The sequence below is a fragment of the Stenotrophomonas sp. YJH_SMC_94-11 genome, assembly GCF_059370435.1.
The window spans coordinates 739842-795100 of sequence record NZ_JCAFTR010000001.1 but is presented as its reverse complement, the minus strand read 5'-3'; the positions used below and the strand labels follow the sequence as shown (position 1 = coordinate 795100).

Here is a 55259-nt window from a genome sequence, read left to right as displayed (position 1 = left end):
AGGCATCGGCAACACGCTGGGCTGGGCCTGGGCGTGGCCGGCCAACCGCCGCGTGATGTACAACCGCGCCTCGTGCGACGTGGCTGGCCAACCGTTCGATCCACGCCGCACGCTGCTGGCCTGGAACGGCAAGAACTGGGGCAACGTGGACGTGCCGGACTTCAAGGCCGACGAAGATCCTGCCGGCGGGATGGGCCCGTTCATCATGAACCCGGAAGGCATCGCCCGCTTCTTCGCCAAGGCCGGCATGGCCGAAGGCCCGTTCCCGGAGCACTACGAACCGTTCGATACCCCGCTGCGCAGCAATCCGCTCAGCCCCGGCCAGGCCCTGACGCTGAACAACCCCGCGGCACGCGTGTTCGCCAGCGACCGTGCACAGATCGGTTCGCCGGACGAGTTCCCGCATGTGGCCACCACCTACCGCCTGACCGAGCATTTCCACTTCTGGACCAAGCACGGCAAGCTCAACGCCATCATCCAGCCCGAGCAGTTCGTCGAGATCGGTGCGGCATTGGCCGACGAGCTGGGCATCACCAACGGCAGCCGCGTGCGCGTGAGTTCCAAGCGTGGCCATATCGAAGCCGTTGCGGTGGTGACCAAGCGGATCAAGGCCCTGCAGATCGATGGAAAGACCGTGCACCAGGTGGGCGTGCCGATCCACTGGGGCTTCCTCGGTGCGGCCAAGCCCGGATATATCGCCAATACGCTGACCAATGCCATCGGTGACGGCAACTCGCAGACGCCCGAGTCGAAGTGCATCCTGGTCAAGGTCGAGAAGGTGTAGGAGACACGCCATGCCACTGCAATCGCTGGACATCATCCGCCGCTCGGCCACCACCACGCCCTCGCCGGAGGCGCGGGGCGCACACACCGGCCAGGTCGCCAAGCTGATCGATGTGAGCAAGTGCATCGGCTGCAAGGCCTGCCAGGTCGCCTGCATGGAATGGAACGACCTGCGCGACGAAGTGGGCAGCTGCGTTGGCAGCTATGACAACCCGCCCGACCTGAGCGAACAGTCGTGGACGGTGATGAAGTTCCGCGAGTACGAGGACGAGAAGGGCAAGCTGGAGTGGCTGATCCGGAAGGAGGGCTGCATGCACTGCAGCGACCCGGGCTGCCTGAAGGCCTGCCCGTCGCCCGGCGCGATCATCCAGTACGCCAACGGCATCGTCGACTTCCAGGAAGAGAACTGCATCGGCTGCGGCTACTGCGTGACCGGCTGCCCGTTCGACGTACCGCGCATCTCCAAGAAGGACCACAAGGCCTACAAGTGCACGCTGTGTTCGGACCGGGTGGCGGTCGGCCAGGAGCCGGCCTGTGTGAAGACCTGCCCGACCGGGGCGATCACCTTCGGCAGCAAACAGGCGATGACCGAGCACGCCGCCGGACGCGTGGAAGACCTGAAATCACGCGGCTATGAAAACGCCGGCCTGTACGACCCGCAGGGCGTCGGCGGTACCCACGTGATGTACGTGCTGCAGCATGTGGACAAGCCCGAGCTCTACGCCGACCTGCCCAAGGATCCGCGCATCAGCCCGATGGTGGAAGTCTGGAAGGGCGTAGCCAAGCCGCTGGGCGTCCTGGCGATCGCCGCCACGGCCTTTGCTGGCTTCCTGCACTACATCGGCATCGGCCGCAACACGGTCAATGACGAGGAAGAAGAACAAGCCGAGCACGAGGCGAAGAAGATCGAAGAGGAGCAGCGGCCATGAAGTACGCCCCGCACCCGCGGCAGATCATCCGTTACCGCGCGCCGACCCGCATCAACCACTGGATCGTGGCGATCTGCTTCGTGCTGACCGCGCTGTCCGGCCTGGCGTTGTTCCACCCTGCCCTGTTCCCGTTGACCCAGCTGTTCGGTGGCGGACCGTGGACGCGCATCCTGCATCCGTTCATCGGCCTGGCCATGGTGGTGGGCTTTGCGCTGCTCGCGTTGCGCATGTGGCGCGACAATCTGCCGACCGCCGACGACCGCGCGTGGATGCGCGGCATGCGCGATGTGCTGCGCAACGAGGATGAAAAGCTGCCACCGGTCGGTCGCTTCAATGCCGGCCAGAAGCTGCTGTTCTGGGCCATCATCGGCTGCCTGTCGGCACTGCTGCTGACCGGCTTCGTGATCTGGCGGCAGTACTTCAGCCACTTCTTCCCGATCGGGGTGATCCGCTTCTCGGTGCTCGCCCATGCGTTGTTCGGCTGGGTGCTGATCTGCGCGATCGTGGTGCACATCTATGCGGCGATCTGGATCAAGGGGTCGGTGCGGGCGATGACCCAGGGCAAGGTGACCTATGGGTGGGCGTACAAGCACCACCGACAGTGGTTCCGGGACATCCTGCGCGGGCGGCGGGAACAGGGGTAGCGGCAGGGCCTGCGGCCCTGTACCCGCAGAAGCAACGTCAACGTCAAAAGCTGGCTTCCTGAGGAGTTGCGGGGTGGGTCCGGTTGCGGGGGACGCTGCAAGTACCCCTCCGGGGCCCGGCCCAGCCGCTGGCGGCTGTGCGTTCGGGCGCTTGCGAAGCAGTGCTTCGCAAGCAAAGCGCCCTCACCCATGTAAGCTCGGTCGCCGCTTGCTCGTGTGCGCTGTCCCGCGCACACGGCAAGACCGGGGTTGGGCGTCCTGCCCAACCCGCCCGAGGCATGCCTCGGGCCCATGCGGCTCACGCTCCCGCAACCGGACCCACCCCGCCTTCGACAGTTGGCCGCGATCTGTCGGTGGGTGCCGACCGTTGGTCGGCACTGATCGAATCCCGACCAACGCTCGGGATCCACTTTCAACCAACCGATGGGGTCAGATCCGTTTTCCTGTGGAAAACGGATCTGACCCCAACCTTTCAAATGGCCGGCAACACGCTGGACGCCAGCGCCGACAACAGCGAGGATGGAGCCTGGTTCTTCTGGCTGGCCCTGCATGGCGCAACGCATCCTTGAACCCGGTGAGATCGAGACGCTCGCCTCGCGCGATGTGCCGCGCATCATCCTGCCTGATACCGGGTCACTGTTCGCTACGCGCGCGGCACGCCTGCGCAGCCTGGCCGCGCACAGTGCCATCGGTGGCTACCTGCAGCTGCTGGCGGCGCTGGCCGATGCGCAGCAGGCGCTGCTGGATGAGTTGACGCCGCGGCAACGCGAGGGGCTTCAGGCACAGGCGCGCGCGCAGCAGTCAAGCGCGGCGGCTAGCGCCGGCATGCCGTTGCGGCCGGCCAACACACTGCAACTGGATGGGCGCTGGCGCGACTGGCTGCGCACGCTGTGCCGGCACTGTGCCGACGAAACCGGGCTGCCTGTGGAAACCCGGCAGGAACTACAGCGCGTCGCCGCCGCTGATGATGCGTGGCTGGATGCACAGGCGCATGCGGTGCTGGAACGCGATGACGCGCCGTCGGTCGACGCCGTCGCTGCGCTGCTGGTGATGAACGCGCTGCAGGTGTACTGGGCGGTGCTCGCCGCCAGCTTCCATCCGACCGACCTGAAGCCGCTGGCCGATGCGCCAGGGTTGTGCCCGCTCTGTGGCACGCTGCCGGTGGCCAGCGTGGTGCAGGCGCGCCCGCCCTACGCCGCCTATCGCTACCTGTCGTGCTCACTGTGTGCCTGCCAGTGGCATTACGTGCGCGTGCAGTGCAGCCAGTGCGGCGCCGCCGGCAAGGACATTGCCTATCGCGCCCTGGCCGAGGTGGACGGTGACAGCGGCGAGGCGGTGCGCGGGAGTGCGGTGCGCGCCGAGACCTGCGACCACTGCCACAGCTATCGCAAGATCCTGTACCTGGAGAAAGATCCGTCACTGGAGCCGGTGGCCGATGACCTCGGCACGCTGGCGCTGGACCTGCTGCTGGCCGAGGAAGGCTATGCGCGCGCCAGCCAGAACCCGCTGCTGTGGCAATCCGACGGCAACTGACCTATGCCACGCACGCACGCCACGCCGGCATCGGCCGCCGCCCTGCCTTCGCTGGACCGACTGCTGCGCCTGCCTGCGTTGTCGGCCATGATCGAACGCCACGGCCGCAGCCGCATCACCCAACTGCTGCGCGCACACCTGCAGGAACTACGCGACCGTATCAGCGCCGCGCAGCTCTCGGCCGAACGCCTCGAACAGGCCATCAACGGCCCGTCGCTGGTCGCGGCGCTCGGCGCCGCACTGGCGGCCGACGCACGCCTGGAGCTGCAGCCGATGTTCAACCTGACCGGCACCGTGCTGCACACCAACCTGGGCCGCGCGCTGTTGCCCGATGCCGCCGTGCAGGCGGTCACCCGCGCAATGACAGCGCCGGTCGATCTGGAATTCGACATCATCCGCGGCCGCCGCGGCGACCGCGATGCACGGGTGCAGGCGCTGGTCTGCGAACTGACCGGCGCCGAAGCCGCCACCGTGGTCAACAACAATGCGGCGGCGGTCCTGCTGCTGCTCAACAGCCTGGCCAACCGCCGCGAGGTGGTGGTGTCGCGCGGCGAACTGGTGGAGATCGGCGGTGCCTTCCGCATTCCCGATGTGATGCGCAGCGCCGGCGCGCGGCTGCTGGAAGTCGGTACCACCAACCGCACCCACCCGGCCGACTTCGCCAATGCCGTCGGCGCACGTACCGCGTTGCTGATGGAAGTGCATGCCAGCAACTACGCGATCACCGGCTTCACTGCCAAGGTCGACACTGCGGCGATGGCTGCGATCGCGCACGAGCACGGCCTGCCGCTGGTGGTGGACCTGGGCAGTGGCAGCCTGTGCGATCTGGCGGCCTTCGGCCTGCCGCACGAGCCCACCGTGCAGGAAGCACTGGCGGCCGGCGCCGATCTGGTTTCGTTCAGTGGCGACAAGCTGCTGGGCGGCCCCCAGGCCGGGATCATCGCCGGCCGCGCCGACCTGATCGCGCGGATCAACCGCAATCCGCTCAAGCGGGCGCTGCGCATGGACAAGATGGGCCTGGCCGCACTGGAAGCCGTGCTGGCCCTGTACCGCGAACCGGAACGGCTGGCACTGCGGCTGCCGACCCTGCGCAGCCTTTCGCGCCTGCGGGATGACATCGACGAGCAGGCACACCGCCTGCTGCAGCCGATGCGCGCGTCGCTGGCCGCCGACTACGCGCTTGAACGGGCCTCGATGTACAGCCAGATCGGCAGCGGCGCGCAGCCACAGGCGCAGCTGGCAAGCGCCGGACTGCGCGTTACCAGCGCGCGCCGCGGCGGGCTGGATCGCTTGGCCAAGCGCTTGCGCCAGCTGCCGCGACCGGTGCTTGGCCGCATTGCCGATGACGCGCTGTGGCTGGACCTGCGCTGCCTGGAACCCACCGACGAAGCCGCCTTCCTCGCGCAATGGAGCACGCTGCAGGCATGATCGTCGGCACCGCCGGGCATATCGACCATGGCAAGACCAGCCTGGTGCGCGCACTGACCGGCATCGAAACCGATCGCCTGCAGGAAGAGCGCACGCGCGGTATCTCCATCGAGCTGGGCTATGCCTATGTCCCGGTGGAAAGCACAGGCGGCGGGAGTGCCGAGGCGACGCTGGGCTTCGTCGATGTGCCGGGCCATGAACGCTTCGTGCATACGATGGTGGCCGGCGCCACCGGCATCGATGTCGCCCTGCTGGTGATCGCCGCCGACGACGGTGTGATGCCGCAGACCCGCGAGCACCTGGCGATCCTGCAACTGCTGGGCGTGGACCGCGGCGCGGTAGCCCTGACCAAGATCGACCGTGTGGATGCGGCGCGCCTGGCCCGGGTCGAGATCGAGATCGCCGCGCTGCTGGCCGGAACGCCGCTGCAGGATTCCCCCGTATTCGCCTGCAACAGCACCGCACCAGACGATTCTGGCATCAACGCGCTGCGTACCCAGCTGCACGCGTGGGCGTCGGACAACGCCAACACGCGCCAGGCCGAACTGCGCAGCGAGCTGTTCCGCATGCCGGTGGACCGCGTGTTCTCGCTGGCCGGCCACGGCACGCTGGTGACCGGCGCAGTGCACGGCGGCATCGCTGCAGTGGGTGAGCATCTGCAGCTGATGCCGGCCGCCACTGACGTGCGCGTACGCAGCATCCACGCGCAGAACCAGGCCAGCGAACACGCCATGGCCGGGCAGCGCTGCGCGTTGAACCTGGCTGCCATCGCCCGCGACGACATCCACCGTGGCGACTGGATCGCCGACCCGCGCGCCCTGCTGGCGACCCGTCGCGTCGACGTACGCCTGCGGCTTCCCGCACTGGCAACACCGTTGCGCGACTGGGCGCCGCTGCACATCCACTGGGGCACGATGCACCGGCAGGCCCATGTGGTGCTGCTGGAGGACGTCGATCACGGCGACGGACAGTTGGTGCAACTGGTGTTCGATGCACCGGTCTGTGCGATGTGCGGTGATCGCTTCATCGCCCGTGATTCAGCGGCCATCCGCACGCTGGGTGGTGGCATCGTGCTCGATCCGGACCCGCCACAGCGGCGCCGGCGCAGCCAGGCACGGCTCGCCTGGCTGGGCGCACTGGAGCAGCTGGCCACAGGTGCGGGAATCGGCCCGCTGTTGCAGCAGGCTTCCTTCGGCATAGCCATGGCCGCCCTGCAACGCTACTGCCGGCGCGCGGCGGACCGGATCGATCTTCCTGCGGGCACGCGGCGCATCGTCACCCGCGAAGACACGGTGGTCATCCTTGCTTCGCACTGGCAGGCGCTTCGCGAACAGGTGATCACGTCGCTGCGCAGCTGGCACGAGCGACGTCCGGACGAGCCCGGTGTTGATAGCGGACGCCTTCAGCGCAGCACCCTGCCCTCGCTTGCAGCGAGCCTCTGGATCGCGCTTCTCCAGGACCTGCTGGACGACGGCAGCGTGCAGCGCGTGGGCGCCTGGTGGCGCCTGCCCGGCCATGACCATGCGCCACCGGAACGCGAACGGCTTCTGCTGGAACGCGTGCTGCCGCAGCTGCACGCCGGTCGCTTCGATCCACCGTGGGTGCGCACGCTGGCCACCGACGTTGGTCTGGCCGAAGACGAGGTCCGCGCCGTCCTGCGGCGCGCTACCGCGCGTGGCGAACTGTTCCAGGTAGTGCCGGACCTGTTCTATGCACCGGCCCGCATTGCCGAGCTGGCCGCGATCGTCGCGCAGCTGTCGCAGGCCACCGGCACGGTGGATGCGGCCACCTTCCGCGATGCCATCGGCCTGGGCCGCAAGCGCAGCATCCAGATCTTGGAGTTCTTCAACCGCGTTGGCTACACTCGACGCGTCGGTGACCAGCATCGGCCGCGCGGCGACCTGCAGTGGAACGCAGCCCGCGACTGAGCCCACCGGTGCCGCCGTACTTTCGGAAGGCATGCGCATCCGGGCATGCGGCTGGGCTTCAAACCCAGTAGGGGGCGTCGATCGTTCCCTGGTAGGTTCGACTCCTGCTGCCTTCCGCCATTGGTGTTTCCGCAGGAGATGTCGGCATGGCCACGCACGCGCAGTCCCCCGCCCCTTCAACGGCCGATGCCCCGCAACGACTGACTTCGCTGGCACACGGCGGCGGCTGCGGCTGCAAGATCGCGCCGGGCGTGCTGTCCGAACTGCTGCGTGGCGTGCCAGCGCTTCCGGCACCGGCCGAACTGCTGGTCGGCCGCGAGACCAGCGACGACGCCGCGGTGTACCGCCTCGATGACCGCCAGGCAATCGTCGCCACCACCGATTTCTTCATGCCGATTGTCGACGACCCGTTCGACTTCGGCCGCATCGCCGCCACCAACGCGCTGTCGGACCTGTACGCGATGGGGGCACGACCATTGTTCGCGCTGGCCATCGTCGGCATGCCGATCAACACGCTGCCGCAGGAGACCATCCGCGGCATCCTGCAGGGCGGCGAGCGTGCCTGCGCCGATGCCGGCATCGTGGTCGCTGGAGGCCACAGCATCGATTCGGTGGAACCCATCTATGGCCTGGCCGCGATCGGCGTGCTCGACCCGCAGCGGCTCAGGCGCAATGCCGATGCCCGCGCCGGCGATGTGCTGGTGCTGGGCAAGCCGTTGGGCGTGGGCGTGTATTCGTCGGCGCTGAAGAAAGAAGTGCTGGACGCCGACGGCTACCAGCAGATGATCGCGTCGACCACCCGCCTGAACACCGTGGGCGTGGCCCTGGCCGCGCTGGACGGTGTGCACGCGATGACCGATGTCACCGGTTTCGGCCTGCTCGGCCACCTGCTGGAAGTGTGTCGCGCCAGTGGTGTCGCTGCGGAGGTGGACAGCGCACAGGTGCCGCTGCTGCCTCAGGCCCTGGAGCTGCTGCAGCGCGGCTGCTTGACCGGCGCGTCCAACCGCAACTGGGCCTCGTATGGTGCGGAGGTGCGTTTCGCCGATGGGTTGCCGGCACACTGGCAGCCGCTGCTGACCGACCCACAGACCAGCGGTGGGCTGCTGGTGTCCTGCGCCCCGGAAGCGGTGGACGCGGTGCTGGCCTGCTTCCACGACGCAGGGTTCGGCCAGGCAGCCGTCGTGGGGCGATTGAGCGCGGGCCTGCCGGGTGTCAGCGTCCGCTGAGACGCTGTAATGAGAAGGGCGCCCGAAGGCGCCCCTGCTGTAATGCTGGATGCAACATCACTCGATGTTCTGCACCTGTTCGCGGATCTGGTCGATCAGCACCTTCAGCTCCACCGCGGCATTGGACGTACGGCTGTCCACTGACTTCGAGCCCAGCGTATTGGCTTCGCGGTTGAACTCCTGCAGCAGGAAGTCCAGGCGGCGGCCGACCGGCTCGCGCTGCCTGAGCACGCGGCGGATCTCGACAATGTGGCTGCCGAGGCGATCCAGCTCCTCATCCACGTCCAGCTTCTGCAGCCACAGCACCAGTTCCTGCTCGGCGCGGCCGGGGTCGACCGGGTGCGGCAGGTCGGCCAGGCGTGCAGCCAGCTTGGCGCGCTGGCCGTCGCGAATGGCCGGAATCAAGGTGCGCACTTCGGTGGCGATGCGTTCGATGCCGTCCACGCGCTCACTGATGGCCGCCGACAACTTGCCGCCTTCGCGTTCACGCGCCTCGACGAAGCCGTCCAGCACCTGGTCCAGCAGGGCCAGTGCCTCGGCCTGCAGGGCCGCGGCATCGGTGGCCTCGCCACGGGTCACGCCGGGCAGCTGCAGCAGCTCGGTGAAGCTGACCTGCAGGTTTGGGAAATCGGAGGTCAACCGGTGCGCCAGGCGGCCGAGCTGGCCCAGCAGGGCCTCGTCCACCTGCAGGTTGGCCGCTGCTTCCGGCGCACGCAGGCGCATCACCAGATCCAGCTTGCCGCGGCTCAGGCGCGCGGCGATGCGCTCGCGCAGCTGCGGTTCCAGCGCCCGCAGTTCCTCGGGCAGGCGGGTGCCGACCTCCAGGAAGCGGTGGTTGACCGAGCGCAGCTCGCAGCCCAGCGTGCCCCACGGGGTGACCCGCTCGCCGCCGGCATAGGCGGTCATGCTTCGAATCATGGAATGTGTCCGGTGCGTGCAAAGGGGGAATGGTACCCTAGCGCCCTCACCAGAGCCCCCTTGCCCGCCCCGTGAAGGCCGCGGGCGTGGCGGCGTACTCCCTCGCCATTACGGAACCCGCACCATGTCCGATTCCCGCCCCAGCGGCCGCCAGCCCGACCAGCTCCGCCCGGTCGTCATCCAACGCGGCTTCACCCGCCACGCCGAAGGGTCGGTGCTGGTGTGCTTCGGTGAAACCCGCGTGCTGTGCACCGCCAGCGTCGAGAACCGCGTGCCGGGCTTCCTGCGCGGCAAGGGCGAAGGCTGGGTCACCGCCGAGTACGGCATGTTGCCGCGCGCCACCCATACCCGCAGTGATCGCGAAGCGGCCCGCGGCAAGCAGGGCGGCCGCACGCTGGAGATCCAGCGCCTGATCGGCCGCAGCCTGCGCGCGTGCGTGGACCGCAACGCGCTGGGCGAGCGCACCATCACCCTGGACTGCGACGTGCTGCAGGCCGATGGTGGCACCCGCACCGCCGCCATCACCGGCGCCTACGTGGCCCTGGTCGATGCGGTGAACGTGCTGATGAAGCGTGGCGACATCAAGCGCAACCCGATCCTGGGCGCGGTGGCCGCGGTGTCGGTGGGCGTGTACCGCAGCACCCCGGTGCTGGACCTGGACTACGCCGAAGACAGCGACTGCGACACCGACATGAACGTGGTGATGAACGACGGTGGTGGCTTCATCGAACTGCAGGGCACCGCCGAAGGCCACGCCTTCCGTCGCGATGAACTGGACGCGCTGCTGGGCCTGGCCGAAAAGGGCGTGGCCGAGCTGCTGGCCGCGCAGCAGGCGGCGCTGTCGGCATGAACCGGCGCCTTGCCCTGACCACCCTGGTGGTGGCCGACTATGACGAAGCCATTGCCTGGTACACCGGCAAGCTCGGCTTCGCACTGCTGGAGGACATCGACCAGGGCCACAAGCGCTGGGTGGTGGTCGGCCCGACCGACGGCAGCGCCGCCGCCCTGCTGCTGGCCCGTGCCAGCGACGAGGCGCAGCGCAGCCGCATCGGCAACCAGACCGGTGGCCGCGTCGCCTTCTTCCTCAACACCGACGACTTCCACCGCGACCACGCGGCGATGCTTGCCGCCGGCGTCGAGTTCCTGGAAGCGCCGCGCGAAGAACCCTATGCAACGGTTGCGGTGTTCCGCGATCTGTATGGCAACACCTGGGACCTGCTGGAGCCCCGTCAATGAAGAAACTGGTACTGGCCAGCCACAACGCCGGCAAGCTGGTGGAGATGCAGGAGATCCTCGCCGACCTGCCGCTGCAGATCACCTCGGCCGCTGAGCTGGGCCTGGGTGACGTGGAAGAGACCGGCCTGACCTTCGTCGAGAACGCGCTGCTGAAGGCGCGCGCCGCCTGCGAAGCGACCGGCCTGCCGGCGCTGGCCGATGATTCGGGCCTGATCGTCGACGCCCTCGGCGGTGCGCCGGGCCTGTACAGCGCGCGCTATGCCGGCCACCCGACCAACGCGGCGGCCAACAACGCCAAGCTGCTGGACGCGATGGCCGATGTTCCCGACAGCCAGCGCAGCGCCCGGTTCTATGCGGTGATCGTGCTGCTGCGCCACGCCACCGACCCGCAGCCGCTGATCTGCGAAGGCCGCTGGGAAGGCCAGATCATCCGCGAACTGCGCGGCACGAATGGTTTCGGCTACAACCCGGTGTTCCTGGACACCACCCACGGCCTGACCGCCGCGGAAATGGAGCCGGCGCTGAAGAACGCCATCAGCCACCGCGCCATTGCCCTGCAGCAGCTCAAGCAACAGCTGGCGACGCTGTACTGACGCCACCCGATCGAACCAGGGAAGCCGGCCAGCGGCCGGCACTACCGAACAAGCCCATGCCGCACGCCCACGACCACTGCAACCACCTGCCCGGCGAAGCCTGCTCCGCTGACCACGACAGCCCGCCGCGGCTGGTGCCGCCACCGCTGTCGCTGTACGTGCACCTGCCGTGGTGCGTGCGCAAGTGCCCGTACTGCGATTTCAATTCGCACCAGGCCAAGGGCGAACTGCCGTTCGATGCCTACATCGACGCGCTGCTGCGTGACCTGGACCAGGACCTGCCACTGGTCTGGGGCCGGGTGGTGCACAGCGTGTTCTTCGGTGGTGGTACGCCCAGCCTGTTCCCGCCGGAAGCGATCGACCGTTTCCTTCAGCAGGCCAGCGCGCGCCTGCGTTTCGCGCCCAATGCCGAGATCACCCTGGAGACCAACCCGGGCACCGCCGAGCATGGTCGTTTCGACCGCTACCGCGCGGCCGGCGTGAACCGCCTCAGCTTCGGCATCCAGAGTTTTGACGACGTGATGCTCAAGCGCCTGGGCCGTATCCACGACAGTGGCGAAGCCGAGCGCGCGGTGAAGATGGCGCAGGACGCGGGCTACGACAACTTCAACATCGACCTGATGTACGCGCTGCCGGAACAGACCCAGGCCGGCGCCGAGGCCGATCTGGAACGCGCATTTGCACTGCAACCGGCCCATATCTCGCACTACCAGCTGACCCTGGAACCGAACACGGTGTTCTTCGCGCGGCCGCCGCAGGGCATTCCCGATGAAGACAACGCCTGGGACATGCAGGAGCACTGCCAGGCGCTGCTGGCGCAGGCCGGTTTCAACCAGTACGAAGTCAGCGCCTACGCACGCCCTGGCCGCCAGAGTGTGCACAACCTGAACTACTGGCGTTTCGGTGACTACCTGGGCATCGGTGCTGGCGCGCACGGCAAGATCAGCTCGGGTGCCGAAGAACACGTGCTGCGCCGCTGGAAGCTGAAGCACCCGCAGGCCTACCTGGACAGCGCGGGCACCCCGGCCTCGTTCGGTGGTGACGACGTGATCGCGCCGGAGCGGCTGCCGTTCGAGTACATGCTCAACCTGCTGCGCCTGCACGAAGGTTTCGGCCTGCGCGATTTCGAGTCGCGCACCGGGCTGCCGCGCAGCGTGCTGGACGCACCGCTGGCCGAGGCCGTCCAGCGCGGCTGGCTGGATATGGCGGACGGCCACGTACAGCCAACCGAGCTGGGCCGCCGATTCACCAACGATGTGGTGAGCCTGTTCCTGGAGGAATAGACCTTCCGCCGTAGCGGGTAGTGCCGGCCGCTGGCCGGCACTCCGGTGGAGACAGCGCTGCCGGCCAGCGACCGGCACTACCGTTCATCCGTCGTCCCTCCCCAGCAGACGCGAGACACGTTCACCCTAAAGTAGCGCCGACTGCGGCCGACACGGTAGATTCACACGATCGATCCGCGGGAATCCGGGTACCGCTCGCCGATGTCAGCTGTCTTTTCCATTACCTCTGCCGACAAAACCCGCCTGGCCGCCAGCGACCTGCCACCGCGGGTGCGTGAGCTGCTGGGCGCATTGATCGGCCTGTGCCGGCAAACGCTGGCCGCGCCGCTGATCCTGACCGTCGAAGCGTTGGAGCAGACGCTGCTGCACGACGCGGATCGCGCGCGCAATCCGCAGCTGCAGGCGGAGCTGATGGCCCAGCGCGGCCAGTTGCATGCCTTCTCCGGTCATTTCGCTGACCGCATGCTTGATGCCGTGGCCGATGCGCTGATACGGCTGCGCGAACCCACGGCCCACTTCAACCCAGGTTCCACGCCGCCGCCGCTGCCCGGCATGCTCGGGCTGTCGCTGGTCGATGAACATGAAGTGGACCGCGACCTGCTGCTGACCGAGATGGTGCGGCGGGAGACGCTGCGTTCGACCAACACGCTGAACCTGCTGGGCCAACGCCTGGGCGTACTGGCGGCGGCACCGGCCTTCGAGGCCGACACCCTGCCGCTGGCACCACAGGCACTGTGCGCCATGCTGCGCCGGATTGCCGAACAGGATTCGCTCACTGTCGACGTTCAGCTGGCGCTGTACCGCAGCTTCGAACGCCAGGTGCTGGAACGCCTGGGCGACATCCTCGACCGTGCCAATGCCCTGTTGGCCCAGCACGGCGTGCTGCCCGGCCTGGTCTACACCCCCTATCTGGCGCGTTCATCCAGCACCCGGCGGATCATCACCCAGTCGGTGGGCGGTGGTCGCGCCACGCAGCCGGCAAAGCGTGCCGCCGCGCCACTGACCGGCTGGAACGGATCGGCACCGGCCGGCTCCTGGTCGAGCCTGGTGCAGGACGCTTTCCAGGATGACAGCACGGCCGGCGCGGCCTTGCCGGGCTTGACCACCTCCACGGGCAGCGCGCTGCATGCGCTGCTGCAGCAGGCACGCCATGCCAGCGCAGCACCTGCGGATCGCGATGCAGTGCCGAGCGCGGCCGTGGATGCGGTCCTCGCACGCTTGCAGGCGCAGTCCAGCGCCGCCACCGGCGTAGCCGACCTGCAGGCAGCCGTGGTGGCGCAACTGCGCAGCGAGCATGGCACGCAGGCCCAGCTGGGCAGCCACGACCGCGACAGCCTCGACCTGCTGCGCATGCTGATGCAGCAGGTGCAGCAGCAGCAGCGTCCGGACCCGGTGCCGGCCGCCCTGCTGGCGCGCCTGCAGGTGCCGCTGGCACGTGCGGCAATGGCCGACCCCGGCTTCTTCGTGCGCGACGAGCACCCCGCGCGCGAACTGCTCAACCAGATTGCCGAAGTCGGCGCCAACTGGCTGGGCGACGATGATGTCGACCCGCAGTTGCTGCAGCGCATGGCACAGAGCGTGCAGGGCCTGCTGGGCCAGGATGCGCGGGCGCCGGAGGCCTTCGCCAGCGCGAACGAGGAAGTGCAGCAGCATCAGCGCGCCGCAGCGCATCGCGCCGAGCTGGCCGAGCGCCGCCATGTGGAAGCTGCACGCGGCAAGGAGCGGCTGGAGCTGGCCCGGCGCCAGGCCAGTGCACAGATCGACCAGTGCTGCGACGCGCAGGAGCCGCCCCGCTTCGTGCAGACCCTGCTGCGCCAGGCCTGGTCCGATGCCCTCACCCTGACCCGCCTGCGGCACGGCGACGATTCACCACAGTGGCAGGAACGCCTGCAGCAGACCCAACGCATTGCCACCATCACCGCGCAACCCGTTGATGCGCCCGGCGGCACCGATGCAACGCTTGCTGCCGAGGTCGAGGCCGCCCTGCTGCAGGTCGGCTACCACGCCGAGGAAGCCGCCGCCGTCGCACGCAGGCTGGCCACGCCTGGCGGCGAGGACGAGAGCACCTCGCGTACCGAACTCAGTGCCCGCCTGAAGGCGCGCGCGCGCCTGGGCGAGCACGCCGGTACGGCCGCCGGCACGACGCCCGCCACACCGCGCAGCAGTGCCGAGGAAGCCGCTTACCAGCAGCTGTCCTCCCTGCCCTTCGGCAGCTGGTTCGACATCGATACCGGCGATGGCACACTGCGCCGCCAGCGCCTGTCCTGGTACAGCCTGCTGACCGGCCACGCCCTGCTGGTCAATCCGCGCGGGCAGAAGATCGCCGATACCGACCTGGATACGCTGGCCCGGCAGATCAGTGCCGGCCAGGCGCAGCTGGTCACTGAGGACAAGGCCCGGCTGGTTGACCGTGCCTGGGAGGCCAGCCTTGGCGCATTGCGTGCACTGGCGGCCGGCCATACTCAGGAGACTTCCGCATGATCACCCAACCGCCGCAGGATACCCGCCGCGCGCCGCGCCGCCAGGTCTCGGACCTGGTACCGGTCACCGACCAGATGCGCGAAAGCGTGGTCGGCCGGCTCGGCAATATCTCCGAAACCGGCATGCTGATGCTGGCCAGCGCACCGTTGCGCGAGGATGCGCTGTACCAGTTGCGCTTCCCCTTGCCGCTGGGCGATGGCCGCCACCAGGACATCGACGTGGGCGTGCACCTGCTGTGGAGCGAACCCGCACACGCCCCCGGACAGAGCTGGACCGGCTTCCGCTTCCTCACCCTGTCGCGCGAGCATCGGCAGCTGCTGCGCCAGTGGGTGGGCGAAGACAGCGACGAGGGGCCGGTTTCGACGGCCTGAGTGCCGGTTCCAGCACAGCGGTTTTTCCCGCTATGCGGCAGAATCTAGGGCCGTTTTCCGTGTCGAGCCACCGCAATGATCCAGCAAGACCCCGGCGCCCTGTATCCCGACCACCTGGCCGTGCTGTGCCGACGTGCCGAACAGGCGCTGGCCCGCGGCGGCTTCGACCACCTGGTGGTGCCCAGCGGCACTCTGCACTACCAGGTGTTCGATGATCGCGACTACCCGTACGCGGTCAATCCGCAGTTCAAGGCCTGGCTGCCGCTGACCCGCGTGCCCAACAGCTGGATCGTGTTCAGCCCCGGCAAGCGCCCGGCGGTGATCTTCCACCAGCCCTTCGACTACTGGCACGTGGTGCCGGATGCCCCCAGCGGCTGGTGGGTGGATCACTTCGACATCCACATCATCCGCAAGCCGGAAGACGCGCTGGCGCTGCTGCCGGCCGATCCATCGCGCTGCGCGATCCTCGGCGAGCCGCAGAGCGCGCTGGGCAACTACGTACCGAACAACCCGGCGCCGGTGGTGAATTACCTGGAATGGCACCGCGGCAGCAAGACACCGTATGAGATCGCACTGATGCGCCAGGCCCAGGTGCTGGGCGTGCGCGGCCACCGCGCTGCGGAAGCCGCATTCCGCAATGGCGCCGACGAGTTCAGCATCCACATGGCGTACTGCCAGGCAGTCGGCCAGGATGCCAATGAGCTGCCGTACGGCAACATCGTGGCGCTGAATGAACATGCCGCTGTGTTGCATTACACCGAGCTGGGCCGCAAGGCACCGCAGCCGCTGCGCAGCTTCCTGATCGATGCCGGCGCCAGTGCCCACGGCTACGCCAGCGACATCACCCGTACCTACGCCGCGCAGGGCCACGACGAGTTTGCGGCGATGATCGCCGCCGTCGACGCTGCCCAGCAGCGGATGTGCGCAGCGGTGCGCCCGGGCTTCGACTACAAGCAGCTGCACGTGGACGCACATCTTTCGCTGATGGGCGTACTGAAGGACTTCGGCGTGATCAAGGTCGCGCCGCAGACCGCGCTTGAGACCGGCGTCAGCGCCGCGTTCTTCCCGCATGGTATCGGCCACCTGATCGGCCTGCAGGTGCACGACGTGGCCGGATTCGCGGCCAGCGACGAAGGCGGCCGCATCGAGCGCCCGGCGGGCCACCCGTACCTGCGCCTGACCCGCGTGCTGGAACCGGGCATGGTGGTGACCATCGAACCGGGTCTGTACTTCATCGACATGCTGTTGAACGAAGTGAAGGACGCCGGCCACGGCGATGCGATCAACTGGGACCGCGTGGACTTCTTCCGTCCGTATGGCGGCATCCGCATCGAAGACGAAGTGCTGTGCACTGATGGCGAGGCGGACAACCTGACGCGGCCGGCGTTTGCGGCGGCGAACGGCTGAGCCCCTCGTGGTGTGACGCTCAAAGCAAAAGCTGCGCTTGGCGGGGCGGGTAGGCCATGCAGGGGACGCTGCAAGTACGTCCCTGTAAGCTCGATGGCGCCATCCATGGCGCCAACGCCCCTGCATCGCCTACCCGCCCCACCTTTGACAGTTTCCTGCGCGCGTCCAACCACGGAAAAGAAAAGAGAAAAGCAGAAGCGGGTCGCTCGCTGCGCTCGCTCTGTGTCGACCAAGGTCGACACCTACCAACAGCCACGCGTGCCAACAACCGCAATTGCCAGTAGATCCACGCCATGCGTGGATGATTCATTCGATATCTGACAGATGTGCCGACCAACGGTCGGCACCCACCAACAGCCGCGTGAATCTGTCGAAGGCGGGGTACTGTGGGTTTGCGGGGTGTGAGCCGCATGGATGCGGCGACCAAGCCTACAAGGACGTACTTGCGGCGGCCCCGCAAACCCACAGTGCCCCGCCATCCCACGGATAGCCCGCTGTTGCTGTTGCTCCAGCTGTTGCCTCTGCAGGTGCAGGGCTGCAAGCCCTGCCGAAACCCCCTACCCCGCCATCACCGCTTCGATCTCATCGGCGCTGCGCGCCAGGCCTTCGGTCAGCACGCGATGACCGTCATCGGTGATCAGCACATCGTCTTCAGTGCGGATGCCGATACCGCGCCAACGCGGTTCCACCGTCGTGTCATCCACGCCGATGTACAGCCCCGGCTCGATGGTGAACGCCATGCCAGGCTCCAGAAGGCGTGAATCACCGGCGAGGCGGTAATCGCCTACATCGTGCACGTCCAATCCGATCCAGTGGCCGGTCTTGTGGCGGTAGAAGCGCTGGTACAGGCCTTCGGACAGATTTTTTTCCAGCGTGCCCTTCAGCAGGCCCAGCCGCAGCAGGCCCTCGGTCAAGGTCTGCACTGCGGCCAGGTGGCCAGCCTCGTAGGGCACGCCCGGCTTGGCCTGGGCCAGCGCTGCGGCCTGCGCATCGCCGACCAGGTCGTGCAGTGCACGCTGCTCAGCGCTGAAGCGGCCGTTTACCGGGAAGGTGCGGGTGATGTCGCTGGCGTAGCCGCGGTACTCGGCACCTGCATCGATCAGCACCAACTCGCCATCGCGCGACCGCGCGTTGTTGTCTCGGTAATGCAGGATGCAGCCGTTGCGGCCGGCACCGACGATGCTGCAATACGCAGGCACCGCATCGCTGGCGCGGAACACGCGTTCCAGCTCGGCCTGCAGCTCGTACTCGTGGATGCCGGCCCTGGCGGCCTTCATCGCCGCCAGATGCGCACGCACGCTGATCTGTGCGGCGTGGTGCATCAGTGCCACTTCGGCGCCGGATTTGAACAGGCGCTGCTCGTGCAGCAGGTGGCCCAGCTCCAGGAACTCATGTGGCGGCTGCGCACCGTGGCGTACCTGCGAACGCACGCGGTTGACCCAGCCGATCAGCTTCAGATCGAAGTCGGCGTCGCGGCCGAAGTGGTAGTAGACGCGCGAGCGCCCTTCCAACAGGCCCGGCAGGATGTCGTCCAGATCATCGATCGGGTAGGCATCGTCCATGCCGTACTGCGCTACCGCGCCTTCCTGGCCGGCGCGGCTGCCGTCCCATGCCTCGCGCTCGGCATCGCGCTCGCGGCAGAACAGGATGGCCTCACCGTGGCGGCGGCCCGGAATCAGCACCAGCACCGCTTCCGGTTCCGGGAAGCCGGTCAGGTACTGGAAATCCGAATCCTGGCGGAACGGATAATGGGTATCGAGGCTGCGCACCTTCTCGGCTGCGGCCGGCAGTACCAGGATCGCATCCTCGCCAGCCATGTCCATCAGCTGGCGGCGGCGACGCTTGTATTCGCCGGCCGCGATGCCGGTGCGCTGCTTGATATCCATCAGTTCAGGCGCTGCCGATGGCGCGCGGCCAGCACCACGTCGCCGTGCAGCAGCAGCACCGCCACGCGGATGAATTCCTCGATCTCCGACAGGGCTTCGTCGTCGTCATCGCCGCCGGCCTCGAAATCCTCACTGGACGCACGCGCCAGGCTGGCCATGTCGGTCAGCGCTTCTTCGCCCTCTTCGGACAGGGCCGGGCGGCGGCCGCCGCTGCCCAGGCCGAAGCCGCCCAGGAACGAGCGGGTCCAGCTGAACATGGCATCGGCCTGCGCGGACACGTCGTCGCTGTCGGCGAGCAGCAGTTCGAAGGCGAAGTCGCGGTCTTCCAGCTGCTTGATGGTGGCCTGCAGCAGCTGCCCCAGCACGCTGTCGGCGGCCACCGGTGGCAGGGTGTCGTCGGCCAGCACGCGCGCCGGCCAATCGTTGCCGGGGGCGCCGCCGGCGGCCAGCCAGCCGCACAGCGCTCCGTGCAGCTCGGCAGCGGTAGCGCCCAGGCCCAGCGCCTGGCTGGCGCGGGTAACGTCGTCGACGGAGGGAAGTTCGGTCATCGTGCGGCTCGTTCGGAATAAGGAAACCCGGGGTGCGCACGCGCGCGCCCGTGAGACCCCGTAGTGTAGCAACCCTGCGGCATCCTCTCGTGGCCGTCCGGCCTTGCTGCGACAGCGCTTGACCGCCCTCACCCGGCTTGCCTATCGTGCCCGCATGGAACCCGCCGATCCCCTTGCCCAGCTGCAGGACTTTGCCGCCCGCGTGGACGCGTTGCTTGAGCGTAACCAGCGCCTGGCCGAGGAGAACCGCAGCCTGCGCCACCAGCAGGAACAGCTGGTGGCCGAGCGCTCGACGCTGCTGGCAAAGAACGAACAGGCGCGCTCGCGGGTGGAAGCGATGATCAGCCGGCTCAAATCCCTGGAGCAGCACACATGAGCGCCGAACCGGTCAGTGTCCGCATCCTCGATCGTGAATACACCGTGGGCGTCGGCGGCGACGAACGCGACAGCCTGATGGCTGCTGCGCGCCTGCTCGATGCGCGCATGCGCGAGATCCGCGGCAGCAACCGCATGGCCGCCGTCGACCGCGTCGCCGTGCTGGCCGCGCTGAACCTAGCCCACGAGCTGCAGCTGCTGCGCGACGAGAACGCCCGCCAGGCCGTGGCCCTGCAGCAGACGCTGGCCGACCTGAACCGGCGCCTGGACCGCGCCATCGACGGCACCCCATAGAAAAGGGGACGGAGGGAATTAAGGCGCATTCGCCCCTTCCGTGCTGGAAACGCCTTAATTCCCTCCGTCCCCTTTTCGCTTGTCTGAATTGGCACGGACTGTTGCCGACGAACGGCCTATCCAGATCCTGCGTGCTGGCTATAATGGCCACGCGTTCTCTGCGGTACTCGACGGCATGTGCAAACATTCGCCTTGTCCCTTAAGAACGACACCGGGAGCGCGACAGCGCCGGGAGTGCAGGTCCGCCTTGTAGCGGGAAGCCCGATGGTTCTCCAGCGTTCCCACTTGAGCCCCCGGGTTCAAGGTCGTTTCGCATGCATCGACATTGCGGAGAATGCAATATTCCAGCAAGGGCGGCGTCTTCGGGCGTCGCCCTTGTTCTTTCCGGCACAATGACGGCTGATCCTTGCCGCTCGCTGCCATGACCGACCCGCGCCAGGCCCTGCGCCACGACCTGCGGCAACGCCGCCGTGACCTTAACGCTGGTGAGCGCATCGCCGCCGCCGAATCGCTTGCCGATGCCCTGCTCGCCCTGCCGTTCGCCCCGCGCGAAGGCGCCGTGGCCGGCTACTGGGCGCTGGATGGCGAAATCGCCCTGCACCGCTGGCAGCTGCAGCTGCCCGAAGGACTCACCTACTGCCTGCCGGTGCTGGCCGGCGACGTGCTGCGCTTCGCACCATGGCGGCCCGGGCAGCCGCTGACCAGCAACCGCTATGGCATCCCCGAGCCGGACGTGGCCGTGGAAGACACCCTGGAACCGGAACGGATGGCGCTGGTCGTGACCCCATTGGTGGGTTTCGACGCACAGTGCCGCCGGCTGGGCATGGGGGGCGGCTGGTATGATCGCAGCTTCGCCTTCCGCCACGACCGGCCGGCGCCGCCCTGGCTGGTCGGTGCTGCGTTCGCGGTGCAGCAGGTCGAGTCCTTGCCGGTGGCGTCGTGGGACGTGCCGGTGGATGCGATCTGCACCGAAGACGGCACCCTGTTCCCCTCCGCTGCCCCCGTGAACGCATGACCGCCCGCAAGCGCTACTGGCTGATGAAGTCCGAACCGGACGCCTTCTCCATCGATGACCTGGCAAAGGTCAAGGTCGAACCCTGGAACGGGGTGCGCAACTACCAGGCGCGCAATTTCATGCGCGATGGCATGCAGGTGGGCGACGGCATCCTGTTCTACCACTCCAACACCAAGGTGCCCGGCATCGTCGGCCTGGCCACCGTCGCCAGCCCAGCCTACCCGGACGACACCCAGTTCGACCCGAAATCCGACTACCACGACCCCAAGAGCACGCGCGAAAACCCGCGCTGGATGCTGGTGGACGTGGCCTTCGACCGCAAGCTCAAGCAGGTGATCGCGCTGGACGAGATCAAGCTGCACGCTGACGAGCTCGGCGAGGGCTTCCCGCTGGTTGCCAAGGGCAATCGCCTGTCGGTGTTCCCGGTGACCGCCGCGCAGTGGAAGCTGCTGCTGTCGCTGGAAAAGAAATCCTGATTCCCCGCCTGAGAGTTCTTCCCATGTCCGAAGCCAAGCGCCTGGCCGCCGAGAAAGCCATCGAGTACGTCGAAGACGGCATGATCGTCGGTGTCGGCACCGGTTCCACCGTGGCCTATTTCATCGATGCCCTGGCCCGCATCCAGCACCGCATCAAGGGAGCCGTGTCCAGCTCCGAGCAGAGCACCGCACGCCTGAAGCAGCACGGCATCGAGGTGATCGAGCTGAACCACAGTGGCAACCTGTCGCTGTACGTCGATGGCGCCGACGAGTGCGACCCGAACAAGTGCCTGATCAAGGGCGGCGGCGCCGCACTGACCCGCGAGAAGATCATTGCCGAGGCCAGCGAGCGCTTCATCTGCATCGTCGACCCGAGCAAGCAGGTGCCGGTGCTGGGCAAGTTCCCGCTGCCGGTGGAAGTGATCCCGATGGCGCGCAGCCTGGTCGCCCGCCAGATCCGCGACATGACCGGCGGCCAGCCGACCTGGCGCGAGGGCGTGGTCACCGACAACGGCAACCAGATCCTGGACATCCACAACCTGCAGATCACCGATCCGGAAAAGCTGGAGCGCGAGCTCAACCAGTTGCCGGGCGTGGTCTGCGTCGGCCTGTTCGCGCGCCGTCGCGCCGATGTGGTGATCGTCGGTGGCGAGCCGCCGGTCGTGCTCTGACCCTTCCCAAGGATCCTGACGATGTCGCTGTTGCGTTCGCTGCTGATGCTTCCGCTGCTGGCCCTGGCCGGCTGCGCCACCGACGCGGCCCGCCATTGGGTCGAGCTGGACGGCGCCCGCTACCAGGTCGAGCTGGCCACCAACGATGAAACCCGCGCGCGCGGGCTGATGTTCCGCGACCAGATGGCGGCCGACCACGGCATGCTGTTCATCCACGACCGCGAGGAAATGCAGGCGTACTGGATGAAGAACACCAAGATCGCGCTGGACATCCTTTACTTCGACAGCCAGCGCAAGCTGGTCAGCCAGCAGCGCGACGTACCGCCGTGCTCGGCCGGCGACATGTGCCCGCCCTATCCCAGCGGCGGCCCGGCGCGTTATGTGCTGGAACTCAACGCCGGCCAGGCCGAGAAGCTGCAGCTCAAGGACGGCACGGAGCTGAAATTCGGTCCGGGCATCGAAAAATAACGGTAGTGCCGGCCGCTGGCCGGCAACCCTGCAGGGGTCAGATCCCTTTCGCACGCGAAAGGGATCTGACCCCTGAATTTTTCACGCGACACCGCTTGAAACCGCCTGCGAATGACGCCAGTCTGTGGCCATGCAGGACCGGATCACACTCCCCGACTGGGATGCCTTGGCCGACCTCGAAGACGAGGCGCTGCCACTGTTGCCGACCGCGCTGCTGATCGCGCGCGATGAATACCCCGATCTGCAGCCGTCCACCTACGACGCGCTGATCCAGAGCCATGTCGAGCACCTCCGCTCGGAAGTGGAGAGCATCGACAACAGCCCGCTGAAGATGGCGGCGATCAACCGCCACCTGTTCGACGAGCTGGGCTACAGCGGCGACCACGACGAGTACTACGACCCGCGCAACAGCTACCTCAACCAGGTATTCGAGCGCCGCCTGGGCAACCCGATCTCGCTGGCGCTGGTGCAGATGGAAGTCGCGCGCCGGCTGGGTATTCCGCTCGATGGCGTGTCCTTCCCCGGCCACTTCCTGGTGCGCCTGCCGGTGGACGACGGCGTGCTGGTGATGGACCCGTTCAACGGCGGCCGGCCGCTGGACGTGGACGAACTGCGCGAGCGGGCCAAGTCACACCTGGGCGGGCAGATGCCCGACGACCAGGTGCTGGCGCAGATCCTCGACCCGGCACCCGCGCGCGCGATCCTGATGCGCATGCTGCGCAACCTGCACGGCGTGTATGCCGAAGCCGGCGAGTGGGACCGCGCCGCGCGCAGTGCCGACCGCCTGCTGAAGCTGGCCCCGGAGCAGGACGATGCGCTGCGCGACCGCGGCCTGGCCTACCTGCAGCTGGAGTACCTGGCCGGTGCCCGCCACGATCTGGGCCAGTACCTGAAGCGCAACCCGGAAGCCAGCGACGCGCAGTGGCTGCGCGAGAAGCTGATCGACCTCGGCGGGCCGATGCCGCGGCTGCATTGAGGGAGTCGGTGTGTGGACCGACAGTCCACGCCTACCTTCATCCATCGACCTCGACCATCTCGAAATCGGCCTTGGTCACCCCGCAATCCGGGCAGGTCCAGGTCTCGGGAATGTCCTCCCAGCGCGTCCCTGGCGCGATGCCTTCCTCCGGCAAGCCTTCTGCTTCGCTGTACAGGAAGCCGCAGACCACGCACATCCAGGTGCGCAAGGTGGTGGGGGTGGCATCGCTCATCGGATAATCAGGACTGGATTCACGGGCCGCCATTGTCCCATCGCGGTCCACTCACCGGTAGCCATCGATGACTTCTGCTTCCCCGGCGCCCCGCGGCGTCTACCTGATCACCCCGGACGAGCCCGATACCGCACGCCTGCTGGCCCGTACCGCGCCGCTGCTGGCCGCGGGCGCCACCTGGCTGCAGTACCGCAACAAGACCGCAAGCGACGCGCTGCGGCGGGAGCAGGCCACCGCGCTGCAGGCACTGTGCGCAGACCACGGCGTACCGCTGATCGTCAACGACGACCCGGCGCTGGCCAAGGCCGTGGGCGCAGCGGGCGTGCACCTGGGCGGCACCGACGGCGACATCCCCAGCGCGCGCGCCCTGCTCGGCCCCGAGGCCATCATCGGCGCCTCCTGCTATGACCAGCTGGCCAATGCCGAGAGGGCCGTGGCCGCCGGCGCCAGCTACGTGGCCTTCGGCGCGTTCTTCCCGACCACCACCAAGATCACCACCAGCCGCGCCCATACCGACCTGCTGCGGCAAAGCGCCGCACTGGGCGTGCCGCGGGTGGCGATCGGTGGCCTGACGCCGGACAATGTCGGTCCCATCATCGACGCCGGCGCCGATCTGGTCGCCGTGGTCAGCAGCGTGTTCGCCGCCGAAGACCCGGTCGCGACCCAGCGCGCCTACCTCGCCCAGTTCGCGTAATGCCCAGGAAAGCCCATGAACCACGACCAGTCCCACGCCCTGTTCTCCCGCGCCCAGCAGCTGTTGCCGGGCGGCGTCAATTCGCCGGTGCGCGCGTTCAAGTCGGTCGGCGGCGAGCCGTTCTTCGTTGAACGCGCCGACGGTGCCTACCTGTACGACGTCGATGGCAACCGCTACATCGACTACGTCGGCTCCTGGGGCCCGATGATCGTCGGCCACAACCATCCGGCGGTACGCCAGGCGGTGAAGAAGGCGATCGACAACGGCCTGTCGTTCGGCGCGCCATGCGCGGCGGAAGTCACCATGGCCGAGACCATCACCCGCCTGGTGCCGTCGTGCGAGATGGTGCGCATGGTCAACTCCGGCACCGAGGCCACCCTGTCGGCGATCCGGCTGGCGCGTGGCGCCACCGGCCGCAACCGCATCGTAAAGTTCGAAGGCTGCTACCACGGCCACGGCGACTCGTTCCTGGTCAAGGCCGGCAGCGGCATGCTGACCCTGGGCGTGCCGACCTCGCCGGGCGTCCCGGCCGGGCTGAGCGAACTGACCCTGACCCTGCCCTACAACGACTTCGAAGCGGCCACTGCGCTGTTCGAGCAGCAGGGCGATGACATCGCCGGCCTGATCATCGAACCGGTGGTCGGCAACGCCAACTGCATCCCGCCGCGCGAGGGCTACCTGCAGCACCTGCGCGAACTGTGCACGAAACACGGCGCGCTGCTGATCTTCGACGAAGTGATGACCGGCTTCCGCGTTGCCCTCGGCGGTGCGCAGGGGCACTACGGCATCACCCCGGACCTGACCACCTTCGGCAAGATCATCGGCGGCGGCATGCCGGTGGGCGCCTACGGCGGTCGCCGCGAGCTCATGCAGCAGATCGCCCCGGCCGGCCCGATCTACCAGGCCGGCACGTTGAGCGGCAACCCGGTGGCGATGGCCGCTGGCCTGGCGATGCTGGAGCTGATCCAGCAGCCGGGCTTCCACGCCGACCTGGCCGAGCGCACCGCACGCCTGTGCGCCGGCCTGGAAGCGGCCGCCGCCGAAGCCGGCGTGGCCGTGACCACCACGCACGTGGGCGCGATGTTCGGCCTGTTCTTCACCAGCGAGCAGGTGGAGACCTATGTGCAGGCCACTGCCTGTGACATCCCGGCGTTCAACCGCTTCTTCCACGCGATGCTGGACCAGGGCGTGTTCCTGGCGCCGTCGGCGTACGAGGCCGGTTTCCTGTCCAGCGCGCACGACGATGCCGTGATCGAGGCCACCCTCGCCGCCGCACGCGTAGCATTCAAGGCCGCCAAGGGCTGAGACACCCTCTGGTAGGTGCCAACCTTGGTTGGCACAAAAAGGGGACGGAGGGGATTAAGTCGTTTATGCACAAACGACTTGATCCCCTCCGTCCCCTTTTTTCAACCGAAGACGAACTTGCCCTTCATCATCGCGAAGTGACCGGGGAACGAGCAGAAGAAGGTGTAGTCACCGCCCTTCTGCAGGCCCTGGGTGGAAAAGCGCACGCGCGTGGTCTCGCCACCACCAATTACTTTGGTGTGCGCCAGCACGCGCTTGTCAGCCTTCGGCAGGTAGCTGTCGGCCAGGGTCATGCGCATGCCTGCCAGTGCCACCGGCTGGTAATCGGCAGTGCGGGTCAGCACCCAGTTATGGCCCATCGCGGTAGCGGCCAGCTTGCCGGTGTGGCGCAGGGTCAGGTCCACGGCAGTGCAGTCGGCGGCAAGCTTGATCTCGCGAGTGCTGAAGCTCATCTGGTCGGTGCTGTCGATGCTCACTGCACACACCCGCGCCATCGCCGACGGCGCCAGCATCAGCGCGCCCAGTCCCACTGCCACCCACCAAGCCTTCATCGTTGCCTCTCCTGCGGATTCAAGCGCCATTCTAGGCAGGCCACTGCGGCCGCGTCTGCGACCGTCTGTCGCATGGCTGCTCCAGGGTTTCCCGAGTGTTCACTGCAATGGCATGCTCGGCCGATGCGGATCGATCTGTTGCTGCTGGATGTGGATGGCGTGCTGGTGCAGTACCAGCGCGCGCAGCGCGTGCTGCACCTGGCGCAGGTACTGGACGTTACCCCTGCCGCAGTGCAGGCGGCGCTGTTCGACAGCGGACTGGAAGCGGCGCATGACAACGGCACGCTGCAGGGTCCGGCCTATCTGGCGCGGCTGGGGGAGTGCCTGGGCAGGACCGTCGATGTACCCAGCTGGATCGCCGCACGCCAGGCGGCCAGCCATCCGCAGCACGCGGTGCTGCAGCGGCTGCAGGTCCTGCAGCTGCCACTGGCGGTACTGACCAACAATGGCGCGCTGATGGTGCAGGCGCTGCCCATCCTGCTGCCGGAACTGTTCCCTGCGCTGCAGGGACGCGTGTTCTGCAGCGCCGATTTCGGCCTGCGCAAACCCGCACCGGAGGTCTTCCTGCGCACGCTTGAGGCCCTCGGCGTGGCGCCTTCGCGCACGCTGTTCGTCGATGACCTGTTCGCCAATGTGCGCGGCGCACGCGCCGCCGGCCTGCACGCGGAAACCGTGCGCGATGGCCGAGGGCTGGGCAAGGTGTTGAAGCGTTACGCGGTGGGCTGATCGGGGTCAGAGCCCTCTCCGCAGAGAGGGCTCCGACCCCAGCGCCGGGGCTTCAGCGCGCGGCAATGAACGCAGCAATCGCTGCGCGCAGGCGCTTGAGCCCTTCGGCCACTTCTTCGTCGGTGATGTTCAGCGACGGCACGAAGCGCAACACGTCCGGACCGGCCTGCAGGGTCAGCAGGCCGTGCTCGGCGGCATGGTCGAGGATCGCCCCGGCCTGGCCGGCAAAGTCCTTGCCCAGCACCGCGCCCAGCATCAGGCCGCGGCCACGCACGTCGCTGAACACACCGAACTCGTCGTTGATGCGGGCAAAGCCATCGCGCAGCGCCTTCGACTGGCGGCTGACATTGGCGGCGATCTCCGCCGAGGCCAGCTTGCGCAGTGCCACGCGGGCCACCGCAGCGGCCAGCGGGTTGCCGCCGAAGGTGGTGCCGTGCGCGCCGAACTGCATGGTCTCGGCCACCTTCGGGCCGGCCAGCATCGCGCCGATCGGGAAGCCGCCACCGAGTGCCTTGGCCAGGGTGACCATGTCCGGCACCACATCATCCTGCCAGTGCGCGAACAGCGTGCCGGTACGGCCCATGCCGGCCTGGATCTCGTCCAGCACCAGCAGTGCGTTGTGCTGGTCGCACAGCTCGCGCACGCGCTTGAGGAAACCGGACTTGGCCGGCATCACGCCGCCCTCGCCCTGGATCGGCTCCAGCATCACCGCCGCCACGTCGCCGGCGGCCATCGCGGTTTCCAGCTGCACCTCATCGTTGAAATCGATGTAGCGGAAGCCGCCAGGCAGCGGCTCGTAGCCTTCCTGGTACTTCGGCTGGGCGGTAGCGGTCACCGCGCCCATCGTGCGGCCGTGGAAGCTGCCACGGAAAGTGATGATCACCCGCTTGTCGGCGGGACGGCCCTGGCTGGAGGCCCACTTGCGGACCATCTTGATCGCCACTTCGTTGGCTTCGGCGCCGGAGTTGCACAGGAACACGCGCTCGGCAAAGCGGCTGGCCTTCACCAGTTCCTCGGCCAGGTGCAGCGGCGGCGCGCTGTAGAACACATTGCTGGTGTGCCAGAGCTTGCCGGCCTGCTCGACCAGCGCCGCCACCAGGTCCGGATCGTTGTGGCCCAGGCCACACACCGCGATACCCGCAGCCAGGTCGATGAACTCACGCCCCTGGCTGTCCCACACGCGGGCGCCCTGGCCTCGCTCCAGTACCACCTGGCGGGGCTTGTAGACCGGCAGGTAATAGTGCGAAAGGGAGATCAGCGGATCGGTCGCGGCGGTCATGGCAGTCGGCAGGATTCAGGAATGCCCATTCTCGCGCCGGAACCCCTGCGGCACAATGCGCCCATGCGACCGTTTTCCGCCCCCCAGCTGAACCCCGCCACCGAGACCGGCTGGCGCCGTCGGTGGTTCGACATCATCTACCGCCATGACTCGCGGCCCTCGCGCAACTTCGACCTGATCCTGGTGGTGGCGATCGTCGCCAGCATCCTGGTGGTGATGATCGACAGCGTGCAGCACCTGCATGCCGAGTGGTCCACCGGCCTGTACATCCTGGAATGGGGCTTCACCATCATCTTCACCGCCGAGTACCTGCTGCGGCTGGCGGTGGTCAAGCGCCCGCTGCGCTACGCGGTAAGCATCTGGGGCATCATCGACCTGCTGTCGATCCTGCCCGCCTACCTCTCGATGTTCATCCCCGGCGCGCAGAGCCTGCTGGTGGTGCGTGCGCTGCGCATCCTGCGCGTGTTCCGCATCCTCAAGCTGACCCGCTACATCGAGGAAAGCGGCGTCCTGATGACGTCGCTGTGGCGCAGCCGGCGCAAGGTGCTGGTGTTCCTGTTCACGGTGATCACCATCACCATCATCGCCGGGGCGCTGATGTACGTGATCGAGGGCCCCGAACACGGCTTCACCAATATCCCGGCCAGCATGTACTGGGCGGTGGTGACCATGGCCACGGTCGGCTTCGGCGACATCGTGCCGCAGACCGTGCTTGGCCGCTTCGTCACCTCGGTGCTGATCCTGATCGGCTACAGCATCATCGCCGTGCCGACCGGCATCTACACCGCCGAACTGGCCAGCACCATGCGCGAAGCCGAACTGGCCGCGCGCCGCGATGCCCGCGGCTGCCCGCATTGCGGGCTGGAGGGGCATGAACCCGATGCGCGGCACTGCCGCAAGTGTGGCGGCCCGCTGCCGGATGCGTTCAGCCATTGAGGCACATGCCGGCCAACGCCCGGCACTACCGGACCAACAGGGTGCGCGCCGGGCATGGGCCGGCGCTACCGTGGGCAGATCCACGCCCTGGTGGATCGCCCTCAACGCATCCGGTTGCTGGTGGTTACCAGGTCGTTGTAGGCATCCAGAATCGTCGACTGTGCGCCTTCAGGGTCGGTTGTGAGCCAGCTGCCCGACGCCTTGCGCTCGGCGGCCAGCGCATCGGCGGTGATCGGCTTGCCCTGTTCCAGGCGCTCGAGTCCGCGCCCGGCGGTACGCACCAGCTTGTCGGCCGAGCGCTGCACATGGCCCCACATCGGGTCGTCCTTGCCGACACCACCGTTCTGGATTTCCGTCACCAGCGCCTGATAGTCGGCCAGTTGGCCGCGCAACACCGCAACGTCCGGTGCCTCGCCCTGGAACGCCATCGCCAGCTGCTTGCCATCGCCGACAAGGCGCAGGTGGTAGTACGCCAGCGAGCGGCCTTCGCTTTCCTCGATCTGCTTCAGCTGGGCGGCGCGGCGATCGTTCTCGTTCTTTTCCAGCGCCGCATCCATCGCCTCGCTGGCCTTGAAGAAATCAGCATAGGCCTGCATCAGCGGGGCATGCTGGCTGCGCATCCCTTCACCACCATCGCGACGATAGTCCTCGCGGGTGAAATAGCCATCGGCGCGCTCGATCAGGGTGTTCAGCGCCAGGAACGCCTGCTGGTACTGCCGCGCGGGCGCATCCAGCGACGTCGCCGGGGTCTTTGCCAGCGCCTCGCTCAACGGCTGGCCGCAGTACTCGACCCGGTGCGACAACACCTTGCCAGGTGAGCGCGGCTGCGCTTCCTTGCCGGTTGGACCGGCTTCGGGATCCTTCATCCAACCGGTGTAGGTCTGGAAACCCTCGTGGATGGGCTGTTCGACGCCGTTGTAGCACTCGATATAGGCGTTCACCTTTTCCAACCCGGGATCGGCGACAGCCAGCCCGGCCGGGTTGTTGCAGCCGGCCAGCGCGCAGAGCAGGAGAACAGGAATCAGGCGTGTGGATGCGTTCAAATCAGTTCCTTGCACAATTGAAAACTGCAGGCATCGTCATGCATGGCGCGAGCGCGTGCTCCAGCACCTCGGCAAGGTGCTGGTATTCGGGGCTGCAGGGTGTGTCATGCCGCAATCTACCTGCTCAATCGCGACAAAAATGAAGCGTTGAGCTTCCCGCTTACTGGCGGTTGCTCTGGAAAACCAGCGAGTTGTATTCCTGCATCAGCTTGCTGGCCGAGCCGCGTGGCGCCATCGAGGGCGAATCCAGCATGCGCCGTTCGAAATCGCTGTAGGGCGTCTTGCTGCTGACCCGCTGCAGCCGCTCCTTGCCTTCCCGACGGAAGTTCTCGGCTTCGCGCTCGAAGCTGTTCCAGTCCAGCTTGCCCGGCTCCTGATCGGCCACCTTGGCATGCGCCTCGTCGGAAATACGGTTGAAGGCGTCGAGTCGTTCACGCGCTTTGGCCGGATCAAAGTCGTCCTCGCTCATCAGCTCCACGATCGCTTTGGCTTCCAGCATCATCGCCAGACGGTAGTACTCGCGCGTTCGCCCCTCGGCCTGTTCCAATACCTTGAGCTGCTCGCGCTGGGCAGCGTCATTCTGGCGCTCCAGCTCGGCGTTGAACGTTGCGCTGGCAGCCAGGAAGTCCTTGAATGCGGCCATCAAGGGCGCGTGCAGTTGCTTGCCCTTGGCAAACTGGTCGTCTTCGTAGTCCTGGCGATCGTAGTAGTCGTGCGCCTCCTTGCTGATCGGCACCAGCGCCTTCAGCGCCTGCTGATAATGGCTGGCAGCAGCATCGAGTTCGGCCAGCGCCGGCTTGGCAGCCATCGCCTCGGTCACCGGGCCATCGCACTGCTTCATGTCGTAATCGCTGATCTCGAACGGGCCGTACACCTGTGTCTCGCGCCCGGTCGGGCCGGCCTCGACGTCCTTGATCCAGCGCGTATAGGACTGGAGGCTGTCGTGCGTCTTCGAATCAAGCGCGTTGAAGCAGCCGATGTAGGCGTTGAGCTTCGCAGTCAACTGCTGCTGTGCGTCGGACGGCACCGTGTTGGCCTCCGGCTTGCCCGAGGCGCCGGCGTCGCCAGCGGTTGCAGGAGCCTTGCCACCGCAGGCGGCCAGTACAAGCGACAGCGAAGCGGCCAGCGCCGCGACGGAAAGCGTACGTGACATGTGTTCACATCCCTGTTGAAAACGGTTACAGCCCTGTATTCTAGCGCAGCAGGCCGAGGGCCGCAGCCCTCGGCCCTTGCACAACGTAGCACTCAGTCCAGGAACAGATCCGGCAACAACGACCGCGACGGGTCCACGGCATAGCCGGACAGATCGCTGACGCCGGCCTGTGCCAGCACTTCATCGTCGATCAGGAACTGGCCATTGAAGCCCGCCGCTTCGCGCACCAGCACCGCATGCGCGGCGTCGGCCATGATCTGCGGCGTACGGCAGCCGGCCGCATCGACGCCCGGAATCATGTTGATCGCATCGGTGGCGATCACCGTGCGCGGCCACAGCGCGTTCACCGCCACACCCTGCGGGCCGAATTCCGCGGCCAGGCCGAGCGTGACGAAGCTCATGCCCATCTTCGCCAGCGTGTAGCCGGTATGCGCGCCCCACCACTTCGGTTCCAGGCTCGGCGGCGGTGCCAGGGTCAGGATGTGCGGGTTCGGCGCCTGCAGCAGGTACGGCAGGCAGGCCTGCGCACACAGGAAGCTGCCACGCGAATTGACCTGCTGCATCAGGTCGAAGCGTTTCATCGGCGTATCCAGCGTGCCACGCAGCCAGATCGCGCTGGCGTTGTTGATCAGGATGTCGATGCCCCCAAAGGTGTCGACCGTGGCCGCAACCGCGGCCTGCACCTGCTCTTCCTCGCGGATATCGCACTTCAGCGCCAGCCCTTGGCCACCGGCGGCGGTAACGGCCTCGGCCGCGCTGTGGATGGTACCTGGCAGCTTCGGGTTCGGCACCGCCGACTTGGCCGCAATGGCCACGTTCGCCCCGTCACGCGCAGCGCGCAGTGCGATGGCCAGGCCGATGCCACGCGAGGCACCCGTGATGAAAAGCGTTTTGCCCTGCAGACTGCCCACGTTCCACACTCCAGCGTATGCAATGAGCCGCTAGTATGCCGCGCCGACGTGGAGTTCACCCGGCCTTGACGATACTGGCGCCTCCAGTCAACGCACGAGGTCCACGCCATGCGCCGTTCCCGCCTGTTGCTGCCTGCCCTGGGGCTTGCCCTGCTGACCGCCTGCCAGGGCCGTTCGCCGGAACCCGGCAAGGAACCGTCGGCCGGTGACACGCCCAGCGCGGAGAAAGCCGCCGCAGACGGCAAACTGCGCTGGAGCGAGGCAGTGGTGTGGGATGGCGACCTCAACGCCTGCCGCCAGGGCGGGAATGCAGCCACGCGGGAGTGCCTGCGCGATGCGATGCGCGCTGGTGGCGCAAGCGCCGATGCCATTGCTGCCGCCGAACAGTTGTCCACTGGCGGCGAGCTGGCCTACGTGACGGCCTGGCACGAGAACGAAGGCCTGGGCATTGCCACGGTCGAGTATCCGTTCCGCGCCAACACCAACGAGGGCACCCGCCTGGTCGACGCCACCGGCAAGCGCATCGATGTGGATGCCGTGCAGCTGGACGACACCCTGCGTGCCGACCCCGCCGTGCAGGCCCTGCTGAAGGACCACCCGCAGGCCACGCCGTTCGCACCGGCGCAGTCGGCCGGGGCCACGCCGCTGGAGAACGGCGGCATCCGCCTGCTGTACCGCACGCCGCTGCGTGACTGCCACGCCTGCCCGGATGTAGGCCAGCTGCAGATCGCCTACGACTTCGATGCCAAGCGCAACTTCATCGGCCAGCAGGTAGTGCCGGCAACGCCGTAAGGTCGCCGGCCTCTGTAGAGCCGAGCCATGCTCGGCTGATTGAATGCAGCCGAGCATGGCTCGGCTCTACAATACGGTTCTGCCCGGCGCATCCACGCATCGCGTGGATCTACCGGTACGCCTGCGCCTGCTTCCTCAGCAGATGCGGCACGATCAGCTGATGCACCGGCGCAACCGGCAGCATGTACATGCGCCCGAACGCGTTGTGCGTATGCACCACGGTCGCCACTTCCAGCACGTCGCCCTTCCACTGCAGGGCCAGCTGCACACGCAGGTGGCGGTCGTCGTCTTCCAGCACGATGGCATCGTCACTGAGCGACTGCAGGGTGAAGATGCCCAGTCGCTGCCCGGGTTGAGGATCCGCAACATCCTGCACCGCGCGCAACGAGCCCAGGTGCTTCATGCCGAGCAGGCGCATGCCGCGATTGCGCAGCGCCATCAGCCCATCGAACCAGCCGGGAATGGTCGCGGCCATATCGCGATAGGCCTGCAAGGCCGAGCGCCCATCACGATGGGTTGTTGCCTGGCAGGCGTGCACGAAGTCGGCACCGGCCAGCTGTGGGCGCAGGACGCTGCCCGCACTCGGTGGGCCGGTCACTACCTGCAGTGGACTCACGGCTTGGGCCCCTGCCCCTCGTTGTCTTCCCAATGCAGGATGCGACGGGTAACGAAGCGGTAGACCGGCTTGCCCGTGGCGAACCACAGTTCGCGCACCCACGAGGTGCGCTTGAGCACGCGCTTTTCCACTGGGGTGAGCGACTCACGGCAGTACATGCGCTTGTGCTTGAGCAGGTGGCGCAGGTCCTCGCGGGCCAGCAGGCGCATCCAGCGCGAGCGCGGGTTGCCGATCACTGCCAGCTGGAAGTCGATCAATGCCGGGCGGCCGTCTTCGGTCACCAGCCAGTTGGCTTCCTTGGCCAGGTCGTTGTGGGCCACGCCGCGCCGATGCAGCTGCTGCAGCAGCCGACGCGCGGCGCGGAACCAGGCCAGGTCGCCACGCGGTGGGCGCTGGTACATGGCGTCGCCGGCCATGAAACTGCGGTCGAGATGATGCCCATTCCACGCCAGCAGCTGCGGCACGTCGGCCATGCCATGGATATGGCGCAGCGCGCGCGCTTCGCGGCGGGCCAGCCACCAGGCCGGCAGGCGCAACCACAGCGGCGTGGCGCCCAGGTCACGGCGTACGAAGGGGCCGGCAGGCCCTTCCACACGGAGGATGCGACCGAAGCTGTCGGCCTTCAAAGCATGTGGTGGCGTGTCTGGCGTATGCGGCATGGGCCCATTCTAGGCGATGGCGCCGGTTGCAAACGGTCACCAAGCGGCTGGGAACCAGTCACCTTCACGCCCCTATAATCGGGCAATGGACTCTTCATGGATCGACGCCACGCTTGCGTGGATTGCCGCTCACCCCGTGCTGGCGGGTGCCGTTATCTTCCTCATCGCCTTCTGCGATGCGGTGATCATTCTCGGCGCCATCGTGCCGGCGCTGCCGCTGCTGTTTGCGGTAGGCGTGTTCATCGGCCTGGGCCAGATCTCCGGACCGTACGCGGTGGCGGCGGCCGCACTGGGCGCATTCGCCGGCGATGGCATCAGTTACTGGATCGGGCGCCGCTGGGGCGACCGCCTGCGTGGCGTGTGGCCGTTCAGCCGTTACCCGCAGCTGCTCGACCGCGGCGAGAACCTGTTCCGCCGCAACGCGTTCAAGAGCATTCTGGTGGCACGCTACGTCGGCGCGATCCGGCCGTTCGTGCCGGCCATCGCGGGCATGATGAAGATGCCAGCCAGCCGCTATGTACAGGCCAGTGGTATCGCCAGCATTTCATGGGCGGTGCTGTTCCTGGCCCCCGGCTGGATTCTTGGCGAGGCCTATGACGCGGTGGCCGCAGTAGCCGGTCGGCTGGTGGTGGTGGTCGGCCTGCTGGCGGTGATCCTTGGCCTGGTCTGGGCCATCGTGCTGTACGGCTACCGCTGGTCGGCCGCGCGCATGGACAACTGGCTGGCACGCCTGCTCGACTGGTCCAACCGCCATCCGACGCTGGGCCGCTACACCGTCGGCGTGCTGGACCCGAAGCGGCGCGAGTCGGTGCCGCTGGCGATGCTGGCGCTGATGCTGCTGGTGCTGGGCTGGGGCTGGTTCGCGCTGCTGACCGTGGTGGTCGCGCATGGCGAGCCACTGGCGATCGACCTGCTGGTACACCAGGCAATGCTGGCCCTGCGCAACCCGCTGGCCGATTACCCGATGGCCGCGCTGGCGTCGCTGGGCGCCTGGCAGGTGCTGCTGCCGGCCACGGCGGCGGCGATGGGCTACCTGGTCTGGCGCCGGCGCTGGATGGCAGCCGCGCACTGGCTGGCCGCGCTGGCTTTCGGCCTGGCGCTGACCATGCTGCTCGGCGCTACCGTCGATGTTGTGCGCCCGGTCGACGCCAGCAGCGGCTTCGGCTTCCCGTCGGTGTCGGTGACGATGGCCACCATCACCTTCGGCTTCTTCGCGGTGCTGATCGCCCGCGAGATGCCCGGCCGTACCCGCGTCTGGCCGTACCTGGTGTCGGGCATCGTGGTCAGCCTGATCGGCTTCTCGCGCCTGTACCTGGGCGCGCATTGGCTGAGCGATGTGATCGGCGGCATGCTGTTCGGCACGTTCTGGCTGCTGGTGCTGGGCATCGCCTACCGCCGCCGCTTCAACCGCTCGTTCTGGGTGAAGCCGGTGGCATGGCTGTTCTACGGCGTCTTCGCCGTCGCCGCGATGTGGTACGCACCGCGCAACATCCCGGTGAAGCTGGAACGCTTCGAGCCGACCTTGCCGGCCCCGCAGGCAATGGACACGCAGGCCTGGTGGCAGCACGACTGGGCGACACTGCCGGCGCGCCGCAACGAGTTCGATGACGACCAGCGCTGGCCGCTGGACGTACAGGTGGCCGGTCCACTGGCACCGCTGCAGGCGCAACTGGAAGCGCGCGGCTGGAAGCGGCAGGAGCAGGCCGGCTGGCAGCAGGCGCTGCTGATGCTGGACAAGAACACTGGCGCCGATGAACTGCCGGTGCTGCCGGCGACGCTGGAAACCCGCGTGGAAGCGCTGTTGATGGTACGCCCGGGTACACACCGTGATGAGCGCTACGTACTGCGCCTGTGGCCGGCCCCTGCGCAGTTGCAGCCGGGCAACACGCCGCTGTGGCTGGGCAGTGCACAGACCCTGCGCTACGAACGCCATTTCGAGTGGATCGGCATGTGGCACCCGCTGCGTGGCGTCGACCCGGCATTGAATGCCGTAAAGGACGCCGTGCAGGACCTGCCGCAGCGCGAGGACGTGCACAGCGAAACCGGGTTGCCGGTGCTGCGGTTGAAGACCACCACGCCCTGACCGGTACCGGTCGCGATCACCCAGTGTAGAGCCGAGCCCATGCTCGGCTGCTCTTCGCGGGATCCATCAAGCCGAGCATAGGCTCGGCTCTACAGCAGATCCACGCCATGCGTGGATGGCTTCTACGGCATCCAGCCCAGCAGCTGCTGCAATCGCTGGTGCGGATCGTCCATCTGCAGCAGCTGAAGGCGCTGCTGCTCGCTCAGCGGCAGCAGCTCGGCCAGCCGCCAGCCGACCCAGCTGGCCTGGTCCAGCAGCGCCGGATTGGCCGGCGCATAGGCCTCGCCGGCCTGCTCGATGATGTGCCCCAGCACCGTGGCCAGCAGTGCATGCTGCGGCCGCAGTTCGTCATCGGGGTCTTCCTCGCACCAGCGCACATCAGCCACCACCAGGCCGTTGTCGCGCACGCGGGTGCGCTCGACATGGAAGCGACGGGTGCCGCGCAGGCGCAGCTGCAGCACGCCGTCGGCGCCGACATCGAAGTCTTCGATGCGTACCTGCACGCCAAAGGCCGCCGGTGTCGCCGGTGCGCCGACCTCCTCACCCTCGAGGATCAGGCAGACACCAAATCCCTCACCACTGCGGCCGCTGTCGCGGACCAGGTCCAGATAGCGCCGCTCGAACACGCGCAGGCCTACCGCTGCACCCGGTACCAGCGCGGTGTGCAGCGGGAACAGCGGCAGCGAGCCGTCGCCGCTCATCGGGCCTGCAGCGCGGCGAGGAAGCGGCGCGGGGCACCGTCGAAGCCACCGTTGGACATGAATATTACGTGGTCGCCGCTGCGCGCGCTGGCCTGCAGCTGCGCCAGCAATGCGTCGGTATCGGGCACCGCGTGGGCTTCGCCACGCACCGCGGCGATCACCGCCGCAGCATCCCAGGCCAGTTCCGGGCGATGCAGGAACACCACTTCATCGGCCAGCGCCAACGAGGGAGCCAGCGCCTGCGCATGTGCGCCCAGCCGCATCGAGTTGCTGCGCGGCTCCATCGCGACCACGATGCGCGCATCACCCACCTTGGAACGCAGGCCCTCCAGCGTGGTGGCGATCGCAGTCGGATGGTGGGCGAAATCGTCGTAGACGGTGATGCCGTCATGGCTGCCGATCACTTCCATGCGGCGCTTGACGCTGCGGAAGCGTGCCAGCGCCGGAATAACCTGGGCGGGTGCCACGCCCACTGCATGCGCGGCGGCCAGCGCGGCCAATCCATTGAGCACGTTGTGGCGGCCCAGCAGCGACCACTGCACATCACCCAGCGCCTGCCCACGATGGTGCACGCGGAAGGCGCTGCCATCAGCGGCCAGCAGCTCGGCATGCCATTCCAGCGACGGATCGAATCCGAAGCGCTCGACCGGGGTCCAGCAGCCCATCGCCAGCACTTCGGCAAGGTACTGATCCTCGCCGTTGACGATCAGCCGCCCACGTGCGGGTACGGTACGCACCAGATGGTGGAACTGGCGCTGGATCGCGGCCACGTCCGGGAAGATGTCGGCGTGGTCGTACTCAAGGTTGTTGAGGATGGCCACCAGCGGCCGGTAGTGCACGAACTTGCTGCGCTTGTCGAAGAAGGCCGTGTCGTACTCATCGGCTTCGACCACGAACTCGCGCCCCTGGCCCAGGCGGGCGGAGACACCGAAATCCTCGGCGACACCGCCGATCAGGAAGCCCGGCGAGCGCCCTGCACTTTCCAGCAGCCAGGTGAGGATGGTGGTGGTGGTGGTCTTGCCGTGGGTACCGGCCACGGCCAGCGTGTCGCGGCCCGGCAGCACCTGCTCGGACAGCCACTGCGCGCCGGAGATATAGCGCTGGCCGGCATCGAGCACGGCTTCCACGGCGGCATTGCCGCGCGACAGCGCGTTGCCGATCACCACCTCGTCGGTACCGGCCGGCACGCTGTCGGCACGGTAGCCCTGGTCCAGCGTGATGCCCAGCTGTTCGAGCTGGGTCGACATCGGCGGGTAGATGGCCTGGTCGCTGCCGCTGACGGAATGCCCAAGTTCCCGCGCCAGGGCGGCCACGCCGCCCATGAAGGTGCCGGCAATTGCAAGGATATGTACGCTGCTCATGACCGAGGATTGTGACCGATGACGGCTGTATAGGGCCAATGTCCGCTATCGGGTAAGACAACCCCTACACGGGATGTGAGAAAACTCCAATCAGCTGTCAGGGAATTCCCGATAGCGATGTTCTGTGAACCCGGACACAATTCGAACTGCCAGCCGCAGTACCCGAACCGGTCCTACTCCCCAAGAGGCCATCCCCAAGGGAGCTCATGCTGCGGGGCCCTGAGCAAGCCCTTCGCTGGCGCCTATCAAACGACACAGGCCTGATCCTCGCGGACCAGGCCTGTGTTTTTTGCGCCTGAAGGACCGGACGCATGCCGGCCCCGCCGGATCAGGCCTTGATCGCTGCCAGGATGCGGGCTTCGATCTCGTCCAGCTCACCGACGCCATCGACGCGGGCCAGGGTGCCACGGCCGGCGTAGAAATCGACCACCGGGGCGGTCTGGTCGTTGTAGACCTGCAGGCGCTGGCGCACCGCTTCCGGGTTGTCATCGGCGCGGCCCTGCTCCTTGGCGCGGCCGGCGATGCGGTCCACCAACAGCTCGGTGGGCACATCCAGCTGCACCACCGCGTCCAGCGGCTGGCCGATCTTGGCCAGCAGGCCATCCATCGCATTGGCCTGGGCCACATTGCGCGGGTAGCCATCGAGGATGAAGCCCTTGGCGACATCAGCCTGGGTCAGGCGCGACTCCAGCATGCCCAGCAGGATGTCGTCCGACACCAGGTTGCCGGCATCCATCACCGTCTTGGCCTGCTTGCCCAGCTCCGTGCCGGCGGCGATTTCCGCGCGCAGCATGTCACCGGTCGAAATGTGGGCGATCCCCAGCTTTTCCTTCAGGCGCGTCGCCTGTGTCCCCTTGCCCGAACCGGGCGGTCCCAACAGAACCAATCGCATTGACCTGACTCCAACGTGTTGAAAACAAAGAAGGTTCGCGTCCCGGACGGTCCGGTATCGCTGCACCGCAATAGCGCCACTTTACCGCATCCGGGTAATGTCCCTGCAATGTCCCCTCCCCCGAGCAGGTAGAAGCATGCGCAACGGTACTCTCCTTTATGCCCAGTCCGGCGGTGTCACCGCCGTCATCAATGCCACGGCGGCAGCGGTGATCGAGCAGGCCCGGGCCAATGGCATCAAGGTCCTGGCGGCCCGCAACGGCATCCTCGGCGCGCTGCGCGAGGAGCTGATCGACACCAGCAGGGAGAGTGCCGCCGCGATCCGCGCCCTCGCCCATACCCCGGGCGGCGCCTTCGGCTCGTGCCGGGTCAAGCTGAAATCGCTGGATGCCGACCGCGCCCGCTATGACCGCCTGCTGGAGGTGCTGCAGGCCCACGACGTGCGCTGGTTCCTCTACAACGGCGGCAACGACTCGGCCGACACCGCACTGAAGGTCTCGCAGCTGGCCAAGGCCTCCGGCTACGACCTGACCTGTATCGGCGTGCCCAAGACCATCGACAACGACCTTGCCGTTACCGATACCTGCCCCGGCTTCGGGTCAGCGGCCAAGTACACCGCGGTCTCGGTGCGCGAAGCAGCACTGGACGTGGCGGCGATGGCCGAAACGTCCACCCGTGTCTTCATCTACGAAGCGATGGGCCGCCACGCCGGCTGGCTGGCCGCCGCCGCCGGCCTGGCCGGCAACGGTGATGACGAAGCGCCGCACATCATCCTGCTGCCCGAGCGCGCCTACGACGAGGCCACGTTCCTGGCCAAGGTGAAAGCCGTGGTCGAGCGCGTCGGCTACTGCGTGGTGGTGGCGTCGGAAGGCATTGCAACCGCCGATGGCCGCTTCGTTGCCGATGCCGGCGGTGGCAAGGACTCGTTCGGTCATTCGCAGCTCGGCGGCGTGGCGGCGCACCTGGCCGGCCGGGTCAAGGATCAGCTGGGCCTGAAGGTGCACTGGGCACTGCCCGATTACCTGCAGCGCTCGGCCCGCCACCTGGCCAGCAAGACCGACTGGGAGCAGGCGCAGGCGGTGGGCAAGGCCGCGGTGCAGCTGGCACTGAAGGGCCAGAATGGCGTGATGCCGGTGATCGTGCGCAGCAGCGATGCGCCCTATCGCTGGAAGATCGAAGCGGCGCCGCTGTCGAAGATCGCCAACCACGAGAAGAAGATGCCGGCTGGTTTCATCCGCCGCGATGGCTTCGGCATCACGGCCAGGGCGCGCGCCTACCTGTCACCATTGATCAAGGGCGAAGCACCGCTTCCCTATGGCACCGATGGCCTGCCGAAGTACGTCACCCTGAAGAACGTAGCGGTGAAGCAGAAACTGCCGGCCTTCGAAGGCTGACCTGAAAAAGGGGACGGAGGGGATTAAGTCGCATAGGCCCCTCTGTCATCTCCAACAGCATCAGCAGTGGGTCGGATACGACTTAATCCCCTCCGTCCCCTTTTCATGGAGATCATCATGGCACTGCGTGTTGTCCGACTCGGTACGCCGCGCCAACCCGGCGAGGGACTGCGCATCGGCACCGTTCGGCGCCCACCGCGCGGCGTGCCGCGCAGCGAGTTCGCCCGACATGACTGGTACGACGTCTGGTTTCCTACGCTGTCACCCAGCGCGGAGCTGGTGAAGCGGGCACATGAGGCAACGACGGCGGCCGATTGGACCGCCTTCTTCCGCCATTACAAGGCCGAGATGAAGGCGCCCGATGCCGCCCACGCGCTGGACCTTCTGGCCGCGATGTCGCAACACAGCGACATCAGCGTGGGCTGCTACTGCGAGGATGAAGCGCACTGCCACCGCAGGGCATTGCGCGAGCTGCTGGTGGCGCGCGGGGCAATGCTGGCGGATTGATCAGCCGGATGTCGGCCGTGGATGACGGCACGGGTGCACCACCCACGCGACTTCAATTGCAGGCCTTGCCTTCCATCTGCAGCTGCGCGGCGAACATCGTCACCTGCGGAATCTGGCCGGCGGCGGCCTGCTTCTTCGCCTCCTCCAGGTAAATGCGCGATTGGCCCTGCCCGTCCAGCTCGACCTTGTGGCTCGACGGCAGGCGCCACACCCGCACCACCGCCTGCTGCGCCGGGCACGCCGCGTTGGGCACGCGGATCACATCATTGAGCTTCCAGCCCTTGTCGGCACTCGGCTGCGCCTTGGTGTAATCGACGAAGCGCGCGCGTGGCTGGCATTGCTCGCTGGTCCGGACGGCGGAGAAGCGATATGGCGCGGCGGCATCACCGGTGAACGCACCTTCCAGCCGCGCGCAGGCCTCGGGGATCTGCCGCAGCGTATGCACCGCGCCCACCGCCTGCGGCGCCCCGACCGCACGCTGCAGTTCCGGCGTTTCCGCAGCGAAGGCCGGTGCGGCCGGGACCAGGGCGGCAAGCATCAACAGGGACAGGCGCATGGGGGATCTCCTACGGGGCTGTGCGCAGGCTTGCAGAGGCTGCCTTAACGGGGTGCAAAGGCCGTTGGCTCGCGAATCATGCCCAGGGCCCGACGGCATGCGCCGCGGCTCCCAGGAGCCGGTCGAGCATGGCTCGACTCTACAACTGGCGGCCCGCATACTGCGGGCACCAGGGAATGCTGAACACCGCCATACGTCGGACGACCACCAAGGTCGGTACGGGTTGGTTCCAGGCTGCAGCCCGTCGTCCCCCTCGTGGTGCCGTTCATCGCCACTGGATGCCTACATCCATTCTGCGGAGGGGTCTAATGCTGGAACGTCACGGGCTGTCACTGGCGCTGGGCTGCGCCATTCTCGCGATCCTGTTCGGAATCGTCTCGGCGCGCTGGATCCTGCGCCAACCCACCGGCAATGCACGCATGATCGCGATCGCCACCGCGATCCAGGAAGGTGCGCGTGCCTATCTCAACCGCCAGTACCTGACCATCGGCATCGCCGGCGTGGTGCTGTTCGTGCTGGTCGGCATCTTCCTCAGCTGGTACACCGCGATTGGTTTTGCAGTCGGCGCGGTGCTGTCCGGCGCCGCCGGCTACATCGGCATGAACGTGTCGGTACGCGCCAACGTGCGTACCGCAGAGGCGGCGCGCAACGGCATCAGCGCGGCGATGGACGTCGCCTTCCGCGGCGGCGCGATCACCGGCATGCTGGTGGTCGGGCTGGGCCTGCTGGGCGTGGCCGGCTACTACGCACTGCTGCTGCGCATGGGCCTGCCGATGGAACAGGCGCTGCACGCGCTGGTCGGCCTGGCCTTCGGCTCCTCGCTGATCTCGATCTTCGCGCGCCTGGGCGGCGGCATCTTCACCAAGGGCGCCGACGTGGGTGCCGACCTGGTCGGCAAGGTCGAAGCCGGCATTCCCGAGGACGATCCGCGCAACCCGGCGGTGATCGCCGACAACGTCGGTGACAACGTCGGCGACTGCGCCGGCATGGCGGCCGACCTGTTCGAGACCTACGCGGTGACCGTGATCGCCACCATGCTGCTGGGCAGCCTGATGCTGGCCGAAGCCGGTGCCAACGCGGTGCTGTATCCGCTGGTACTGGGCGGCGTGTCGATCATCGCTTCGATCATCGGCGCGCTGTTCGTCAAGGTGAAGCCAGGCGGCTCGATCATGGGCGCGCTGTACAAGGGCGTGATCGTTTCCGGCGTGCTGGCCGCCATCGCCTTCTACCCGATCACCACCGGACTGATGTCCGACAACGTGCATGGACCGATGGCGCTGTATGGCTGCGCGCTGATCGGCCTGGTCCTGACCGGCCTGATCGTGTGGATCACCGAGTACTACACCGGCACCCAGTACAAGCCGGTGCAGCACGTGGCGCAGGCCTCGACCACCGGCCACGGCACCAACATCATCGCAGGACTCGGCATTTCTATGAAGTCGACCGCGCTGCCGGTGGTGGCGGTGTGTGCGGCGATCTGGGGTGCATTCGCGCTGGGCGGCCTGTACGGCATCGCCATCGCCGCCACCGCGATGCTGTCGATGGCAGGGATGATCGTCGCCCTCGATGCCTACGGCCCGATCACCGACAACGCCGGTGGCATCGCCGAAATGGCCGAGCTGCCTTCGGAGATCCGCGACATCACCGACCCGCTGGATGCGGTGGGCAACACCACCAAGGCCGTGACCAAGGGCTATGCGATCGGCTCGGCGGCGCTGGCGGCACTGGTGCTGTTCGCCGACTACACCCACAACCTGCAGGCAGCCAATCCCGGCCAGGAGTTCCGCTTCGATCTCAGCGACCACACGGTGATCATCGGCCTGTTGATCGGCGGCCTGATTCCCTACCTGTTCGGTGCGATGGCGATGGAAGCGGTCGGCCGCGCGGCGGGCGCAGTGGTGGAAGAAGTGCGCCGCCAGTTCCGCGAGATTCCCGGCATCATGCAGGGCACCGGCAAGCCGCAGTACGACAAGGCGGTGGACATGCTGACCCGCTCGGCGATCCGCGAAATGATCGTGCCCTCGCTGTTGCCGGTCGCCGTGCCGGTGGTGGTCGGCCTGCTGCTGGGGCCGCGCGCACTGGGCGGCCTGCTGATCGGCACGATCGTCACCGGCCTGTTCGTGGCCATCTCGATGACCACCGGCGGCGGCGCCTGGGACAACGCCAAGAAATACATCGAGGATGGCCACTTCGGTGGCAAGGGCAGCGAAGCGCACAAGGCTGCGGTGACCGGCGATACCGTCGGTGACCCGTACAAGGACACCGCCGGCCCGGCAATCAATCCGCTGATCAAGATCATCAACATCGTGGCGCTGCTGCTGGTGCCGCTGCTGTAGATCCACGCGACGCGTGGATGGCAGGCTCGACGGGGCCAGAACCCTTTCCTGCGGAAAGGGTTCTGACCCCGATGGCGGTCACCGCCCGCGCAGGAAGAACCACACGGGCACCATCACGTTCACCGGGTCGCCACCTCGGGCGGCGGCGGGCCGCGCGAGGATCGTTGGCGTCGTCCACTTCCACGACCGGATTGGGCTCCGGTCGCGGTGCCGGCCGGCTGAGCACGTAACCGGCGCTGGCGGCAAAGAACAGGCCCACGCCGAGCAACAGGCGCCACGACGGATGCGCGCCCCAGCAGAACAGGGCAAAGCCCGCCGCCATGCCTGCGCTGGCAAACGCCTTGCCCTTGCCCGACACGGCACCCTGCTCGCGCCACAGCCGCAGCGACGGGCCGTAGCGTGGATGCGCCAGCAGGCGCTGCTCGAACTTCGGCGAGCTGCGCGCGAAGCAGCCCACCGCGAGGATCAGGAAGATGGTGGTCGGCATGACTGGCAGCAATGCGCCGATCACCCCGAGGCCGACCATCAGCCAGCCCAGCGCGAACCAGAGCCAGCGCATCAGCGCTGCACCTGCGGGCGCGCGCCGCGCATCAGGCGAATTCCACTTCGACGTGGCGGTACACGCTGCGGAACGCAGCGTCGGCTGCATCGATCACCTGCTGGTCCTGCTCGGCACTCAGCGGCACCGCGTCCAGCACAGCGGTGAACTCGCGCCAGTGGCGCGCTGTGCCATCGGGATGGGCGGCCAGGTGGCGGGCGCCGAAATCACGGTGCAGGCCGAGCCTGGCCGCCATCTTGTACAGAAGGGTGCCACCGAGATTGGAGCCTTCGGCCACGTACAGCCAACCCAACGCAGTCGGCAGCGCGAGGTCCGAGGGCAGCGCGTCAATGTCCGCGCCAGGCAGGGCCTGCTCCAGGTCCTGCAGGTCGCGTGCGACCTGTGTCAGGCGCCGGCGCTCTCCGAGATCGGGCAGCAATGCGTCCAGGGCAGGGTTGGCATACAGCGCATCGATGCTGCGGTGGAAGCGATACTGCACGCGCAGGAAACGGGCGAAGTTGCTGCGGTCGGCGAAGATGTCACCGGCCATGATGCGCTTGTCCAGCGCACCGTGGCTGTCGCGGGTGGCGGCCTTGAGCCGCAGGCTGCGGCTGTCTTCGGGAGCGATGTGTGCGTTCATGGGGGAATGCCAGGAGGGTCGTCCTGCTGTAGACGTCCGCCGCGGGGGTTTCCCCAAGCCCATGTGTGCCGATAATGGGGCCATCCCCTTCTTCCACCCGGAACCGATGATGATCACCACCGAACCGCGCATGACCAACCTGTTCCTGCAGCTGGGCCTGGACGCCAGCGCCGAAGGCATCGCCCGCTTCATCCGCGAGCACCAGCTGGCCACCGACGTCGAAGTCGTCGAGGCGCCCTACTGGAACGATGCCCAGCGCCAGTTCCTGGCCGAGTCGCTGCAGGCCGATGCGGCATGGACCACCGTGGTGGATGAGCTGAACGAGTCGCTGCACGAAGATGCGGTGAAGGCGGCGACCGGGCTGTAAGCGGGTTACGCACGCTCGCTGGGGTCAGAGCCCTTTCCGCAGGAAAGGGATCCGACCCCACCGCTCATCCGCGATCGATCAGTACTTCCAGGTCAACGCCAACCGCGCGGTGCGGCCCGGTGCCGGCATCACGCCCAGGGCCAGCGGGTCCAGGTAGTAACGGTCGGTCAGGTTGTCGACGCCGGCTTCCACCGACAGCTGGTCGTTGAAGCTCCAGCTGGCGAACAGGTCGATCAAGGTGTTCGGCCGGTACAGCTGCTGGATCGCCGACAGGCCCACGTTCCAGTCCTTGTCCAACTCGCTGATCGGGCCAGCGTTGTGGACCATGCGGGTGCCGAAGGTCAGGCGCTCGTCGAACAGGCGCGAGCCCAGGATCAGGTTGACTGTGTAGCGCGGCGGGTTCTGGGTGTTGGTGTACGAGCCCTCGAAGCCACCGTCCACGCAGTTGGGTGTATTGGCCAGCTCGTCGTTCCTGCGCTGCGCACCATAGGCACGACGCTCGGCGGCGATGTCCGGCGCGCAGGTCTTGGCCTTGAAATAGTAATGCGCGGACAGGTCGGCGAAGACCTTGCCGCTGTCATAGCTGGACTGGAATTCCATGCCCGAGACCTTGAACTGATCGACGTTGCGGATCAGGCCGGCCGAAAGCGTGCGGTAGTCACGGGTGATCAGGTCGTCGATGCGGGTATCGAAGTACGCCAGCTTCAGCGCCAGGCGGTCGCCAGCGGTGAACAGGTCGTAGCGGAGGGTGCTGGCACCGATTTCCCAGCTGCGCGCGCGCTCCGGCTTCAGCTCACCGACCGGCTTGGCAGCGGTGAACAGGCCCAGCGTGGTCTCGAACAGGCTCGGCAGCTTGGTGCCTTCGGCGTACTTCACGTAGACCAGGGTGTCTTCGCTGAAACGGTAGGCCACGCTGGCGGTCGGCGAGAACGCGGTGTCGCGACGGCGGATCGGCTGCGACCAGCTCCAGCTGACCGGCACTTCCAGATCCTGCGGCTTGCCGGCGTCGTAGAAGTTCCAGCCGGCGATGTCGCCCACCGTACCCTTCTTGTACGGCGAGGCCAGCAGCGAGGCCTGGGTGAAGTTGCCGTTGGCATCCGGATACCAGTTCAGCAACGCGATGCGCTTGGCGCGCCACGAGGGCAGTGCCGGGTTGCCGCTGAGCAGCTCGGTGTAGCGGTACTGGCCCTGCACCTCGTAGGCATCGGGCGTGGCCAGCCGGTTGCGGTCGTGCACGTCCACCCGGTTCCAGCGGCCACCGGCCAGCAGCTCCCAGTGTTCGTCGGGCTGCCACTTCAGCGCGGCCACGGCGCTGTATTCCTTGCGCTCGGCATTACGCAGGAAGCGGTTGTTGACCAGGTCATCGTGCATGATCGGGCCCGAGCTGCCCGGGGCGATGTCTTCGTCGCTGTAGGACAGGCCGTAGTCGAGCGTGAACGCACCGGCGCGGGTGTCGAACCTGGAGGTATTGCTGGCATCCAGGCCGAAGCGCTTCTGCCGCAACGGATTGCGGTAGGCATCCTTGTAACCGGGATCGCCACTGAAGCTGGGCGCGTCATACCACTCTGTGCGGCGGTCGAAGTACCACGGGGTGATGCCGGTCAGGCTGTTGTACATCACGCTGTCGGTGTCGGTGTACGCAGCGTTGACGCGCAGGTCGATCAGCCCGCTGTCCGGGTTGAAGCGATAGCGCAGGGTGTAGCTGTCCATGTCGACGTGGCCCGGGTCCCACTGCGGGATGCGGTCACGGTCGACGCGGATGATCTGCGAGGCCATGATCTCGCCGGCCGTGCCTTCATAGCGGCGGTAGCCGGCTTCCAGGCTCTGCGTGTCATCGATGCGCCAGGTGCCCTTGAGCAGCGCCGACTTGGAGCGCGAGGAAGTGTTGAACACTTCGGTGCCCGGCGGATTCAGCGGCGCCAGCGTGCGCCGCGTCTGCGGGAAATCATCGTAGCCATGCTTGCCGGAGAAGTAGTTGCCGTTGTCCCGGTACGCGTAGGCCGCAACCAGGTCGAAGCGGCCCCAGTGACCGGCACCGGCCACGTTGAAGAACTGGCTGCCGGTAGCGCTGCGATCGCTGCGCGGCGCCGCACTGTATGACGGCAGGTTGTTGGCACTGCCATTGGCCAGGCCACCGCGCACGCGCACGCCGAAGTCGCGGCCCTCGCGCAGCACGTCACCGATCTTCAACGTCTCCATCTCGACCACGCCGCCGATGCCACCGGACGCGTTGGCCTGCAGGCTCGGACCCTTGGTGATGGTCAGGCTGGAGATCAGGTCGGGGTCGAGGTAGGTGCGCTGTGACTGGCCCGCATAGCCGCGGTAGGTGTCCATGCTGGACTGGCCACCGTCGATGATCACCGGTACGCGGCCCTGGCCCTGGATGCCACGGATGTTGACGTCGAAGCCGTTGCCCACGCGCGGATCACCGGCGGTGACACCGGCCACCCCCTTGACGATGTCACCGTTGGAGGTGCCGCGGAAACGCTCCAGATGCGTGCGGTCGAGCGTGGTGGTCGAACCCACGCTGCGATAGCTGTCGAGCAGGCGCGCTTCGTCGTTGTTCGCACCGCTGTCGACGCGGTCGCCGGCCACACTCAGCGTGTCGGTGACAATCACACCGCTATCGGCCCGCACCGGCGTTGCTGCCCCCAGAGTGGCCGCATCGGCGCTGACCCGGCGCACCGCCACGCCACTGCCCTGCAGCAGGCGCTGCAACGCCTGGCCGGCCGACAGGCTGCCGCTGACCGCGTGGGAGGTTACGCCGTGTGCCAGCGATGCGGGGTACACCACCTGCACGCCGGATTGGCGCATGTAGCTGCGCAGGGCCTCATCCAGCGGTTGTGCAGGAATATCAAAGCGCAGTACAGCCGCGTGCTCGCTGCGGGCGCTCTGCGCCAGTGCGGGTAGCGTCGTACTGGCCAGCCCGGCGGCAAGCAACGCAATGCACAGACGGGACGGGCGCAGTACGCGGCCCGAACGGTGGGAGTCGAACATGGAAGAACCTGTCAGGTAATCGGTGCCGCGAACGCGGCGTCATCCGCAACACGGGCGGACACGGCGACGTACGTGGCGACGGCGGGTACGTTCGCCGGGTAAGACGGCTGGGCGCGCGACAACCCCAAGAGCGATTTGCGGTCGCGGGGGATGCCGACGGGGCGCCGTGGTTGCCGACCGTTGGTCGGCACAGGAACGCTCATCCACGCGTGGCGTGGATCTACTGCACGATGGCGACGCCGAATGGAAGACGAATAACCTGAAGACCTGCCGTTGCCGCCAGTGCATCCAATGCCTGCTCCGGGCGGTCGATGCGCAACGCAGCACTCACTGCAGGCAGACGTGACAGATCACCGCGCACGAAGGCCGGCCCCGCGCGATAGCGCCCCACCCACTGCACCGCATCGGCAACCGGGACCTGCTCCAGCAGCAGCTCGCCCTGGCGCCAGGCGCCGACGCTGTCGGCGGTCACGTCAGCCCGTCGCATGACTCCGCCATGTTCAGTGTAGACGGCACGCTGCCCCTGCTGCAGGTACGTCCAGCCACCGTCGGCCGGGCTGGCCACGCGCACCCTGCCCTGCCCGACCTGGGTTTCCACCCCGTCGTCGCCACGCGCAACGGTGAACGCGGTCGAGATATCCTCGACCAGGCCATTGCCGGCGCGCACGCTGAAACGCCGCTGTGCATCCGGGCTGACCTCGAACCAGGCGCGCCCGCGCAGCAGCTCGACCTCACGGGCGTTCGCATTGAAGCGCACGGCAATCGCACTGTCCGCATCCAGCACCGCGCGACTGCCATCGGGCAGCCGCACGTGCTGCACCTGATGCATGCTGCGATGATCGGACTGCAGGCGCAGCCACGCCTCCGGCCATGCCACCAGCATCGCCAGCATCGCCGCCACAACCATCGCCCAGCGCAGTCGATGTGGCCGTCGTCGTCCGCTGGACCCGGCCTGCGGGCGCGGCCCGACACTGCGCCACAACGCGCGCTCGTGTTCGAAGGCCCTGCGGTGCCCCGGCTGTTGCAGCCAGTGCTCGAACGCCTGGATGCGTGTATCGCTGATGTCACCCGAGGCCAGCCACGCGATCCAGTCCCGGGCCTGTTCGGCCAGGGCGTCATCATTGGCGGCGGGCAGCATGTTCGGCGGGCTCATCGGCTGGCGGACAGGCGCATTCAAGCGCGGGCGGGGAACTAGACCGCATCCACGGTCCAGTGATCAAGACGTCTGCGCGAAGGCCAGCCCCAAGCCGGCGCGCTCATCGACCGCTGCGCGCCCAGGCCAGGCGCTGCAGCGCGGAGCGCACATGATTCTCGACGGTGGTCACCGACACTCCCAGGCGGCGTGCGATCTCGGCCTGCGTGAGGCCCTGCAGGCGGTTCAGCCGGAAGATGGTGCGGGTCGGCTCCGGCAGGTGACCCGCCGCATCGAGCACCCGCTGCAGCTCATCCTGTGCCATGGCCTGCTCCTCGGTGGAGATCACCTCGTCGGCCCCCCACAGGTAGTGGTCGACCAGCAGCCGGTTGCGGCGGCTCGATTCGCGGCCGTGGTCAGTGGCCAGATTGGCGGCCAGCCGATACAGATAGGCCCGCGGATTGTCGATGGCCTGGCTGTCATCGACCCCACGGGCCTTGAACCAGACCGCCTGGATCACGTCCTCGGCGCCGCTGTCGCCCCCCAGTATCCGTTGCACACGACGCAGCAGCGCTGGCCGCTCGCGGATCAGCAGTTCGGTGAGCGTGGCGGCATTGGAGGACATGCGCGGAGCCGGGACGACAGACGGGGCGCCGCGCATGCTACTCCGTTAATGCAAATAAGTCACATTCTTATTGATGCCGGGACTACAGGCAATCAACCAGTGCGTCGTAGGTATTGGCTGTCGTGCCGGGCAGCGGCGCGTGCAACGCATCGAACCCGTCTCCCGCTTCCCACACCTGCAGCAGGGTTTCCAGGCGTGTTCCGGCAGCCAGTGGCAGCACGCAGGCGTAGCGGCCACGGTTGACGTTGATGCGGCCGCTGGCTTGTACCCGCGTGTCGCTACCGGCGAAGGTCCACACACACTGGATAACCACTCCCGTGGCCTGTTCCACGGAACAGCGCAGGCGCATGGCCCACAGATTGATGTACTGCCCCTCGCAGAAGGTATCGCCACACACCTCATCGAAGCCACGCACCAGTTGCCGCTCGGCAGCAAGGAAACGCTCGTGGCCGCCCCCCGGGCCGGAGTAATCCCGCGCATCGACGAACGCAGGCGCAGCCTGCGCGACGCCGGTGAACGGCAGGCTGACAGACAGCACGCAGCACAACAGCCAGCATTTGCAGAAGCTCCCCATCAGCCCACCCTCCCCTGCGTGCGCAGGCATTCAGGCAGCCCATCGAAGAGACCATGGCCAAGCCCGGGCAGAGGGGCGATCAGGCCACCCGGCGCTTCCAGGGAGGCGTAGAACGCGTCGACGGGCACCCCGGGCTGCATTTCGACCGGACAGACCCAGCTCCCGTTGTCGATCCGCACGTGTCCCGTGTCGGGCTCAACCTCCAGCTCGCTGGCGGCCACCACCCAGACACAGCGCTGCACGGTGCCGCGGTGGGCGAGCACGGCGCAGCGGAACTCCATCACCCGGTAGTTGCTGTAATCACCTTCACACAAGGTGTCGGCGCACCATGCGGCGAATTCACCGGCGACCGCGTCCTCCAGGGCAAAGGCCCGGTCCCATCCGGCCTCGTCGGAGGGATAGTCGATCAGATTGACATGCACCCCGCGCGCAAGCGCGGGCAACGGCGCCAGCAGCAGCAGCAAGGCACAACAGCCCAAACGGTTCCAGTTCATGGCAAGTCTCCTTGGCAAGGACGTCCAGCCTGCCGCGGGGACCGGGTCGAACCCATCGGGAAACCCCGCCCCACCCGCTCCGCCGGAGGCGGGCGCGCAGGTCGGCCCAGCCCTACCCTGCACAGCGCCCGGCAAAGGCATAAAATGGTGAGCTATCCGTCTATACCCCCACCTGGAGCACACCATGGGCCTGGAACTCGTCTCGCCCGGCAAGAACCCGCCGGAAGAAATCAACGTCATCATCGAGATCCCGAAGGACTCGGAGCCGGTGAAGTACGAAGTGGACAAGGAAACCGGCGCGATCTTCGTCGACCGCATCCTGTCCACCCCGATGCGCTATCCGTGCAACTACGGCTACGTGCCGAGCACCCTGTGTGGCGACGGCGATCCGGCCGACGTGCTGGTGGTGCTGCCGCTGCCGCTGGTGCCGGGCTCGGTCGTGCGCTGCCGTCCGGTCGGCGTGCTGAAGATGAGCGATGAGGCAGGCAGCGACGAGAAGATCCTGGCCGTGCCGGTCTCGAAGATCTTCAGCGGCTACGCCCACGTCGAAGACATCGCCCAGGTCTCGAGCCACTGGCTGGAGCGCATTGGCCACTTCTTCGAGCATTACAAGGACCTGGAGAAGGGCAAGTGGGTCAAGCTGGACGGTTGGGGTGGCGCCGCTGAGGCCAAGCAGATCCTGATCGAGGCGCACCAGCGCCATCTCGACAGCAAGGCCTGAGCCTGAACCGGATCGCTCCGGCGATACCCCGCCGGAGCGATGCGGGTCACGTTTCATGATGACGGCACATCACTCTTGCTGCCGTATTAGGTAAATTGCGTCACTTCACACGTCATCGACATCCATCGTCGAGACAGCCAGGGGAACGTGTCGTGCGTATTCTGCTTGTTGGGGATGCAGCCAGCCTGCCGGCTGAGCTGACCGAATTCATTGCCGATCTTGGGGAAGACTGGCAGCCGCTGACCGCCGCCGATGGCCAGACCGCGATGACCGCGGTGGCCACGCAGGGCGTGGACGCGGTGATCGTCTGCCCGCAGTTGCCCGATCTCAATGCCACCACGCTGCTGGGCCAGATCCGGACACTGCGCCCGGAAACCATCCGCATCGCGCTGGTCGATGCACACCATGGCAACCGCCCGCCGCCGGCGCGCCTGATCGGTGTCGCCCACCGCTTCCTGCCGCTGCCGCTGGCGCCGGAAGTGCTGCTGGAGGCATTGACCAGCCTGGAAGAACTGCGCGAAGTGCTGGACAGCCCGCGCCTGCGCGATGCCATCGGCCGTATCGAGAAACTGCCATCGCCACCGCACCTGTACCTGAGCCTGACCCAGGCCCTGGAACATGATGACGATACCGACAGTGCCGATGTGGCCAAGCTGGTCGCCGCCGATCCGGCCATCGCGGCCAAGGTCCTGCAACTGTCGAACTCGGCTTTCTTCAGCCAGGGCCGCACCATTGCCGACCTGCGCACCGCGGTCACCCGGCTGGGCCTGGCCACGCTGCGTGACCTGGTGCTGGCCAGCGAAGTGTTCTCCGCGCCGACGCTGTCGGCTGCCGAGCGCAACTCACTGCAGCAGCGCGCACTGCTCGCCTCCCGGCTGGCCGCACGCCTGCTGCCCGAGTCCAGCGCCGAACTGGGGGCGACCGCCGCACTGCTGGCCGACATCGGCCTGCTGCTGCCCGGCGTGCGCAACGAGCGCAGCGAGCCCGCGCTGGCCAGCGATGCCCGCCCAGGCCATGCCGAGGCCGGCGCCTACCTGCTGGGCCTGTGGGGCCTGCCGATGCCGATCATCGAAGCGGTGGCCTTCCACCTGCAGCCGCAGCGCGCCAACACCCGCAGCTTCTGGGTGACCGGCGCGGTGCACGTGGCCCTGGCACTGGTCAATGGCGACCCGGTGGACGAGGACTACCTGCAGCGTGCAGGCGTGCTGAACAAACTGCCGCAATGGCGCGAGCACGCCAATGCACTGATGGGACTGGTGCCCAGCGACGCCTGAGCGTGCTGGATGATGTCCGGACGACAGAGGGCGCACCCACACGGTGCGCCCTTTCCTTGTCAGCGGATACCGCAGGCATCCTGCACGCAACGCCGGTACTGCGACTCGCAGATGACCGGTGACTTGCCACTGGCCAGGCACTGCTGGCGGAACTCTTCGCAATAGAGCCCGCCACCACAGACACCGAGGCCCTGCGCGAACACCGCGCCCACCAGCGTTGCATAGATCAATGCAGCCGCCGATGCCTGGCGCAGCAACGTGTTCTTCATACCCCTCTCCACATGCAAGCGTCCGGTATTGGACCTCCTGACTGTGTCGATTGCGACACGACGGGACCGTGACTGCGCTCACCTTCCAACAGTTTCCGGAATTCCCCTACAAAAAAGAGGGCGGACCTAGCGGCCCGCCCTCCTCGTGTTGCTACCGCACTTCGATGGATCAGAAGCGCTGGGTGTACTTCATGTACAGGAAGCGACCCACATCGAAGCCGCCGTAGTAGGCGAACGCCGAGTTCGGAGCCGAGTACTGCAGCGAACCCTTGTGGTCGAACACATTGTTCGCGCCCAGGGCGATCGTCGCATCCCACGGTGCCTTCCAGCTGACCTGCAGGTCGTGGAAGGTGTTGGAGCCGGTGTGACGCAGCGGATCGGTCTCGCCGTTGGCCATGTGGTTCGGCGCATCGCACCAGCCGTCAGCCAGCGAGATGCAGCTTTCCTTCATGCCGGAGTAGTAGCGCGCGGTGTAGTTCACACCGAAATCGCCGTACTGCCAGTTGACGCCCAGGTTCGAACGCACGCGGAACAGGCCCGGCTCGCTGACGCGGCCAACCATGATGTTGTCGCCGTCGCTGTTCTGGCGCTGCTCGTCGTACTTGGCGGTGTAGCTGGTGGTCCAGTCGATGCTGAACTGACCGATGGCCAGTTCCGGCAGGCGGTACTTGATGCCCAGGTCGTAACCTTCGGTTTCCATCTTGCCGAGGTTGGCGGTGCCGTAGGTGATCGCACTGACGTGGCCGTCAGCCGCACGGGTCACGCTCGAGCAACGCTCGGAGTTGCCCAGCACGTAGCAGTCACGCAGGATGCGGTCGACGCTGTCAGCGATGATCATGTCGCTGATTTCGTACTTGTACCAATCCAGCGAGACGTCCAGGCCCTGCACCCAACGCGGGCTCCACACCAGGCCGAAGGTGGTGCTCTTGGAGGTTTCCGGCTTCAGGTTCGGGTTGGCACCCGAGATGAACTGGTCACCCGACTGGCACGGCAGGGTCGAACATTCCTTGCCTGCCTGGCCCAGCTGCACGTAGTTGGCCGGCACGCCCGCGCCGGAGCACGCGGCATTGCCGGCAACGCTGCCCGGAGCCTTCACGCCGCACGGATCGATGTACGACTCGAAGCTCGAGCTCAGGCCACCGTACAGGTCACTGATGGTCGGAGCGCGGAAGCCCTCGGCGTAGGTGCCGCGGACCAGCAGTTCATCCAGCGGACGCCAGGTCAGGCCGAACTTGCTGTTGGTGGTGCCACCGAAGTTGCTGTAGTCCGAGTAACGGCTGGCAACGTTCAGGGTCAGTTCCTTGGCGAAGGCCATGTCGGCCAGCAGCGGCACGTTCAGTTCGAGGTAGACCTCGTTCAGATCGTACTGGCCGCGGGTCGGCTTCTGGCCCAGGCCGGTGGACTGGCCCGACTGTGCGAAGGCGTCCGGCACG

57 protein-coding genes, 1 tRNA gene, 1 other RNA gene and 1 pseudogene (2 of these 60 cut by a window edge) are annotated in these 55259 nt (G+C 67.2%); 36 read left to right on the top strand and 24 right to left on the bottom strand.

All coding sequences use genetic code 11. The features are described 5' to 3' along the window. The 9 genes from fdnG to selD form a co-directional block, all read left to right on the top strand. Positions 1 to 784: the 3' portion of a formate dehydrogenase-N subunit alpha gene (fdnG, locus tag AC5P74_RS03590; RefSeq protein WP_346608174.1), read on the top strand. The gene continues 2285 nt to the left of window position 1, outside the view; 784 of the gene's 3069 nt are visible here — the last part of the coding sequence; its start codon lies beyond the left edge, outside the window; the stop codon is at positions 782 to 784. A gap of 10 nt (positions 785 to 794) precedes the next feature. Next, positions 795 to 1712 carry a formate dehydrogenase subunit beta gene (fdxH, locus tag AC5P74_RS03585; RefSeq protein WP_053500839.1) on the top strand — a complete coding sequence of 306 codons (918 nt, stop codon included), beginning with the start codon at positions 795 to 797 and terminating at the stop codon, positions 1710 to 1712. Further along, entirely contained in the window at positions 1709 to 2356 is a 648-nt protein-coding gene (locus AC5P74_RS03580; protein ID WP_005418959.1) for a formate dehydrogenase subunit gamma, read from the top strand. Before fdxH ends, AC5P74_RS03580 begins: the two co-directional genes overlap by 4 nt. 353 nt (positions 2357 to 2709) lie before the next feature. Beyond that, on the top strand, positions 2710 to 2925 hold the full coding sequence (locus tag AC5P74_RS03575) for a hypothetical protein (protein ID WP_141750797.1): 216 nt from the start codon (positions 2710 to 2712) through the stop codon (positions 2923 to 2925). Then, positions 2906 to 3889 carry a formate dehydrogenase accessory protein FdhE gene (gene fdhE / locus AC5P74_RS03570; protein WP_329842658.1) on the top strand — a complete coding sequence of 328 codons (984 nt, stop codon included), beginning with the start codon at positions 2906 to 2908 and terminating at the stop codon, positions 3887 to 3889. The genes AC5P74_RS03575 and fdhE overlap by 20 nt, the downstream gene beginning before the upstream one ends. A gap of 3 nt (positions 3890 to 3892) precedes the next feature. Beyond that, a complete protein-coding gene (selA, locus tag AC5P74_RS03565; protein ID WP_206627248.1) occupies positions 3893 to 5317 on the top strand; it encodes an L-seryl-tRNA(Sec) selenium transferase in 1425 nt (474 codons plus the stop codon). Further along, complete coding sequence (gene selB / locus AC5P74_RS03560) at positions 5314 to 7245, top strand: selenocysteine-specific translation elongation factor (protein WP_346608079.1); 1932 nt, start codon at positions 5314 to 5316, stop codon at positions 7243 to 7245. Before selA ends, selB begins: the two co-directional genes overlap by 4 nt. Before the next feature lie 24 nt (positions 7246 to 7269). Continuing rightward, positions 7270 to 7365, top strand: a tRNA-Sec gene (locus AC5P74_RS03555). Positions 7366 to 7391: 26 nt separating this feature from the next. Further along, positions 7392 to 8471 (top strand): selenide, water dikinase SelD, encoded by a 1080-nt coding sequence (gene selD / locus AC5P74_RS03550; protein WP_053497458.1) that lies wholly within the window; start codon positions 7392 to 7394, stop codon positions 8469 to 8471. Positions 8472 to 8528: 57 nt separating this feature from the next. Here the strand turns inward: selD and AC5P74_RS03545 are convergent, their stop codons facing one another. Further along, positions 8529 to 9389, bottom strand: a complete 861-nt coding sequence (locus AC5P74_RS03545) for a YicC/YloC family endoribonuclease (protein ID WP_005418965.1) — start codon at positions 9387 to 9389, stop codon at positions 8529 to 8531. 124 nt (positions 9390 to 9513) lie between these two features. Here AC5P74_RS03545 and rph point away from each other — a divergent pair, with 124 nt between their 5' ends. From rph to pepQ, 7 genes are all read left to right on the top strand, one after another. Beyond that, positions 9514 to 10239: a ribonuclease PH gene (gene rph, locus AC5P74_RS03540; RefSeq protein ID WP_329842660.1), complete on the top strand. Its 726-nt coding sequence runs from the start codon at positions 9514 to 9516 to the stop codon at positions 10237 to 10239. After that, on the top strand, positions 10236 to 10625 hold the full coding sequence (locus AC5P74_RS03535) for a VOC family protein (RefSeq protein WP_005418968.1): 390 nt from the start codon (positions 10236 to 10238) through the stop codon (positions 10623 to 10625). Before rph ends, AC5P74_RS03535 begins: the two co-directional genes overlap by 4 nt. After that, on the top strand, positions 10622 to 11218 hold the full coding sequence (rdgB, locus tag AC5P74_RS03530) for an RdgB/HAM1 family non-canonical purine NTP pyrophosphatase (RefSeq protein WP_171957480.1): 597 nt from the start codon (positions 10622 to 10624) through the stop codon (positions 11216 to 11218). The genes AC5P74_RS03535 and rdgB overlap by 4 nt, the downstream gene beginning before the upstream one ends. A gap of 56 nt (positions 11219 to 11274) precedes the next feature. Further along, positions 11275 to 12501, top strand: a complete 1227-nt coding sequence (gene hemW / locus AC5P74_RS03525; RefSeq protein ID WP_329842661.1) for a radical SAM family heme chaperone HemW — start codon at positions 11275 to 11277, stop codon at positions 12499 to 12501. A gap of 201 nt (positions 12502 to 12702) precedes the next feature. Next, positions 12703 to 14982: a DUF1631 family protein gene (locus tag AC5P74_RS03520; protein WP_053497462.1), complete on the top strand. Its 2280-nt coding sequence runs from the start codon at positions 12703 to 12705 to the stop codon at positions 14980 to 14982. Then, on the top strand, positions 14979 to 15353 hold the full coding sequence (locus tag AC5P74_RS03515) for a PilZ domain-containing protein (RefSeq protein WP_005418979.1): 375 nt from the start codon (positions 14979 to 14981) through the stop codon (positions 15351 to 15353). Before AC5P74_RS03520 ends, AC5P74_RS03515 begins: the two co-directional genes overlap by 4 nt. Before the next feature lie 75 nt (positions 15354 to 15428). After that, complete coding sequence (gene pepQ / locus AC5P74_RS03510; RefSeq protein WP_053497464.1) at positions 15429 to 16760, top strand: Xaa-Pro dipeptidase; 1332 nt, start codon at positions 15429 to 15431, stop codon at positions 16758 to 16760. A gap of 557 nt (positions 16761 to 17317) precedes the next feature. On the opposite strand, the gene AC5P74_RS03505 is transcribed toward pepQ, so the two are convergent. Next, positions 17318 to 18640 (bottom strand): aminopeptidase P N-terminal domain-containing protein, encoded by a 1323-nt coding sequence (locus tag AC5P74_RS03505; protein ID WP_154582234.1) that lies wholly within the window; start codon positions 18638 to 18640, stop codon positions 17318 to 17320. Positions 18641 to 18645: 5 nt separating this feature from the next. Next, positions 18646 to 19194 (bottom strand): UPF0149 family protein, encoded by a 549-nt coding sequence (locus AC5P74_RS03500; RefSeq protein WP_005418994.1) that lies wholly within the window; start codon positions 19192 to 19194, stop codon positions 18646 to 18648. A gap of 154 nt (positions 19195 to 19348) precedes the next feature. Between AC5P74_RS03500 and AC5P74_RS03495 the strand changes: the two genes are divergently transcribed. The 8 genes from AC5P74_RS03495 (at position 19349) to AC5P74_RS03460 (ending at position 23469) form a co-directional block, all read left to right on the top strand. Beyond that, positions 19349 to 19570 carry a TIGR02449 family protein gene (locus AC5P74_RS03495; RefSeq protein WP_005418996.1) on the top strand — a complete coding sequence of 74 codons (222 nt, stop codon included), beginning with the start codon at positions 19349 to 19351 and terminating at the stop codon, positions 19568 to 19570. Beyond that, positions 19567 to 19863 carry a cell division protein ZapA gene (locus AC5P74_RS03490; protein ID WP_005410899.1) on the top strand — a complete coding sequence of 99 codons (297 nt, stop codon included), beginning with the start codon at positions 19567 to 19569 and terminating at the stop codon, positions 19861 to 19863. The genes AC5P74_RS03495 and AC5P74_RS03490 overlap by 4 nt, the downstream gene beginning before the upstream one ends. Before the next feature lie 152 nt (positions 19864 to 20015). After that, positions 20016 to 20201, top strand: a non-coding RNA gene (ssrS, locus tag AC5P74_RS03485) — 6S RNA. A gap of 83 nt (positions 20202 to 20284) precedes the next feature. Beyond that, entirely contained in the window at positions 20285 to 20878 is a 594-nt protein-coding gene (locus tag AC5P74_RS03480; RefSeq protein WP_032954483.1) for a 5-formyltetrahydrofolate cyclo-ligase, read from the top strand. Next, positions 20875 to 21354, top strand: a complete 480-nt coding sequence (locus AC5P74_RS03475) for an EVE domain-containing protein (RefSeq protein WP_005419001.1) — start codon at positions 20875 to 20877, stop codon at positions 21352 to 21354. Before AC5P74_RS03480 ends, AC5P74_RS03475 begins: the two co-directional genes overlap by 4 nt. A 23-nt stretch (positions 21355 to 21377) precedes the next feature. Next, positions 21378 to 22025 (top strand): ribose-5-phosphate isomerase RpiA, encoded by a 648-nt coding sequence (gene rpiA, locus AC5P74_RS03470; RefSeq protein ID WP_005419003.1) that lies wholly within the window; start codon positions 21378 to 21380, stop codon positions 22023 to 22025. Positions 22026 to 22046: 21 nt separating this feature from the next. After that, a complete protein-coding gene (locus AC5P74_RS03465) occupies positions 22047 to 22493 on the top strand; it encodes a DUF192 domain-containing protein (protein WP_005419005.1) in 447 nt (148 codons plus the stop codon). Positions 22494 to 22623: 130 nt separating this feature from the next. Then, positions 22624 to 23469: a SirB1 family protein gene (locus tag AC5P74_RS03460; protein ID WP_005419007.1), complete on the top strand. Its 846-nt coding sequence runs from the start codon at positions 22624 to 22626 to the stop codon at positions 23467 to 23469. 37 nt (positions 23470 to 23506) lie between these two features. Here AC5P74_RS03460 and AC5P74_RS03455 read toward each other — a convergent pair whose 3' ends face one another. Continuing rightward, on the bottom strand, positions 23507 to 23734 hold the full coding sequence (locus AC5P74_RS03455; RefSeq protein WP_080375060.1) for a rubredoxin: 228 nt from the start codon (positions 23732 to 23734) through the stop codon (positions 23507 to 23509). 34 nt (positions 23735 to 23768) lie between these two features. Between AC5P74_RS03455 and thiE the strand changes: the two genes are divergently transcribed. Together thiE and hemL are read left to right on the top strand one after the other, a co-directional pair. Continuing rightward, positions 23769 to 24395: a thiamine phosphate synthase gene (gene thiE, locus AC5P74_RS03450; RefSeq protein ID WP_053497472.1), complete on the top strand. Its 627-nt coding sequence runs from the start codon at positions 23769 to 23771 to the stop codon at positions 24393 to 24395. Positions 24396 to 24410: 15 nt separating this feature from the next. Beyond that, complete coding sequence (gene hemL / locus AC5P74_RS03445) at positions 24411 to 25700, top strand: glutamate-1-semialdehyde 2,1-aminomutase (protein ID WP_346607709.1); 1290 nt, start codon at positions 24411 to 24413, stop codon at positions 25698 to 25700. Between the two features lie 101 nt (positions 25701 to 25801). Here the strand turns inward: hemL and azu are convergent, their stop codons facing one another. Continuing rightward, on the bottom strand, positions 25802 to 26251 hold the full coding sequence (gene azu, locus AC5P74_RS03440; protein WP_005419015.1) for an azurin: 450 nt from the start codon (positions 26249 to 26251) through the stop codon (positions 25802 to 25804). Between the two features lie 123 nt (positions 26252 to 26374). Between azu and AC5P74_RS03435 the strand changes: the two genes are divergently transcribed. Further along, positions 26375 to 26977: an HAD-IA family hydrolase gene (locus tag AC5P74_RS03435; RefSeq protein ID WP_005419017.1), complete on the top strand. Its 603-nt coding sequence runs from the start codon at positions 26375 to 26377 to the stop codon at positions 26975 to 26977. 52 nt (positions 26978 to 27029) lie between these two features. Here the strand turns inward: AC5P74_RS03435 and AC5P74_RS03430 are convergent, their stop codons facing one another. Further along, positions 27030 to 28256: an acetylornithine transaminase gene (locus tag AC5P74_RS03430; RefSeq protein WP_053497478.1), complete on the bottom strand. Its 1227-nt coding sequence runs from the start codon at positions 28254 to 28256 to the stop codon at positions 27030 to 27032. A gap of 63 nt (positions 28257 to 28319) precedes the next feature. On the opposite strand from AC5P74_RS03430, the gene AC5P74_RS03425 reads away from it, so the two are divergent. Next, on the top strand, positions 28320 to 29192 hold the full coding sequence (locus AC5P74_RS03425) for an ion transporter (protein ID WP_053497527.1): 873 nt from the start codon (positions 28320 to 28322) through the stop codon (positions 29190 to 29192). A gap of 101 nt (positions 29193 to 29293) precedes the next feature. On the opposite strand, the gene AC5P74_RS03420 is transcribed toward AC5P74_RS03425, so the two are convergent. From AC5P74_RS03420 to AC5P74_RS03410, 3 genes are all read right to left on the bottom strand, one after another. Beyond that, positions 29294 to 30235 carry a YiiG family protein gene (locus tag AC5P74_RS03420; protein ID WP_346607707.1) on the bottom strand — a complete coding sequence of 314 codons (942 nt, stop codon included), beginning with the start codon at positions 30233 to 30235 and terminating at the stop codon, positions 29294 to 29296. Between the two features lie 160 nt (positions 30236 to 30395). Continuing rightward, on the bottom strand, positions 30396 to 31388 hold the full coding sequence (locus AC5P74_RS03415) for a YiiG family protein (RefSeq protein WP_206620353.1): 993 nt from the start codon (positions 31386 to 31388) through the stop codon (positions 30396 to 30398). A gap of 92 nt (positions 31389 to 31480) precedes the next feature. Continuing rightward, entirely contained in the window at positions 31481 to 32299 is an 819-nt protein-coding gene (locus AC5P74_RS03410) for an SDR family oxidoreductase (protein WP_053497484.1), read from the bottom strand. 108 nt (positions 32300 to 32407) lie between these two features. Between AC5P74_RS03410 and AC5P74_RS03405 the strand changes: the two genes are divergently transcribed. Next, on the top strand, positions 32408 to 33091 hold the full coding sequence (locus AC5P74_RS03405) for a hypothetical protein (protein ID WP_005419028.1): 684 nt from the start codon (positions 32408 to 32410) through the stop codon (positions 33089 to 33091). 109 nt (positions 33092 to 33200) lie between these two features. Here AC5P74_RS03405 and AC5P74_RS03400 read toward each other — a convergent pair whose 3' ends face one another. Then, positions 33201 to 33707, bottom strand: a complete 507-nt coding sequence (locus tag AC5P74_RS03400) for a DUF2867 domain-containing protein (protein WP_053497486.1) — start codon at positions 33705 to 33707, stop codon at positions 33201 to 33203. Then, positions 33704 to 34366, bottom strand: a complete 663-nt coding sequence (locus AC5P74_RS03395; protein WP_049413709.1) for a serine/threonine-protein kinase — start codon at positions 34364 to 34366, stop codon at positions 33704 to 33706. The genes AC5P74_RS03400 and AC5P74_RS03395 overlap by 4 nt, the downstream gene beginning before the upstream one ends. An 85-nt stretch (positions 34367 to 34451) precedes the next feature. Here AC5P74_RS03395 and AC5P74_RS03390 point away from each other — a divergent pair, with 85 nt between their 5' ends. Then, a complete protein-coding gene (locus tag AC5P74_RS03390; RefSeq protein WP_032954490.1) occupies positions 34452 to 36449 on the top strand; it encodes a bifunctional DedA family/phosphatase PAP2 family protein in 1998 nt (665 codons plus the stop codon). A gap of 122 nt (positions 36450 to 36571) precedes the next feature. Here AC5P74_RS03390 and AC5P74_RS03385 read toward each other — a convergent pair whose 3' ends face one another. From AC5P74_RS03385 to AC5P74_RS03375, 3 genes are all read right to left on the bottom strand, one after another. After that, positions 36572 to 37150, bottom strand: coding sequence for an LON peptidase substrate-binding domain-containing protein (locus AC5P74_RS03385; protein WP_005419042.1), 579 nt, complete (start codon positions 37148 to 37150; stop codon positions 36572 to 36574). After that, a complete protein-coding gene (mpl, locus tag AC5P74_RS03380) occupies positions 37147 to 38511 on the bottom strand; it encodes a UDP-N-acetylmuramate:L-alanyl-gamma-D-glutamyl-meso-diaminopimelate ligase (protein WP_069139256.1) in 1365 nt (454 codons plus the stop codon). Before mpl ends, AC5P74_RS03385 begins: the two co-directional genes overlap by 4 nt. Before the next feature lie 328 nt (positions 38512 to 38839). Next, positions 38840 to 39403 (bottom strand): adenylate kinase, encoded by a 564-nt coding sequence (locus AC5P74_RS03375; RefSeq protein WP_005419045.1) that lies wholly within the window; start codon positions 39401 to 39403, stop codon positions 38840 to 38842. 136 nt (positions 39404 to 39539) lie between these two features. On the opposite strand from AC5P74_RS03375, the gene AC5P74_RS03370 reads away from it, so the two are divergent. Then, positions 39540 to 40796 carry a 6-phosphofructokinase gene (locus AC5P74_RS03370; RefSeq protein WP_346607705.1) on the top strand — a complete coding sequence of 419 codons (1257 nt, stop codon included), beginning with the start codon at positions 39540 to 39542 and terminating at the stop codon, positions 40794 to 40796. 117 nt (positions 40797 to 40913) lie between these two features. After that, entirely contained in the window at positions 40914 to 41303 is a 390-nt protein-coding gene (locus AC5P74_RS03365) for a DUF488 domain-containing protein (protein WP_495204797.1), read from the top strand. Positions 41304 to 41355: 52 nt separating this feature from the next. Here the strand turns inward: AC5P74_RS03365 and AC5P74_RS03360 are convergent, their stop codons facing one another. Then, positions 41356 to 41859, bottom strand: a complete 504-nt coding sequence (locus AC5P74_RS03360) for a hypothetical protein (RefSeq protein ID WP_061480501.1) — start codon at positions 41857 to 41859, stop codon at positions 41356 to 41358. A 308-nt stretch (positions 41860 to 42167) separates the two neighbouring features. Between AC5P74_RS03360 and AC5P74_RS03355 the strand changes: the two genes are divergently transcribed. Then, positions 42168 to 44195: a sodium-translocating pyrophosphatase gene (locus tag AC5P74_RS03355; protein WP_065185342.1), complete on the top strand. Its 2028-nt coding sequence runs from the start codon at positions 42168 to 42170 to the stop codon at positions 44193 to 44195. Between the two features lie 106 nt (positions 44196 to 44301). Here the strand turns inward: AC5P74_RS03355 and AC5P74_RS03350 are convergent. Further along, positions 44302 to 44754: pseudogene (locus AC5P74_RS03350) on the bottom strand (YbaN family protein); the annotation flags it as partial. A 31-nt stretch (positions 44755 to 44785) separates the two neighbouring features. Next, positions 44786 to 45373: a biliverdin-producing heme oxygenase gene (locus AC5P74_RS03345; protein ID WP_053497501.1), complete on the bottom strand. Its 588-nt coding sequence runs from the start codon at positions 45371 to 45373 to the stop codon at positions 44786 to 44788. Positions 45374 to 45482: 109 nt separating this feature from the next. On the opposite strand from AC5P74_RS03345, the gene AC5P74_RS03340 reads away from it, so the two are divergent. Next, positions 45483 to 45740, top strand: coding sequence for a DUF2789 domain-containing protein (locus AC5P74_RS03340; RefSeq protein ID WP_032954498.1), 258 nt, complete (start codon positions 45483 to 45485; stop codon positions 45738 to 45740). 78 nt (positions 45741 to 45818) lie between these two features. On the opposite strand, the gene AC5P74_RS03335 is transcribed toward AC5P74_RS03340, so the two are convergent. The 5 genes from AC5P74_RS03335 to AC5P74_RS03315 form a co-directional block, all read right to left on the bottom strand. Continuing rightward, complete coding sequence (locus AC5P74_RS03335) at positions 45819 to 48737, bottom strand: TonB-dependent receptor (RefSeq protein ID WP_346607704.1); 2919 nt, start codon at positions 48735 to 48737, stop codon at positions 45819 to 45821. Positions 48738 to 48957: 220 nt separating this feature from the next. Continuing rightward, positions 48958 to 49890 carry a FecR family protein gene (locus AC5P74_RS03330; RefSeq protein WP_053497505.1) on the bottom strand — a complete coding sequence of 311 codons (933 nt, stop codon included), beginning with the start codon at positions 49888 to 49890 and terminating at the stop codon, positions 48958 to 48960. 103 nt (positions 49891 to 49993) lie between these two features. Further along, positions 49994 to 50494, bottom strand: a complete 501-nt coding sequence (locus AC5P74_RS03325; RefSeq protein WP_053497507.1) for an RNA polymerase sigma factor — start codon at positions 50492 to 50494, stop codon at positions 49994 to 49996. A gap of 82 nt (positions 50495 to 50576) precedes the next feature. Continuing rightward, a complete protein-coding gene (locus AC5P74_RS03320; RefSeq protein ID WP_171957463.1) occupies positions 50577 to 51032 on the bottom strand; it encodes a hypothetical protein in 456 nt (151 codons plus the stop codon). A gap of 35 nt (positions 51033 to 51067) precedes the next feature. Next, positions 51068 to 51562, bottom strand: a complete 495-nt coding sequence (locus tag AC5P74_RS03315; protein WP_070489729.1) for a hypothetical protein — start codon at positions 51560 to 51562, stop codon at positions 51068 to 51070. Positions 51563 to 51746: 184 nt separating this feature from the next. Between AC5P74_RS03315 and ppa the strand changes: the two genes are divergently transcribed. Further along, positions 51747 to 52283 carry an inorganic diphosphatase gene (gene ppa, locus AC5P74_RS03310; protein WP_005410935.1) on the top strand — a complete coding sequence of 179 codons (537 nt, stop codon included), beginning with the start codon at positions 51747 to 51749 and terminating at the stop codon, positions 52281 to 52283. A gap of 152 nt (positions 52284 to 52435) precedes the next feature. Beyond that, positions 52436 to 53557, top strand: coding sequence for an HDOD domain-containing protein (locus AC5P74_RS03305; protein ID WP_171957461.1), 1122 nt, complete (start codon positions 52436 to 52438; stop codon positions 53555 to 53557). A 59-nt stretch (positions 53558 to 53616) separates the two neighbouring features. On the opposite strand, the gene AC5P74_RS03300 is transcribed toward AC5P74_RS03305, so the two are convergent. After that, positions 53617 to 53826 carry a hypothetical protein gene (locus AC5P74_RS03300; protein WP_032955995.1) on the bottom strand — a complete coding sequence of 70 codons (210 nt, stop codon included), beginning with the start codon at positions 53824 to 53826 and terminating at the stop codon, positions 53617 to 53619. 169 nt (positions 53827 to 53995) lie between these two features. After that, on the bottom strand, positions 53996 to 55259 hold the 3' end of the coding sequence (locus AC5P74_RS03295; protein ID WP_053497514.1) for a TonB-dependent receptor plug domain-containing protein. 1586 nt of this gene lie beyond the right edge of the window; the window shows 1264 of its 2850 coding nt (coding positions 1587-2850); its start codon lies beyond the right edge, outside the window; the stop codon is at positions 53996 to 53998.

Coding starts and splice junctions, on each gene's coding strand:
- AC5P74_RS03425 (WP_053497527.1), top strand. CDS start 28,320: ATGCGACCGTTTTCCGCCCCCCAGCTGAACCCCGCCACCGAGACCGGC.
- AC5P74_RS03335 (WP_346607704.1), bottom strand. CDS start 48,737: ATGTTCGACTCCCACCGTTCGGGCCGCGTACTGCGCCCGTCCCGTCTG.
- mpl (WP_069139256.1), bottom strand. CDS start 38,511: ATGAGCAGCGTACATATCCTTGCAATTGCCGGCACCTTCATGGGCGGC.
- AC5P74_RS03405 (WP_005419028.1), top strand. CDS start 32,408: ATGCGCCGTTCCCGCCTGTTGCTGCCTGCCCTGGGGCTTGCCCTGCTG.
- AC5P74_RS03355 (WP_065185342.1), top strand. CDS start 42,168: ATGCTGGAACGTCACGGGCTGTCACTGGCGCTGGGCTGCGCCATTCTC.
- AC5P74_RS03315 (WP_070489729.1), bottom strand. CDS start 51,562: ATGAACTGGAACCGTTTGGGCTGTTGTGCCTTGCTGCTGCTGCTGGCG.
- AC5P74_RS03490 (WP_005410899.1), top strand. CDS start 19,567: ATGAGCGCCGAACCGGTCAGTGTCCGCATCCTCGATCGTGAATACACC.
- AC5P74_RS03520 (WP_053497462.1), top strand. CDS start 12,703: ATGTCAGCTGTCTTTTCCATTACCTCTGCCGACAAAACCCGCCTGGCC.
- ppa (WP_005410935.1), top strand. CDS start 51,747: ATGGGCCTGGAACTCGTCTCGCCCGGCAAGAACCCGCCGGAAGAAATC.
- AC5P74_RS03340 (WP_032954498.1), top strand. CDS start 45,483: ATGATCACCACCGAACCGCGCATGACCAACCTGTTCCTGCAGCTGGGC.
- AC5P74_RS03460 (WP_005419007.1), top strand. CDS start 22,624: ATGCAGGACCGGATCACACTCCCCGACTGGGATGCCTTGGCCGACCTC.
- AC5P74_RS03495 (WP_005418996.1), top strand. CDS start 19,349: ATGGAACCCGCCGATCCCCTTGCCCAGCTGCAGGACTTTGCCGCCCGC.
- AC5P74_RS03330 (WP_053497505.1), bottom strand. CDS start 49,890: ATGAGCCCGCCGAACATGCTGCCCGCCGCCAATGATGACGCCCTGGCC.
- AC5P74_RS03475 (WP_005419001.1), top strand. CDS start 20,875: ATGACCGCCCGCAAGCGCTACTGGCTGATGAAGTCCGAACCGGACGCC.
- rph (WP_329842660.1), top strand. CDS start 9,514: ATGTCCGATTCCCGCCCCAGCGGCCGCCAGCCCGACCAGCTCCGCCCG.
- hemW (WP_329842661.1), top strand. CDS start 11,275: ATGCCGCACGCCCACGACCACTGCAACCACCTGCCCGGCGAAGCCTGC.
- rdgB (WP_171957480.1), top strand. CDS start 10,622: ATGAAGAAACTGGTACTGGCCAGCCACAACGCCGGCAAGCTGGTGGAG.
- pepQ (WP_053497464.1), top strand. CDS start 15,429: ATGATCCAGCAAGACCCCGGCGCCCTGTATCCCGACCACCTGGCCGTG.
- rpiA (WP_005419003.1), top strand. CDS start 21,378: ATGTCCGAAGCCAAGCGCCTGGCCGCCGAGAAAGCCATCGAGTACGTC.
- AC5P74_RS03345 (WP_053497501.1), bottom strand. CDS start 45,373: ATGAACGCACACATCGCTCCCGAAGACAGCCGCAGCCTGCGGCTCAAG.
- selA (WP_206627248.1), top strand. CDS start 3,893: ATGCCACGCACGCACGCCACGCCGGCATCGGCCGCCGCCCTGCCTTCG.
- AC5P74_RS03535 (WP_005418968.1), top strand. CDS start 10,236: ATGAACCGGCGCCTTGCCCTGACCACCCTGGTGGTGGCCGACTATGAC.
- selB (WP_346608079.1), top strand. CDS start 5,314: ATGATCGTCGGCACCGCCGGGCATATCGACCATGGCAAGACCAGCCTG.
- AC5P74_RS03580 (WP_005418959.1), top strand. CDS start 1,709: ATGAAGTACGCCCCGCACCCGCGGCAGATCATCCGTTACCGCGCGCCG.
- AC5P74_RS03480 (WP_032954483.1), top strand. CDS start 20,285: ATGACCGACCCGCGCCAGGCCCTGCGCCACGACCTGCGGCAACGCCGC.
- AC5P74_RS03500 (WP_005418994.1), bottom strand. CDS start 19,194: ATGACCGAACTTCCCTCCGTCGACGACGTTACCCGCGCCAGCCAGGCG.
- AC5P74_RS03300 (WP_032955995.1), bottom strand. CDS start 53,826: ATGAAGAACACGTTGCTGCGCCAGGCATCGGCGGCTGCATTGATCTAT.
- selD (WP_053497458.1), top strand. CDS start 7,392: ATGGCCACGCACGCGCAGTCCCCCGCCCCTTCAACGGCCGATGCCCCG.
- AC5P74_RS03395 (WP_049413709.1), bottom strand. CDS start 34,366: ATGCCGCATACGCCAGACACGCCACCACATGCTTTGAAGGCCGACAGC.
- hemL (WP_346607709.1), top strand. CDS start 24,411: ATGAACCACGACCAGTCCCACGCCCTGTTCTCCCGCGCCCAGCAGCTG.
- AC5P74_RS03435 (WP_005419017.1), top strand. CDS start 26,375: ATGCGGATCGATCTGTTGCTGCTGGATGTGGATGGCGTGCTGGTGCAG.
- AC5P74_RS03390 (WP_032954490.1), top strand. CDS start 34,452: ATGGACTCTTCATGGATCGACGCCACGCTTGCGTGGATTGCCGCTCAC.
- AC5P74_RS03455 (WP_080375060.1), bottom strand. CDS start 23,734: ATGGCGGCCCGTGAATCCAGTCCTGATTATCCGATGAGCGATGCCACC.
- AC5P74_RS03375 (WP_005419045.1), bottom strand. CDS start 39,403: ATGCGATTGGTTCTGTTGGGACCGCCCGGTTCGGGCAAGGGGACACAG.
- AC5P74_RS03385 (WP_005419042.1), bottom strand. CDS start 37,150: ATGAGCGGCGACGGCTCGCTGCCGCTGTTCCCGCTGCACACCGCGCTG.
- AC5P74_RS03545 (WP_005418965.1), bottom strand. CDS start 9,389: ATGATTCGAAGCATGACCGCCTATGCCGGCGGCGAGCGGGTCACCCCG.
- fdxH (WP_053500839.1), top strand. CDS start 795: ATGCCACTGCAATCGCTGGACATCATCCGCCGCTCGGCCACCACCACG.
- AC5P74_RS03515 (WP_005418979.1), top strand. CDS start 14,979: ATGATCACCCAACCGCCGCAGGATACCCGCCGCGCGCCGCGCCGCCAG.
- fdhE (WP_329842658.1), top strand. CDS start 2,906: ATGGCGCAACGCATCCTTGAACCCGGTGAGATCGAGACGCTCGCCTCG.
- thiE (WP_053497472.1), top strand. CDS start 23,769: ATGACTTCTGCTTCCCCGGCGCCCCGCGGCGTCTACCTGATCACCCCG.
- AC5P74_RS03365 (WP_495204797.1), top strand. CDS start 40,914: ATGGCACTGCGTGTTGTCCGACTCGGTACGCCGCGCCAACCCGGCGAG.
- AC5P74_RS03325 (WP_053497507.1), bottom strand. CDS start 50,494: ATGTCCTCCAATGCCGCCACGCTCACCGAACTGCTGATCCGCGAGCGG.
- AC5P74_RS03370 (WP_346607705.1), top strand. CDS start 39,540: ATGCGCAACGGTACTCTCCTTTATGCCCAGTCCGGCGGTGTCACCGCC.
- AC5P74_RS03465 (WP_005419005.1), top strand. CDS start 22,047: ATGTCGCTGTTGCGTTCGCTGCTGATGCTTCCGCTGCTGGCCCTGGCC.
- AC5P74_RS03415 (WP_206620353.1), bottom strand. CDS start 31,388: ATGTCACGTACGCTTTCCGTCGCGGCGCTGGCCGCTTCGCTGTCGCTT.
- azu (WP_005419015.1), bottom strand. CDS start 26,251: ATGAAGGCTTGGTGGGTGGCAGTGGGACTGGGCGCGCTGATGCTGGCG.
- AC5P74_RS03360 (WP_061480501.1), bottom strand. CDS start 41,859: ATGCGCCTGTCCCTGTTGATGCTTGCCGCCCTGGTCCCGGCCGCACCG.
- AC5P74_RS03430 (WP_053497478.1), bottom strand. CDS start 28,256: ATGACCGCCGCGACCGATCCGCTGATCTCCCTTTCGCACTATTACCTG.